Source organism: Hymenobacter crusticola, assembly GCF_002154225.1.
Classification (GTDB): Bacteria; Bacteroidota; Bacteroidia; order Cytophagales; family Hymenobacteraceae; genus Hymenobacter; species Hymenobacter crusticola.
On the sequence record NZ_MTSE01000020.1, the window covers coordinates 1 to 57,671 of the forward strand.

49 protein-coding genes (1 of these 49 running past the window's edge) are annotated in these 57,671 nt (G+C 56.8%); 29 read left to right on the forward strand and 20 right to left on the reverse strand.

Features of this window, described 5'->3' with window-relative positions:
• A partial coding sequence (locus BXP70_RS23150; RefSeq protein ID WP_143436647.1) for a gliding motility-associated C-terminal domain-containing protein occupies positions 1 to 1,715 on the forward strand: 1,715 nt, incomplete at its 5' end.
• 70 nt (positions 1,716 to 1,785) lie between these two features.
• Positions 1,786 to 2,760, forward strand: a complete 975-nt coding sequence (locus tag BXP70_RS23155) for a PorP/SprF family type IX secretion system membrane protein (RefSeq protein ID WP_179197795.1) — start codon at positions 1,786 to 1,788, stop codon at positions 2,758 to 2,760.
• 222 nt (positions 2,761 to 2,982) lie between these two features.
• Here the strand turns inward: BXP70_RS23155 and BXP70_RS29595 are convergent, their stop codons facing one another.
• Entirely contained in the window at positions 2,983 to 3,519 is a 537-nt protein-coding gene (locus BXP70_RS29595) for a hypothetical protein (RefSeq protein ID WP_143436648.1), read from the reverse strand.
• Positions 3,520 to 4,117: 598 nt separating this feature from the next.
• Positions 4,118 to 4,723, reverse strand: a complete 606-nt coding sequence (locus BXP70_RS23165) for an FMN-binding negative transcriptional regulator (RefSeq protein WP_086596508.1) — start codon at positions 4,721 to 4,723, stop codon at positions 4,118 to 4,120.
• Between the two features lie 603 nt (positions 4,724 to 5,326).
• Here BXP70_RS23165 and BXP70_RS23170 point away from each other — a divergent pair.
• The 6 genes from BXP70_RS23170 (at position 5,327) to BXP70_RS23190 (ending at position 8,216) form a co-directional block, all read left to right on the forward strand.
• A complete protein-coding gene (locus BXP70_RS23170) occupies positions 5,327 to 6,058 on the forward strand; it encodes a hypothetical protein (protein WP_086596509.1) in 732 nt (243 codons plus the stop codon).
• 9 nt (positions 6,059 to 6,067) lie between these two features.
• Positions 6,068 to 6,322 (forward strand): hexameric tyrosine-coordinated heme protein, encoded by a 255-nt coding sequence (locus BXP70_RS23175; protein ID WP_086596510.1) that lies wholly within the window; start codon positions 6,068 to 6,070, stop codon positions 6,320 to 6,322.
• Between the two features lie 93 nt (positions 6,323 to 6,415).
• A complete protein-coding gene (locus BXP70_RS23180; RefSeq protein ID WP_245849727.1) occupies positions 6,416 to 6,889 on the forward strand; it encodes a protoglobin domain-containing protein in 474 nt (157 codons plus the stop codon).
• A gap of 135 nt (positions 6,890 to 7,024) precedes the next feature.
• On the forward strand, positions 7,025 to 7,288 hold the full coding sequence (locus tag BXP70_RS23185) for a DUF2024 family protein (protein ID WP_086596511.1): 264 nt from the start codon (positions 7,025 to 7,027) through the stop codon (positions 7,286 to 7,288).
• Between the two features lie 27 nt (positions 7,289 to 7,315).
• Positions 7,316 to 7,603, forward strand: a complete 288-nt coding sequence (locus tag BXP70_RS29600; protein WP_143436649.1) for a hypothetical protein — start codon at positions 7,316 to 7,318, stop codon at positions 7,601 to 7,603.
• A complete protein-coding gene (locus BXP70_RS23190; protein WP_245849728.1) occupies positions 7,593 to 8,216 on the forward strand; it encodes a MarR family winged helix-turn-helix transcriptional regulator in 624 nt (207 codons plus the stop codon). The genes BXP70_RS29600 and BXP70_RS23190 overlap by 11 nt, the downstream gene beginning before the upstream one ends.
• 97 nt (positions 8,217 to 8,313) lie before the next feature.
• Here BXP70_RS23190 and BXP70_RS23195 read toward each other — a convergent pair whose 3' ends face one another.
• Entirely contained in the window at positions 8,314 to 8,961 is a 648-nt protein-coding gene (locus BXP70_RS23195; protein WP_086596513.1) for an MOSC domain-containing protein, read from the reverse strand.
• A gap of 108 nt (positions 8,962 to 9,069) precedes the next feature.
• A complete protein-coding gene (pdxR, locus tag BXP70_RS23200; protein WP_086596514.1) occupies positions 9,070 to 10,542 on the reverse strand; it encodes a MocR-like pyridoxine biosynthesis transcription factor PdxR in 1,473 nt (490 codons plus the stop codon).
• A gap of 156 nt (positions 10,543 to 10,698) precedes the next feature.
• Between pdxR and BXP70_RS23205 the strand changes: the two genes are divergently transcribed.
• Both BXP70_RS23205 and BXP70_RS23210 read left to right on the forward strand, forming a co-directional pair.
• Positions 10,699 to 11,184, forward strand: a complete 486-nt coding sequence (locus tag BXP70_RS23205; protein ID WP_086596515.1) for a cupin domain-containing protein — start codon at positions 10,699 to 10,701, stop codon at positions 11,182 to 11,184.
• Between the two features lie 25 nt (positions 11,185 to 11,209).
• Positions 11,210 to 12,112: a dihydrodipicolinate synthase family protein gene (locus BXP70_RS23210; protein WP_086596516.1), complete on the forward strand. Its 903-nt coding sequence runs from the start codon at positions 11,210 to 11,212 to the stop codon at positions 12,110 to 12,112.
• Positions 12,113 to 12,272: 160 nt separating this feature from the next.
• On the opposite strand, the gene BXP70_RS23215 is transcribed toward BXP70_RS23210, so the two are convergent.
• The 3 genes from BXP70_RS23215 to BXP70_RS23225 all read right to left on the reverse strand — a co-directional run bounded on the left by BXP70_RS23215 (position 12,273) and on the right by BXP70_RS23225 (position 16,375).
• Positions 12,273 to 13,970, reverse strand: coding sequence for a hypothetical protein (locus BXP70_RS23215; RefSeq protein WP_143436650.1), 1,698 nt, complete (start codon positions 13,968 to 13,970; stop codon positions 12,273 to 12,275).
• A gap of 268 nt (positions 13,971 to 14,238) precedes the next feature.
• Entirely contained in the window at positions 14,239 to 15,156 is a 918-nt protein-coding gene (gene ctlX / locus BXP70_RS23220) for a citrulline utilization hydrolase CtlX (RefSeq protein WP_086596518.1), read from the reverse strand.
• A gap of 100 nt (positions 15,157 to 15,256) precedes the next feature.
• Complete coding sequence (locus BXP70_RS23225) at positions 15,257 to 16,375, reverse strand: glycoside hydrolase family 43 protein (protein WP_086596519.1); 1,119 nt, start codon at positions 16,373 to 16,375, stop codon at positions 15,257 to 15,259.
• 355 nt (positions 16,376 to 16,730) lie between these two features.
• Between BXP70_RS23225 and BXP70_RS23230 the strand changes: the two genes are divergently transcribed.
• Entirely contained in the window at positions 16,731 to 20,027 is a 3,297-nt protein-coding gene (locus BXP70_RS23230) for a VCBS repeat-containing protein (RefSeq protein ID WP_086596520.1), read from the forward strand.
• A gap of 2 nt (positions 20,028 to 20,029) precedes the next feature.
• Positions 20,030 to 21,394: a vanadium-dependent haloperoxidase gene (locus BXP70_RS23235; RefSeq protein ID WP_245849729.1), complete on the forward strand. Its 1,365-nt coding sequence runs from the start codon at positions 20,030 to 20,032 to the stop codon at positions 21,392 to 21,394.
• 186 nt (positions 21,395 to 21,580) lie between these two features.
• On the opposite strand, the gene BXP70_RS23240 is transcribed toward BXP70_RS23235, so the two are convergent.
• From BXP70_RS23240 to BXP70_RS23250, 3 genes are all read right to left on the reverse strand, one after another.
• Positions 21,581 to 22,777 carry a DUF1624 domain-containing protein gene (locus tag BXP70_RS23240; protein ID WP_086596521.1) on the reverse strand — a complete coding sequence of 399 codons (1,197 nt, stop codon included), beginning with the start codon at positions 22,775 to 22,777 and terminating at the stop codon, positions 21,581 to 21,583.
• A 396-nt stretch (positions 22,778 to 23,173) separates the two neighbouring features.
• The gene (locus BXP70_RS23245) at positions 23,174 to 23,815 is read right to left on the reverse strand and encodes a class I SAM-dependent methyltransferase (RefSeq protein ID WP_086596522.1); all 642 of its coding nucleotides are present in this window, start codon (positions 23,813 to 23,815) and stop codon (positions 23,174 to 23,176) included.
• 73 nt (positions 23,816 to 23,888) lie between these two features.
• Positions 23,889 to 24,770, reverse strand: coding sequence for an SDR family oxidoreductase (locus BXP70_RS23250; RefSeq protein WP_218779846.1), 882 nt, complete (start codon positions 24,768 to 24,770; stop codon positions 23,889 to 23,891).
• A gap of 150 nt (positions 24,771 to 24,920) precedes the next feature.
• Here BXP70_RS23250 and BXP70_RS23255 point away from each other — a divergent pair, with 150 nt between their 5' ends.
• A complete protein-coding gene (locus tag BXP70_RS23255) occupies positions 24,921 to 25,760 on the forward strand; it encodes an ion transporter (RefSeq protein WP_086596577.1) in 840 nt (279 codons plus the stop codon).
• 74 nt (positions 25,761 to 25,834) lie between these two features.
• Here BXP70_RS23255 and BXP70_RS23260 read toward each other — a convergent pair whose 3' ends face one another.
• The 3 genes from BXP70_RS23260 to BXP70_RS23270 form a co-directional block, all read right to left on the reverse strand.
• A complete protein-coding gene (locus BXP70_RS23260) occupies positions 25,835 to 26,266 on the reverse strand; it encodes a hypothetical protein (protein WP_143436651.1) in 432 nt (143 codons plus the stop codon).
• A gap of 288 nt (positions 26,267 to 26,554) precedes the next feature.
• Entirely contained in the window at positions 26,555 to 26,980 is a 426-nt protein-coding gene (locus tag BXP70_RS23265; protein ID WP_143436652.1) for a hypothetical protein, read from the reverse strand.
• A gap of 193 nt (positions 26,981 to 27,173) precedes the next feature.
• Positions 27,174 to 27,998, reverse strand: a complete 825-nt coding sequence (locus BXP70_RS23270) for a DUF5694 domain-containing protein (RefSeq protein ID WP_086596525.1) — start codon at positions 27,996 to 27,998, stop codon at positions 27,174 to 27,176.
• Positions 27,999 to 28,244: 246 nt separating this feature from the next.
• Between BXP70_RS23270 and BXP70_RS23275 the strand changes: the two genes are divergently transcribed.
• Positions 28,245 to 29,270, forward strand: coding sequence for an MBL fold metallo-hydrolase (locus tag BXP70_RS23275; RefSeq protein ID WP_086596526.1), 1,026 nt, complete (start codon positions 28,245 to 28,247; stop codon positions 29,268 to 29,270).
• A 61-nt stretch (positions 29,271 to 29,331) separates the two neighbouring features.
• Here BXP70_RS23275 and BXP70_RS23280 read toward each other — a convergent pair whose 3' ends face one another.
• The 3 genes from BXP70_RS23280 to BXP70_RS23290 form a co-directional block, all read right to left on the reverse strand.
• The gene (locus BXP70_RS23280) at positions 29,332 to 30,537 is read right to left on the reverse strand and encodes an efflux RND transporter periplasmic adaptor subunit (protein WP_086596527.1); all 1,206 of its coding nucleotides are present in this window, start codon (positions 30,535 to 30,537) and stop codon (positions 29,332 to 29,334) included.
• A gap of 44 nt (positions 30,538 to 30,581) precedes the next feature.
• Positions 30,582 to 35,000: a CusA/CzcA family heavy metal efflux RND transporter gene (locus BXP70_RS23285; protein ID WP_086596528.1), complete on the reverse strand. Its 4,419-nt coding sequence runs from the start codon at positions 34,998 to 35,000 to the stop codon at positions 30,582 to 30,584.
• Between the two features lie 217 nt (positions 35,001 to 35,217).
• Positions 35,218 to 36,612, reverse strand: a complete 1,395-nt coding sequence (locus tag BXP70_RS23290; RefSeq protein WP_086596529.1) for a Gfo/Idh/MocA family protein — start codon at positions 36,610 to 36,612, stop codon at positions 35,218 to 35,220.
• A 286-nt stretch (positions 36,613 to 36,898) separates the two neighbouring features.
• On the opposite strand from BXP70_RS23290, the gene BXP70_RS23295 reads away from it, so the two are divergent.
• Together BXP70_RS23295 and BXP70_RS23300 are read left to right on the forward strand one after the other, a co-directional pair.
• Positions 36,899 to 37,432 (forward strand): 5' nucleotidase, NT5C type, encoded by a 534-nt coding sequence (locus tag BXP70_RS23295; protein WP_086596530.1) that lies wholly within the window; start codon positions 36,899 to 36,901, stop codon positions 37,430 to 37,432.
• 154 nt (positions 37,433 to 37,586) lie between these two features.
• Complete coding sequence (locus BXP70_RS23300; RefSeq protein ID WP_086596531.1) at positions 37,587 to 39,005, forward strand: hypothetical protein; 1,419 nt, start codon at positions 37,587 to 37,589, stop codon at positions 39,003 to 39,005.
• A gap of 91 nt (positions 39,006 to 39,096) precedes the next feature.
• On the opposite strand, the gene BXP70_RS23305 is transcribed toward BXP70_RS23300, so the two are convergent.
• Complete coding sequence (locus tag BXP70_RS23305) at positions 39,097 to 39,735, reverse strand: NUDIX hydrolase (RefSeq protein ID WP_086596532.1); 639 nt, start codon at positions 39,733 to 39,735, stop codon at positions 39,097 to 39,099.
• A gap of 356 nt (positions 39,736 to 40,091) precedes the next feature.
• Here BXP70_RS23305 and BXP70_RS23310 point away from each other — a divergent pair, with 356 nt between their 5' ends.
• The 10 genes from BXP70_RS23310 to BXP70_RS23355 all read left to right on the forward strand — a co-directional run bounded on the left by BXP70_RS23310 (position 40,092) and on the right by BXP70_RS23355 (position 50,690).
• Entirely contained in the window at positions 40,092 to 40,643 is a 552-nt protein-coding gene (locus BXP70_RS23310; protein WP_086596533.1) for a hypothetical protein, read from the forward strand.
• Between the two features lie 289 nt (positions 40,644 to 40,932).
• Positions 40,933 to 41,667 carry a YebC/PmpR family DNA-binding transcriptional regulator gene (locus BXP70_RS23315; RefSeq protein ID WP_086596534.1) on the forward strand — a complete coding sequence of 245 codons (735 nt, stop codon included), beginning with the start codon at positions 40,933 to 40,935 and terminating at the stop codon, positions 41,665 to 41,667.
• A gap of 366 nt (positions 41,668 to 42,033) precedes the next feature.
• A complete protein-coding gene (locus BXP70_RS23320; RefSeq protein ID WP_086596535.1) occupies positions 42,034 to 42,591 on the forward strand; it encodes a sugar O-acetyltransferase in 558 nt (185 codons plus the stop codon).
• Positions 42,592 to 42,824: 233 nt separating this feature from the next.
• Positions 42,825 to 43,835, forward strand: a complete 1,011-nt coding sequence (gene bioB, locus BXP70_RS23325) for a biotin synthase BioB (protein ID WP_086596578.1) — start codon at positions 42,825 to 42,827, stop codon at positions 43,833 to 43,835.
• Between the two features lie 151 nt (positions 43,836 to 43,986).
• Entirely contained in the window at positions 43,987 to 45,156 is a 1,170-nt protein-coding gene (locus BXP70_RS23330; protein WP_086596536.1) for an aminotransferase class I/II-fold pyridoxal phosphate-dependent enzyme, read from the forward strand.
• A 64-nt stretch (positions 45,157 to 45,220) separates the two neighbouring features.
• A complete protein-coding gene (bioD, locus tag BXP70_RS23335) occupies positions 45,221 to 45,847 on the forward strand; it encodes a dethiobiotin synthase (protein WP_086596537.1) in 627 nt (208 codons plus the stop codon).
• Between the two features lie 87 nt (positions 45,848 to 45,934).
• On the forward strand, positions 45,935 to 47,218 hold the full coding sequence (bioA, locus tag BXP70_RS23340) for an adenosylmethionine--8-amino-7-oxononanoate transaminase (RefSeq protein WP_086596538.1): 1,284 nt from the start codon (positions 45,935 to 45,937) through the stop codon (positions 47,216 to 47,218).
• 170 nt (positions 47,219 to 47,388) lie between these two features.
• Complete coding sequence (locus BXP70_RS23345; RefSeq protein ID WP_086596539.1) at positions 47,389 to 48,594, forward strand: beta-ketoacyl synthase N-terminal-like domain-containing protein; 1,206 nt, start codon at positions 47,389 to 47,391, stop codon at positions 48,592 to 48,594.
• A gap of 92 nt (positions 48,595 to 48,686) precedes the next feature.
• Entirely contained in the window at positions 48,687 to 50,051 is a 1,365-nt protein-coding gene (locus BXP70_RS23350) for a M28 family metallopeptidase (RefSeq protein ID WP_086596540.1), read from the forward strand.
• Positions 50,052 to 50,138: 87 nt separating this feature from the next.
• Positions 50,139 to 50,690, forward strand: a complete 552-nt coding sequence (locus BXP70_RS23355) for a hypothetical protein (RefSeq protein ID WP_086596541.1) — start codon at positions 50,139 to 50,141, stop codon at positions 50,688 to 50,690.
• Here the strand turns inward: BXP70_RS23355 and BXP70_RS23360 are convergent.
• Positions 50,664 to 52,538, reverse strand: a complete 1,875-nt coding sequence (locus BXP70_RS23360) for a TonB family protein (protein WP_086596542.1) — start codon at positions 52,536 to 52,538, stop codon at positions 50,664 to 50,666. The genes BXP70_RS23355 and BXP70_RS23360 overlap by 27 nt on opposite strands.
• Positions 52,539 to 52,773: 235 nt before the next feature.
• On the opposite strand from BXP70_RS23360, the gene BXP70_RS23365 reads away from it, so the two are divergent.
• From BXP70_RS23365 to BXP70_RS23375, 3 genes are all read left to right on the forward strand, one after another.
• Positions 52,774 to 53,460 carry a hypothetical protein gene (locus tag BXP70_RS23365; protein ID WP_143436653.1) on the forward strand — a complete coding sequence of 229 codons (687 nt, stop codon included), beginning with the start codon at positions 52,774 to 52,776 and terminating at the stop codon, positions 53,458 to 53,460.
• 145 nt (positions 53,461 to 53,605) lie between these two features.
• Positions 53,606 to 54,535 (forward strand): MBL fold metallo-hydrolase, encoded by a 930-nt coding sequence (locus BXP70_RS23370; RefSeq protein ID WP_218779847.1) that lies wholly within the window; start codon positions 53,606 to 53,608, stop codon positions 54,533 to 54,535.
• A 354-nt stretch (positions 54,536 to 54,889) separates the two neighbouring features.
• Positions 54,890 to 55,648: a slipin family protein gene (locus tag BXP70_RS23375; protein WP_086596545.1), complete on the forward strand. Its 759-nt coding sequence runs from the start codon at positions 54,890 to 54,892 to the stop codon at positions 55,646 to 55,648.
• Positions 55,649 to 55,743: 95 nt separating this feature from the next.
• Here BXP70_RS23375 and BXP70_RS23380 read toward each other — a convergent pair whose 3' ends face one another.
• Entirely contained in the window at positions 55,744 to 56,082 is a 339-nt protein-coding gene (locus BXP70_RS23380; RefSeq protein ID WP_086596546.1) for a hypothetical protein, read from the reverse strand.
• A 332-nt stretch (positions 56,083 to 56,414) separates the two neighbouring features.
• Positions 56,415 to 57,671, reverse strand: partial view of a TSUP family transporter gene (locus tag BXP70_RS30965; protein ID WP_086596547.1) — the 3' portion only. 288 nt of this gene lie beyond the right edge of the window; the window shows 1,257 of its 1,545 coding nt (coding positions 289-1,545); its start codon lies off the right edge, out of view; the stop codon is at positions 56,415 to 56,417.

Here is a 57,671-nt window from a genome sequence, read left to right on the forward strand (position 1 = left end):
TCGCCAACGAATCCACTTACGCGCCCGGCTCCCTTACGGCTCCTACCTACTTTCGGCGTCGCGTGACGTCAGGTGACTGTGGGGCAGTCACATCTGATCCAGTCTTGATAAGGGTTCAGCCTCTTGTAACGCCCACGGTAAGCTTGCCCACGCCACCTGAGCAGTGCCCTGGTACACCGCTGACCTTCACGGCAGTGGCAACCGACGCCGGCACCGCCCCTACGTTCCAGTGGTTCGTCAACAACGCGCCGGTGGCTAGTGGGCCTACTTTCACTAGCAGCACCTTAGTGACCGGTGACCAAGTACGGGTGGACGTAACGCCTACAGCCGGCTTGTGCAGCACAGGAGTAGCCACTGCTACCGTCACGGTAAGACGCACGGCTCTCTCGTCACTACCTACACTGGCCATTGCCGTGCAGCCGGGCGGCCCGGTTTGCCTAGGTGCGCCACTCTCCTTTAGCATCGCTAGCGTGACAGATGCGGGCCCGGCCCCCGAGTACCAGTGGCAGGTGGACGGCACCGACGTGCCGGGAGTAACAGGAACGACCTTCACCAGCACTACGCTGCGCAATGGTCAAACTGTAACGCTGAGTCTGCGCACTACCAACAACTGTGGGCAGCCTGTAACAGCCGTTTCCAACGCAGTGCCAGTACAAGTTCAGCCCCTTGTAACGCCCACGGTAAGCCTCGCAGCGCCGCCCGTACAGTGCGCCGGCACGCCACTTACCTTCACAGCTATAGTTACGAATGCAGGCACCGCGCCGACATTCCGTTGGCTCGTCAACAATGTAGCCGTCGCTAGTGGACCTAGCTTCACCAGCAGCACGCTGGTCACGGGCAATCAGGTAAGCGTTGAGGTGACACCCACGGTGGGGTTATGCAGCACGGGTCCAGTTACGGCCACCGTTACGGTGACGCGCTCGGTGACCACGCCGCCTACACTCGCCATTGCCGTGCAGCCCGGTACACCGGTTTGCCTAGGCGACCCGCTAACCTTCAGCATCGCCAATGTGACAGAGCCCGGCACGGCACCTAGCTATCAGTGGCAAGTAAATGGCAGCGACGTGGCCGGGGCCACAAACCCAGTATTCACCAGCACAGCGCTGCGCGAGGGCCAAATTGTGACGCTGCGCCTGCGCACCACCGACGCATGTGGGCAGCCCGCGGCAGTTATTTCTAATGGTATCGCCGTACGCATCCAACCGCCAGTGGACGTGGATGCTGGCCCGGATCAAGAAATTCTGCTTGGTTCCGCTGTCGTATTAGATGGCCGCGCCGATGGCACGTACCCGGTGACATGGTCGCCGGCGGTGGGGCTGACTTTCCCGAATGGTGACCAGCTACGCCCACGGGCCGCACCCACCACCACGACGACCTACACGCTCTCGGCCGGAGCTGGGGGCTGCGCCGACGCCGATCAGGTGACCGTAACGGTGCGTCCGCCCATCCGCATTCCCAACGCCTTCACGCCTAATGGTGACGGCCGCGACGACACCTGGCAGATTGAGTTCATCGAGCAGTTTCCCAACACGACGGTGAGCGTATTCAACCGCTGGGGCAACCGGATTTTCTCGTCCGAAAACTACAGCCGGGCTAATGAGTGGCGCGGCGACATCAACGGCCAGCCCGCGCCGGTAGGCACCTACTATTACGTAGTCGTCACGAAGGGCCCGCTGGGCAGGTCCTATAGTGGGTCTATTACCATTCTATATTAATAAAACATCCTGCTGCGCTAAGCGCAGCAGGATGATCATCTTCCAGATAGATGCTAAAGCACTTCCTGTTATGAAAAGAGCTCTACCTCTGGTGCTGCTTTCGTTGTTGCTGCTGGCCTTCGTGCCGACCCTAGCGCAGCAGCAGGCGCAATACAGCCAGTACATGAATAACAATTACCTCCTGAACCCCGGCGCAACGGGCGTGGAGGACTACATCGACGTCAAGCTCAGCTACCGCACCCAGTGGGTAGGTTTGGAAGGAGCGCCTAAGACGTATTACGCCAGCATTAACTCTTCGCTCGGCAAGTGGCGCACCACCGGCAAGCGTACCTTGCGCGAAGGGCGACGACCGTTTCATGCGGTGGGCGGCTTCGTGTACAAGGACGTAACCGGCCCTACGAGCCGAACCAGCGCCTACGTTTCCTACGCTTACAACTTGGCCCTGACACCTAAAATCCGGGCAGCCCTAGGTGTGTCGGCGGGCATGCAGCAGTTTGCTGTCGATGGGCAACAATTACACTTCTTCGACCCCACCACTACCGCGGCCAGCGCTGCCGCGCGGGTGTTCGACGGCTCAGTGGGCCTCTGGGTGTACAGCCCCGATTTCTACGTGGGCGTATCGGGTGCGCAGTTGTTGGCCAACAAGCTCGACTTCTCTTACACGTTCAACTCGCTGGGTGACGGCGCAGGCAATTCCCTGAAGCGTCACTATTTCGCCACGGCCGGGGTGCGGGTGCCGCTCAATGATGACTGGTCGGTGGTGCCGTCGGTGCTAGTCAAGTCCGTCAGCCCGGCGCCGCTTTCACTCGATATCAATGCCAAGCTCAAGTACCGGGACCTGCTATGGGCTGGTGCATCGTGGCGGGCTTTCGACTCCGTCGTGGGCATGGTGGGCATCAGCTACGAGCAGTTTATGCTAGGGTATTCCTACGATGCAGGGGTCTCGGAGCTTACCGACTACCACCACGGCAGCCACGAGGTGCTGTTAGGGTTGCGGCTGAAGAAAAGAGCACAGGTGGTCTGCCCACCGAGCAGGTTTTGGTAGCACACGTTCGTGCCACGGCAAAAGGCAAGACCCTAGCCCATTCTTCAGCTAGCAGACGCCAACGCCTGTTGTGTAAAAGTACCTTTGTACGACCTAGCGTACGCAGCTGTTCTTAGGCTATCCTTTCTACTTCTACCAACGCAGCTAGGAAGTGACTGAAACGTTGCGCTACCATAGCTTAGGACAGCGCCTAAGGCTACTATCGACGTAACCGAGAGTCGCTTAATAGGCGACTTCGGTTTGCGTGATGGCATACAAGGGGGTGTTTTGCCCGGGCACCACTTTGAAGGAAGTGTCTGCTACGATCCGGCCATCAACGAGTAATTCGCTGATCACCTCGTAGCCCCCTTCCGCGTCACTAGGTAGCGCATCCTCCACCCACACCGTAACGGTGATTTTGGGTCTAGTATCACCTGACTTCGCATAGGTAGGAATAGGAGGCAATGGGGCTTCCTTGAGGGCTACGCTCATTTGTTGGTCATGAAACTGCGGACTGGGCGGTAGTAAGCGGTGAGGCGGGGTGGGCAACAGTGCTACTCGTTCATACTCTACCGTTATGTTCGGCGGGCTAACGGGCAACGTGGCAGAACTGCTCAGCGGTCTAACATAATAGCGTACGGCGACCGGATGATATTTGGCCTCGTTTGGTACTTTAACTGGCGGGGTAACGGGTTTTGGATCATTTTCTTGCTGGTCACAAGCCGTTGCGCATAGGACTAGGGCAGCGCACATCAACGCACGCAGAGATAAGTACACCATAGGAAGAATTATAAAAGTTTCGACCTAAAGTGTTTGCCCAAAGCAAAAGGTTGGTTGCCGTAGAAAATATTTTTCAGGGCTCTTCACTGTCTTATCTAACCTGCTTGGAATCGCTCGTTTGAGCAATATTACCCCCGACCTTTTGCTGTAAGCCAGCCTCCCTCCTGGCCCAAGCGTGGTTAAAGTAAAGCCCATGACGAAAAGAAATACAGTGCCTGACTCAGAAGCAGTAAGCTGCTCATAAGTGCTTTTCTTTCAGCTCAAGAGCTATAGGACTTCTACGATTCCAGCATGAGGGTTTACGAGTATAGGCTTAGTGATGAAGCCAAGTTCTGCAAAACTGTCATTGAAACTAGCAACTTTTTTCAGACCGAGATAAAGGCCAGTCCCTGTCCGTAAGCTAGATGTGTGGCGGCAGGCCAGCCCGCAGCTTTCTGCTGTTTACCTTCCGCCAAATGAGCAGCAAGGTCTCAGCTGTACCTCGTAGGCTAGGTTGCTGCCGTCCTTTGCCAGCGCATCAAATCCTATTTTCGATACCACTCTTTTCTTGCGGCAACTGCGCAAAGCTTCAGCAAATGCTACCGGCCGACCCTACTGTTTATGAGTTCTGAATATAGGGCGCTAGGTCACGCGTGACCGAATCGTCGCTGCCAGCTAGGTGCTCAACGATGGAGGCGCGTTCGACGGCTGAGCGGCTTTGGTTAAGTTTCTTGCTGCCTTGTAGGCTACTCACCTCTACTTCAAAGGCAACGAGGGCGCGTAACAGGCTAGCTTTATACGTTGCGGGCAGCGTATCCCACTGTCCTTGGTAGGCTGGCTCATGAATGGCAATGAGTTGCTGCAGCGCATGTTCTTTGGCGGCCGTATCTTCTAGCAGGCGTACCTTGCCATAGGCGTGTACCGCAATGTAGTCCCAAGTCGGTACACTTTCCCGCTGTTCATAAAGCGTAGGCGAAATGTAAGCGTGCGGCCCGGTGAAGATTACGAGCACGTCTTGCGCCGCCCACGTTCGCCATTGCGGGTTGGCGCGCGCTAGGTGCGCAGTGAGCAAAATGCGCGGTCCTTCGCTGGTTACGTGGAAGGGCAAGTGCGAGGCGACCGGCAAGCCCTGGTCGACACTGATTAGGGTGGCGAAGTTATAGCGTTGCATGAAAGCCAAAGCTTCGGCCTGGTCAGTCAATAGAAACTCAGCGGGGATGTACATACCAGACGATTTGTGGGAGAAAACAGGGACAAGGTAGTACCCAACGAATTGGCTACGATGGTCCAGTTTGGTAAAAGCTTATCCACCAATTTCGCTGTGCGCTACCCCTCAATAAACTGCACGCGCCTCTTATGGCGAATGACCAAAGTAGGTGGTTTTGCGAAGCTATACACTCAATGTCCCAGGGCCGAGTTCTTCGAAGTGGACGGCGGCGTGTGCTACACCCTAGGCTGTTGAACCCTGCACCTGCTTGTGAAAGGAACCTACCACTACCTCAGTTGCTACGCAGGTAGTGAAAACCAATCGATGAAGTGAGGTCTATCTAGCAAGCTGTTCTGATGCGTTGGAGCAGCTTGTTTGTGTTTGTTAGCATCGAGGACAATTATGGAGAATGAATGCTTTACGGCGGTCCTCTATCTGCTAAGTAACGCGGGATTATCGACCAGACGCGCAACGTTCGGCCTTTCGCCTTGGCTTTTCCCGCACTTCCCTATTGCCCCGGACCAGTATTTATATGCTGCCTGGTCCAGTGCGGGAACATGCATAATTGGTTAGGAGTGCCATCTACTTTTGTCCCGTTCTCCAACCACAAGTTATGCCCTCATGAGAAAGCCCATGCTTACCCTAGCGCTGCTTAGTGCCCTGACTGGCAGTAGCTTCGCGCAGTCTTCGGGTGCGGCCTACAACAACGCCGACTACACTCCGAAGAAAGCCGCTATCACGTACCTACCCGAGCTGGAAACGCTGGTCTTCGAGTTTCAGGTAACCGGCGCCGCTGGTAAAACGCAGCCTAAGCCCGCTGGCAAAACAGACGGCGCCCCGGTGCTCGGCTACGTGTTTCCCACCACGCTCAAATCTACCGACATCGGCATGGGAGCCACCGACGGCATTGTGGCCATGGCCCTGACCTCTCACCCCGACTTCGAGGATACCCCTCTCTGGGATGAGAACGGCGACGGCGACTACGCCAATGACGGGCTGGTGTGGCACGCCCACTGGGTGGTGCTCACTAAAGACAGCCGCGTGGCGGGCGGCTTCTCCGTGAAGGAGTTTGACCACATGGGCGCGGCGCCCAAGCTGCCGCCCACCAGCGCCCCCGGCATGCACATGTACATGGATTCGCCCGGCTTCACCGTCACGATGAAGGGTAACACCGGCCGTGTGGTAGTGCCGCTGGACCGCATCAACCGCAAGCGGGACTTCAAATTTGACCTTGTGACCTGCTACATGGAAGTCAACGCTTCCGATAAGAAGCGGCCCATGCTAGGCGTGTATCAGGTGTACGGGGTGATGTCGGGCAACCTCTCGTTGCCCTATACGGTAGCCGCTAACTAGCCCTGCGCCATGTCTGATCTGCAACTCGTACCCGGCAATAGCCTGCTCACAGCTACCCCGGAAGAAGGCCGCCAGCTCGCCGTGAAGCTCGCCCGCCTCATCATCAAGCTCACCCAACCCGACGACGAAAAGCGCCGTCAGCAGCGTGCCATCTACGCCGACAACCCCATGATGCTCATTAGCATCGGCCAAACGGTGGCCGCCGAATTTGCGACCATCGCCGCCGCCAATAATTACTGGCGCGACCAGCCGCAGGCCCACTAATTCCCTTCTTTTTCAGGCAGCTTTTGGCCCGCATTTCTGCTGGGCTAGCCCCCGCTTTGCCATTGCTTTTTCACCTTTTACTTCTTTTCCTGCATGGAAAATCCTAGCATTCCCGGCTACACCTACGGTCAGGTTGGCCATTCCCCGGTTTCTCTTGATGAGCTAGAACTGCTCAAACAAACCGTGCTCTTTTCGGCTGACGACGTGGCCGCCCTCGCGCAAGCAGGCCAGGTGCTGGCTCCCCAGACCGACGCTATTCTCGATGTGTGGTATGGCTTTGTGGGGGCGCACCCGCACTTGCTGCGCTACTTCTCCCTGCACGGGCAGCCCGACGGCGACTACTTAGCCCGCGTCCGGGCCCGGTTCGGGCAGTGGATCATCGACCTCTGCACCAAGCCCTACGACCAGGCCTGGCTCGACTACCAGCACGAAATCGGCTTGCGCCACACCAGCGCCAAGAAGAACGTCACCGACCAGGCTACGGCCGAGCCGCTCATTCACCTGCGCTACCTCACGGCCTTCATCGTGCCGCTCACGGCCACTGTCAAGCCTTTCTTGCAGCACTAAGGGCATTCCGAAGCGCAAGTAGAGGCCATGCACGCGGCCTGGTTCAAGGCCGTGACCCTGACGGCCACGCTCTGGTCGCAGCCCTACGTCAAAGAGGGGCAGTTTTAACCATTCATCTTCTTACTTATTACGCTCATGGAAGTCGCCGTTTATGATACCTACGTTCCCAAGAAGGACGGTTCACTCATGCACTTTGACATCTTGGTGTCCGATGAGGTAGCCAGCAAAGAACAGGTGTATCAGTTTGGCCGCCAATACCTAGCCACGAAAGGCCAGCAGGGCCAACCCCTAACGGCCAAGGAGTGTCGGTTCTGCCACATCGCCGAGCCAGCGCAGGAAGTGGTGGACGTTATTAGCGCCCAAGGGTATTATATCATCGAAATGCAGGGGTGCCAGTAGGCGCCCCTATTTTCCTCTTGTTGGCTTATGGAACACAATTCTTATCAGCCCATTGATTGCAGCTTTCACGACTTGCTAGAAGCCACGATTACGCTGCGCACTTACACGCATCTGCAATACTTCACCCCCTTGTGGGAATTCACAACCATCACGGGTCTGCTTAAAAACTTGGTCAGCGAGCGGGGAGCGGATGGCCTCGTCGAATATTTAGTGATTGATACCGGCGAGTGGATCCGCTTGGATCGGGTAGTGAACGTCAATGGTACCTTTGCCCCGCCATTTCGCCACTACCTCGACTTTACCTGTGACTGCTGATTCCGCCCCCAGCCCGTTCGACCCTTTCCAACAGAACAATCCCCCGGATCTGGATTCCAAGATTGTGGCCTCGCTCGAACGGCTGACTGGCGTGTTTCGTCATTTACTCTGGCAAGAGGCTACCCACTGTGGCCTGAGCCCGTTGCAGTTGCAAGTAGTGGTATTTCTGCGCTTTCATCCGCTGGGGCAATGCACGGTGAGCACCCTAGCCCGCGAGTACCATGTGAGCCGCGCTACTATTAGTGATGCAGTCAAAACGCTCACCCAGAAGCTGTTGATCAGTCGGCGTACAGACCCGGCTGACTTGCGCAGTCACTTCCTACAGCTTACCCCCGAGGGCGAACGGCTGGCCGATCAGGCTGGCCGTTTTGCGGAGCCCCTCCACCCGCCCGTTGCGAGCCTGCCAGCCCGGCAGAAGATGAGCGTATACCTAGGCCTGCTAACCCTGCTGCACCAGTTGCAGCAGGCCGGGACCATTCCGGTGCAGCGCATGTGCTTTTCCTGCCGCCACTACGGACGGCAGCCGGGCCAGCACTTCTGTCATTTGCTCAACATCCCGCTCGAAGGCCTGCAGCTCCGCCTCGATTGCCCCGAGCACGCCGCCGCGTTTTAGCAGGGCGCCAGAGTTGGCACCTGGCCTAGGTAATAAGTTGTTTTCTTTAATCAGGCTTCACTAAGCGCAACATTACTCCCTCTTAAGCCGAACCTTATTACCCATTGTGGGCAGCCGCCATCTTCTCAAACCCTTCTCGCCAGGACGGCGGCAGAAAAGGCATGGCCAGAATCTGCGCCAGCTTGGCGAAATCCTTTTGGGGCAGGTAATGGCAGTCGGCTACGTCCTGAATCGTGACGTCGTACGCGGAGCGTTCCACTAGCTCCAGCGCGTCGCCGTCCTGTAGCACCCCGGTTTGCAGCACTCGGAAGTAAATGCCTGGTCGCCGTGCCTCCTGAAATTGCTTTACCACCCGCTCATCGTTCAGGCGGATACCTAGCTTAAAGCACGGCCGGCGGGGCTGCACGGCCATGAGCACCGCCGTGCCCGCCCGAAAACAGTCGCCCATCCGTACTTCGCTTTCCAGCAGACCAGTGGTGGTGAGGTTCTCGCCCAGGGCACCGGGGCTCAGCAACTCCGGCGGCACCAGCGTCTGCCAGTAGGCATAGTGTTCCTGCGGGTAGGCGTACACGGCTTTGTCGGGGCCGCCGTGCACCCGCAGGTCGGCCTGTCCGTCACCGGCTAGGTGCTCGGCCAGCACCGCCACAGGTTCTCCGGTGGGTTGCTTGAAAATGCTCGTAGCGACTGTTCTGCCTTTCCACGACACTTCGCGCGGCAAGGCAACATTAACGGAGACGATTTGCATAAGACGACGTGGCAGGGCCTAGCTTCTGGATGTAGGCAGCGAAAGTACTCACCAGCCGGCTAGCCTAGGTTGCTGGCCCACCCACTTTCGTACTTCTGGTCCCGGCGCTTAGCTGCCGAGCTGGCGCAGCACTGCCCCGAGCTGCTCTACGCCGTGGGCTAGCTCGGCGGGCGTCAGGGCGGCGTAGCCCATGCGCATGGCGTTGGTGCCGGGTCCCGCCAGATAGTAGCGGCTGCCCGGCGTAATAATGACCTTGCGGCGCGCTAGCTCCTCCGCAACTCGCTCTAGGTCCACGTCTGCGGGAAAAGTCACCCACAAAGCCATGCCCCCAGCAGGCAGCGTGAACTCCGCGAGGTCACCTAGCTGGTGGCGCAGGGCCTCGGCCAGCGCGTCGCGGCGCACGTGATACTCGGCATGGGCCCGGCGCGTGTGCCGCTTGATTTCGCCCTCGTCAATCAGATCGGCCACGGCCTGCTCCAGCACTGTGTCGCCCTGACGGTCTACCAGGGTGCGCAGGCGGCCTAGGGCCGTCACAAAGGCTGCTGGTCCCGTGACGTAGCCCACCCGCAAGGCCGGCGCAATCAGCTTCGACAGCGAGCTGATGTAGATCACTACCCCGTGCGGGTCGGCGCTGGCCAGGGGCAGCATGGGCTGGTAATGGTAGTGAAACTCGTGGTCGTAGTCGTCTTCGATGATGGCCACACCGTAGCGGGCCGCTAGCGCCAACAGCTGCACCCGCCGGGCGGCTTTTAGGGTCACGGTGGTCGGAAACTGGTGGTGCGGGGTCAGGTAGAGGGCTCGTACCGCCCGGCGCTGGCACAGCGCCTCTAGCTCGTCTACGCGCAAGCCTTCCTCGTCCACTGGCACCGGGGCTAGCTCGGCGCCCAGCAGCCGGAAGGTTTGCCAAGCGGGCGGGTAGCCAGGATTTTCCACGGCCACCACGTCGCCGGGTTGGACGAGTAGCCGGGCGGTTAGGTAGAGGGCCATCTGGGTGCCTCGCGTCAGGCAAATGCTGCCGGGCGTGGTGCTCAGGCCCCGGTCGTGGTTGAGCATCCGCGACAAAGCTTCGCGCAGGGGCAAGCTGCCTAGGGGGCTGTCGTAACCCAGTTGGTTGCGCCGTCCCCGGCCCTGCATCACCCGGCGGTAGGCGCTGGCCAGCGTGGCGACGGGCGCGAGCCGGGCATCGGGCGTGCCGTCGTTGAACACTAGCGCGCCAGGTACCACCACGGGCGCGGGCTCCACTTCGAATGGGTCTTGCCACCGAAAACCAGGCGCCACTGAACCCGGCGCGGCAGGCGCAAAAGCCGTCGGGGTGCTCTCAGGCAAGCGGCTCGACACGAAAGTGCCGCGGGTGGTCTGCGACTCTAGCCAGCCTTGGGCCAACAACTCTTCATACGCCAGCACGGCCGTTTTACGATTCACGCCCAGCTGCTTGGCTAGCTCCCGAGTACCCGGCAGGGCCGTGCCCGGTTGCAGTCGCCCCCGGCGGATTTCAGCGGCAATCAGCTCACTGATTTGGAGGTAAACGGCCCGGCCGGCCACAAATTCTGGGTGAAAGGTGGTATCCCACGCACGTAACATAGTTGGACCCGTTGGTTTAAGTAAACTGGATGCATTCAGGGGACCAAACTACAAACACTTTTGCAGAGTCGGAAGCTAGCACCCATACTGACCCGGGACTTAAAACAGTGCGTTGCCAGCGTCACCCATGGTTTCATCCCTTATCTAACATTCAGCATGTCTATTACTGCCCCTAACAACCTAGCCGAGCCAAAAGACAAGTTTCAATCAGCGGACTTTCACCACACCTACGCCCGTCCCGAGGTGCGGATGCCCGCAAAGCTTCACCACGCCAACGTGGAGCAGGCCGGCGCCCACGACCAGTTTTCGACCGAGCGCAAGCACCCTGTCTTCTTCGTGGATCTGCCCACCGTGGCACTGAGCATAACCATCGGTGGCCTGCTGCCCGGCCAAATTACCAACCAGCACCGCCACACCTACGAAACGGTGATTTACGTCATCGAGGGCGAGGGCTACACCCAGATTGAAGACCGACTGGTAGAGTGGAAGGCGGGCGACGCCATCTACATTCCCATCTGGGCCTGGCACAACCACGGCAACCGCAGCGAAACGGTTGGCGCACGCTACATCGCCTGCGAGAATGCGCCCTTGCTGCAAAACCTAGGGGTGGCCCTGCGCGAGGAGCGCGGCCGCGACCTGTAATTCACTTTACCTGCCTTGTTTCCCGATGAATTCGAACGTTCCTTTTCGCGGCATCATTGCCTACCCGATTACCCCATTCACCGCCGATAACGCGGTGGACCTGCCCACCTACCGCCGCCTCGTGGAGCGCCTCGTGACCAGCGGTTCGCACGGTATTGCCCCGCTCGGTAGCACCGGCGTGCTGCCTTACCTCACCGATGAGGAGCGTGACGCCATAACCGAGGCTACGCTTCAGCAAGTAGCCGGCCGCGTGCCGGTGCTAGTGGGCGTCTCGCACCTGACTACGACCGGCGTGGTGCGCCACGCCCGCTTTGCCGAGCAGGCCGGCGCGGCCGCAGTCATGGTCATCCCAATGAGCTACTGGAAACTCACTGATGACGAGATTTTTCGACATTACGACCGAGTGGCTAGCGCTATATCGGTGCCCATCATGGCCTACAATAACCCCGCTACGGGAGGGCTGGATATGTCGCCCGCGCTGCTCAAGCGCCTGCTGGAAATTCCGAACATAACCATGATCAAGGAAAGCACCGGCGATGTGCAGCGCATGCAGGCGCTGCGCCAGCTGCTAGGCGAAGACGTGGCCTTCTACAACGGCTCCAACCCACTGGCTTTAGCTGCGTTTGCGGCCGGGGCCACGGGGTGGTGCACGGCGGCGCCCAACCTCATTCCGGAGCTGAACGTGGATCTGTACAAGGCGATGCAACGCCAGGACCTCGCCACCGCCCGCCAACTCTTCTACCAGCAATTCGAACTGCTACAGTTCATCGTCGCCAAAGGCCTACCCCGCGCTATTCGAGCGGGGCTGCAGCTGCAAGGCCAAGAAGCTGGTGAGCTGCGGGCCCCGCTCCAACCGCTGAGTAAGGCGGAGCAACAGGAGCTAGGTAGTATTCTAGAGCGGGTGCAACTGCCAGTTAGTGTTGGCTAACTAATGGCCCGGCGGTAATACATACGACAAGCCTCACCCTGCTTCGGCGGGGTGAGGCTTGTCTCTTTTCGAGCGAGTAACGGACTACCTATTTTGAAAAGAAACGCAAGCTTCTTTTACTTCTAACCTAGCATCCTTTTATGTATCCTGTACAACTTCACTACTGACGCGCCAGAAAGCGCTGTGCAACAGCTAGCTCCGGCCTAGGGGCGCCAGACGGCCGGGCGGAGGCTAGCAGTTGGCTGTAGTACTGGCGGGCAATGGTAGCACGACCAGCCTGCGCAGCGGCGACACCGGCTCCGTACAGACCGTTCAATCGGTTGGGATGCTTCTGTAAGTCAGCCTCGTAGGCAGCCAGCGCGGCCGCTGGGCGTTTGAGTTGCAACAGCATATCGCCCAACAACTCGCGGGCCGGAACAACTTCACTGGGCGTAACCGGATGCTTTTCCGTTTGGTCTTCCAGATCGGCTGCTAGGGTCATGCGTTGCACAGCTTCGGTTGGGTGGCCGGCTTGCCATTGCAGCCAAGCCTGGCCAGCGGTAAGCTGAATATAAACCTGGTTGGCTTTGTACTGATCCTTCTGCTGGAGCAGGCGGGCGTGCAACCGCTCCAGTTCACGCAACTCCGCCTGCGCGGCCGATGGGTTATCTGTATGAACGGCACCTAGCAGGCGGGTGAAATGAATGATGGCGCGCTGCCACGGAAAGGTCTCCCACGCAAAATTAGCCGGGTGGCTTTGCAAGGCAGCTGCTTCGGCCCAGCGCTTGTTTTCCAGCACGTAGCGGGCAGGAATAGCGGCAAAAGCATACGCCACCTTAAACGTGACAGGATGTACCTCGGTGATGGTAGCCAGATACCGTCGTTGGCGTTCGGCCCGCTGGTTGTCGCCTTTTTGCAAGTAGGCATACATCAGATAATCAACACTATGTAGCTCTTCATCCCAGTGACCAACGATACCCGTTTGCTGGGCGTAGCACCGGGCTGAGGCGGCAGAAGCCGCGTTGGAGGTAATACATTCATCCCACAGACCTAGACGGGTGAAAATGTGGGAGGGCATGTGCAGGGCGTGGGCCGACGAAGGCGCCACAGCCGCGTAACGACGGGCGGCAAGCAATGCTAGGTGGGCGAGGGGCGGCGCGTCGTAGGCGTGAATGATGTAGTGCACAATGCCCGGATGATCGGGATTTTTCGGGTAAAGCGCCTTCAAGATGGCACCCGCCTTTTTCTGCTTCGCAAAGGTTGTGTCGGCGGGGTCAGCGGCGGCGGTGAGCGCCAAGGCATAAAAAGTGGCGGCTTCGGTATCGTGGGGATATTTGCCCGCTAAGGCCGCGCTAGCGTCCTCGAAGCGACGGCAACGGGTGTGGTGATCTACGGTGGGCCAGTCCTGGTAAAAGGCAGCGACCGTGGCCAAGTAATCGGCCTCGCGGGGAGAGGGCTGCGCCAAGGCCCTAGCAGCTGCTAGGGCCTTGGCGCCTTTCCGTAGCTCAGGCTCCGACGGAGGCGTCCAGAGCGGGTGAAAGCTACTCATCGCGACGCCCCAGTAGGCCATTGCGCAGTCGGGCTGCTGGCGAAGAATGGCGGCAAATACTTTTTCAGCTTCCTCATACTCAAATGAGTGCAGTAACTTAAGGCCCAAAGCAAAGTCTGCTTGCAGCTCCGCGCGACAGGCAACCGGGAAGCGCACAGTCCCGAACTGCTGCTCCGGCGCCCCGCACATCAGGCGCTGCCCGGCGATTAAGCCGATAGTTTCCACTTCCTGCCTAGCCGCAGGAGGCGTTTTTTTGTCACGACACGCTCCGCCAACTCCGAGCAAGAACACACACAGCACTAACCGAGATAAAATGCGGGTGTTTTTCATAAGCAGAAGCAGAGTAGCGGTGCGACCAGCCTAGCATGACGTTCTGAAAGCGCTTGGTAGAAATCCCAAACGCACGCCTCCTAGCCCCCTAAGCAAGTACCTACTAAAAGTAAATAGCTCGTGCTGGCTTATCAATCACATGTTCATGTGAGCGAAGAAGTTACGAGTCAAACCATGTCGCTTATCGGGCGCTTTGTGATCTAGCTTCAGGGTACTGACTAGTACGCTTCTACTTCATTGGCGCTAAGCAAAACCGCCTTTCGTGCACTTACAGCCTAGGCAAAAACACCTCCGCCAGCATACACCGGGCACTGCCCCCTCCTATCGTTTCAATCGTGGGAATAGCCAGGGGTACTAGCTCGCCGTAGCGACCTAGGGTCTGCCGCTGCGCAGCTGTCAGCGCCTCGAAGGCTTGCTGGGAAAGCACAAGCAGCTCGGTGGTAGCAACGCGTAGCGTGAGCATGTTGCCGGCAAAGTGCGCTACTTGCTCCGGCGTAATATCCACCAGCTCGTGCCCAGTTCCGACGAGCGAGGCAGCGACCGTGGCGCGCTCCTGCGCATCGGTGATGCTCGCCAGGCACACCACCGCAAACCTAGCCCCAATGCACATCATCACGTTGGTGTGGTAAATGGCGTGGCCTTGTTGGTCATTGGCATGGAAAGCGACCGACCGGTAGCCTAGCGTCGCGGCTACTTCCGCAAAAAGCGCGGCGTGGGTGCGCGGCGAGAGGCAGGCGTACGCCACGCGGTGCACATGATCAAACAGGATGCTGCCAGTGCCTTCCAGAAACCTTCCCTCCTGCTCATGGGGCGACAGGTCAACTACTTCCGTGATGCGAAACTGCCGACCTAGCTCCTCCAGAATGTCGGCGCGGCGCTCGTGCCGGCGGTTCGGCGCACACATCGGGTAGAGCAGCACCCGTCCATCGGGGTGGAGCGTGAGCCAGTTGTTCGGGAAAACGGCGTCCGGCTTCGGCGGTGCGGGCGTGTCCTCAAAGACCAGCACATGCACGCCCTTGGCACGGAGCATGGCTACGGCCGCATCGAACTCGGCGAAGGCTTGCGCTTGCACCGCATCCGGAGTGAGGGCAGCTAGGTTTTGCTGGAAGGAATTGGACGGGGCCGTTTCCGCATTGAAGGAAAAGCGCGCGGGCCGCACGAGAAAGACAGTAGAAGCAGCTTGCATAAGGAAGCCGAAGCTAGGTCCCCTTTCGTTAGAACACAAAAAAACGGCCTCCTGACTGAACATCAGGAGGCCGCACAGAAGGCGCAAGTAACGCTACAGGTTACGGATTGATCGTTTCAATGGTGCCGTCGGCGTTGCGCTTCAGCTCCGTAACTTTGACGTTGCGCAGCCAAGTTTTGTTGGAGAGCTGCGTATCGTGGTAGAAGATGTACCACTTGCCGTTGAACTCGATGATAGAGTGGTGTGTGGTCCAACCTTGCACCGGGTTCATTAGCACGCCTTTGTACGTAAACGGTCCTTCTGGCTTATCGCCCACAGCATACACCAGCAAGTGCGTGTCGCCGGTCGAGTACGTGAGGTAGTATTTGCCGTTGTACTTGTGCATCCAAACGCCCTCGAAGAAGCGCTTTTTGGTGTCGCCGGCCAGCAGCGGCTTACCGTTTTCGTCTAGGATTTTAACTTCCTGCACCGGACCGTCGAACTTGCGCATGTCTTTGCTCATGCGGGCAAAGCGGGGGCCGATGGCCACTTCATTAGCAGGCTGGTTCGGCGCAATGGTCGAGTCGTACTTAGCGGTGCGCCACCGCTGTAGCTGCCCACCCCAGATGCCACCAAAGTACATGTAAGCGTTGCCGTCGGCATCGGCAAACACAGCTGGGTCGATGCTGTAGCTGCCAGGAATTGGCTGTGGGTCAGCCTTGAACGGGCCGGTCGGGCTCTTACTCGTGGCTACTCCGATGCGAAAAATATCCTGCTTGTCCTTCACAGGGAAGTACAGGTAATACGTGCCATTTTTGAAGGCTGCATCCGGCGCCCACATCTGGCGCTTGGCCCACGGCACATCCTTTACATCAAGCGCAACGCCATTGTCGGTCACTTTCCCCTCGGGGCTGTCCATGGAGAGGATATGGTAGTCGCGCATGGCGAAATGGTCGCCGTTGTCGTTCTCTGGCATCCCCGTCTCGATGTCGTGCGAGGGGTAGATGTAGATCTTGCCGTTGAACACGTGCGCCGAAGGGTCGGCGGTGTAGATGTCGCGCACGAGCGGCTCAGCGAGGTACTTCTTACCGGTCGAGTCGCCAGCTTGCGTCTTTGGAGCGGCGTCGGTAGCAGCCGTTGAGGTTTCCGTTTTGGTACTGTTGCTCTGGCAAGCGCTAGCCAGCGCAAGCGAAGCAAGAAGGGCGGGCGTGAGGAAATTGGCTTTGCGGTGGGTACGCATTGTATAATATGGGTTGAGGTTGTAGCAGCAAGATACCGGAACACCTAGGCTCCATTTGTGCTATTTACTGGCCTAGTTACCTAGCTTTTCAGGCTTTTTCAAACTTATCTATCTCGGAAAACACCGCAACCGATTGTGATAGGAGCGCCTATCGCCACCCAATCGGCTGCTGGGCTTGGCTCCTTTCTTCCGAGCTAATCTGCTCAGGCGGCTGGCGTGTGCGCAAACTCAAACCGATAAATTTCTCCGTCGGAGTTTGCAAAGAACCCATAATTAATTCCAATATTACAGAAAGTACCACTGGCCTGAGTTGTACTTTCAACAGTTGAACGCCCTTCCGACAAACACCTATTCCATGCGTACTCGCCGCTCCCGAGCCGGTTTCTTTTTTCTGTGCACGTTGTTTTTATGCCCTGCTATTGGCAGCAACGCGCAGCAGCCTTTGTTTACTTTACTTAGTGCCAAGGAAACCGGAATAACCTTTACAAACGAAGTCAGCGAAAGCGAAGCCCTTAATATTTTATCGTACGAGTATTTTTATAACGGTGGTGGCGTAGCAGTTGGCGATATTAATAATGATGGTCTGTCGGATTTATTTTTCACCGGCAACATGCGGCCCAACCGGCTGTATCTCAACCAAGGCAATTTCAAATTTAAGGATATTACGGAGCAGGCTGCTCCGGGCCTGGCCGGGCGCAAAGACAGCTGGAAAACCGGCGTGACAATGGCCGATGTGAACAGCGACGGCCTGCTGGATATTTACGTTTGCTACTCGGGCAAGAAAGCGGATGAGGTGCGCCGTAACCAGCTGTTTATCAACCAAGGAAACAGCAAATTTAAGGAGGAAGCTGCCACCTACGGGCTCGATGACCTAGGGTACAGCACCCAAGCCGCCTTCTTTGATTATGACAATGACGGCGACCTCGACATGTTTCTGCTCAATCATAATATCAAGAAGATTGACAACATGGAATTTGCCCGCTACAAAGGCGAAGTGGATGCGCTAGCAGGCAATAAACTATTTAAAAACGACAACGGGCATTTTACCGATATTTCAAAAGCCGCCGGTATTGTTCAAAGTCCGCTGACGTTTGGCCTAGGTATCGCCGTGGCAGATGTAAATAAAGATGGATGGGCTGATATTTATGTTACCAACGATTACAATGAGCCCGATTATCTCTATTTAAATAATCATAACGGTACGTTTACGGATAAGTCGAAGCATATGCTGCGGCACCATTCGCATTTTTCGATGGGCGTAGATATTGCCGATTTTAATAACGACGCGCAACCCGATATTTTTACCTTAGATATGCTGCCGGCGGATAATCACCGCCAGAAATCCTTGCAACTGCAGGAAAACTATGAAACGTTTGGGCTGATGCTCAGCCAGGATTTATACCAGCAGTATATGCGCAATATGCTGCACCTGAATAATGGCGATGGCACATTCAGCGAAATCGGGCAACTGGCGGGCGTTTCGAGTACCGACTGGAGCTGGTGCCCCCTGATTGCTGACTTCGACAACGACGGCTTCAAGGATATTTACATCAGCAACGGCTACCTGCGCGACTACACCAATAAGGATTTTCTGCGCTACTGGGGCGATTATAAAATCAAAAAGGCCATGGCGCGCGAGCCGTTCCTGCTGATGGATTTGGTAACGGCCATGCCCTCCACCTCGGTGCCCGATTACATCTTCCGGAACGAGCACAACCTGACTTTTTCCAACAAGCAGGTAGAATGGGGGCTAAATCAGGCGAATATGTCCAACGGCGCCATTTACGCCGATTTGGATAACGACGGCGACCTAGATTTGGTGGTCAACACGATCAACCTGCCCGCCGGCATCTACCGCAACCGCAGCACCGAAGACCATCAGGCCAACTACCTAGCTTTCAAGCTAAAAGGGCTGGATAAAAATACCAACGCCGTGGGCGCCAAGGTGTACGTGTACACACCCCGCAACGTGCAATACCAGGAAGTGAACCCCAACCGCGGCTACCTCTCGTGCGTGTCGACCACGCTGAACTTTGGGCTAGGTACCAGCCAGATGGTCGATTCGGTTCGCGTCATTTGGCCCGATCAAACGTCGCAGCTCCTGACCAAGGTGAAGGCGAACCAATTGCTCCAACTCACTGGCAAGCCCAGTGAAAAACCGTACGCCCGCAAGGCGCCGACACCCAAAACGGTGTTCAAGCCCGCTGCGCCGTTGTTTGATTTCAAGCCCGAAGAAGTTGCCCTGAATGACTTCAAGCGCCAGCTCCTCATGCTGTTTATGTACTCCAAAACCGCCCCGGTGATGGTGAAAGCCGACGTGAACAAGGATGGGTTGGAGGATCTGTTTGTGAGCGGCGCCAAAGACGAAGTGGGCAAGCTTTACTTGCAACAGCCCGGCGGAAAATTCGTGGAGGCAGCCCTCGCGCGCAGCGGTAGCACGACTGCCGGCACCGTAGCAGCGGCCACTTTCTTCGACGCGAATGGCGACGGTGCCCCCGATCTGTACCTGGCCAAAGGCGGCTACTCGCTGTATGAGGCCGGCAACGAGGAGCTACAGGACGAGCTATACCTCAACGATGGCAAAGGTCACCTAGCTCTTTCGCCGGCGGGCCTGCCGAAGCTTAACGCCGGAAGCAAGAGTTGCGTCCGAGCCGCCGATGCCGACGGCGACGGCGACCTCGACCTATTCGTGGGTGGGCGCGTGATTCCCGGCAAGTACCCAATGGCGCCCCCTAGCTACCTGCTGGTGAATGATGGTAAAGGCAAATTCACGGCCGCCGATGTGCCGTTTGCCCAAGCCGGCATGGTGACCGACGCCCAATGGGTGGATCTGAACAAAGACGGCCGCAAAGACCTAGTGATGTGCGGGGAGATGATGCCCCTTACGGTTTGGCTTAATACACCGCAAGGCTTTAAGGATCAAACGAATGATTACTTTGCCACGCCGCAAAAAGGGTTCTGGTTTAGCCTGCACGTGGCCGATGTAAACGCCGATGGCCAACCGGACATCGTGGCCGGCAACCTAGGTCTGAACACCCAGATTCGCGCTACAACTCAGGAGCCTGCCGAGCTGTACTACGCGGATTTCGACAACAACGGTTCCATCGATCCTTTCCTGAACTTCTACGTGCAGGGCAAGAGCTACCCATTTGTGAGTCGAGATGAGCTGAACGAGGAAATTTACCCCATGCGCCGCCGCTTCACTTCCTACAAAGCTTACGCCGATGCGGGGATGCGCGATATTTTCACCGCGGAAGAGCTAGGCAAGGCAGGCAAGTTGGAAGCCAATGAGTTGCGCACCATGCTGTACCTGAACAATAATGGTAAATTTGTGGCCGCAGAGCTGCCAACTGAGGCGCAGTTTTCAGTAGTTAGCCAGATTACCAGCGGCGACTACAACCACGACGGCCACCCCGACCTGCTCCTATTTGGCAACCACGCCGACAATCGCCTAAAGCTAGGTAGCATGGATGCCAACTACGGCTGCCTGCTGCAAGGCGATGGTAAAGGTCGTTTCAGCTACGTGCAGCAGTCCACGGCCGGCATCTGCGTGATGGGCGACGTGAAATCGGTGAGTGAAATCACGGTGAATAAGCAGCCTTATTTGGTCGTGGGCGTCAGCAATGGTCCCGTACAGTTTTATAAGAAGTAACGATGAGCCGCAGGATACGCGCACTAACCACCCTCCTCTTTCTCTTCAGCTACAGCAGCTTACACGCGCACGGCCCTACCCTCGACGAGCAGCTCCACCCGGGTAAAGCGCTGGACGCCATTAACATGACCATGGTGCACGACGTGGTGAGCCCGCCAGTGGCGGCGCGCTACTACGCCTACAGCATGCTCGGGGCCTACAGCATCGTGGCGACGCACAACAAGAACCTGCCAGCGTTGTCGCGCTTCGTCAAAAGCTTCCCGCTCACCCTCCGGCTCGATACCATCACGGCCAAGTACGACTACCGGATAGCGGCGTACTATAGCATGCTGGAAACCGCCCGGCTCCTGCTGCCTTCGGGGGAAAACCTGGCGGAAGAGCAAGCTAGCTTTTTGCAGACGCTGGAGAAGAAAGGCTTGAAGCCAGCCATGCTGGCCCAGTCGGTGAAGGTGGGCAAGCTAGCGTCGGCCGCCGTCGTGGGCTTCTCCAAAACGGACCGCTATGGCAAGCTCAGTGCCCTGAAGCGCTACACGCCGTTGAAAGAAGAAGGCAAGTGGTACCCGACGCCCCCGGCGTACCTAGACCCAGTAGAGCCTAACTGGAAAACGATCCGCCCGATGGTCATTGACTCGGCCAACCAGTTTCGGCCGGCGCCGCTCACGCCTTTCAGCCGCGACACCACCTCGGCCTTTTACAAGCAAGTGAAAGCCGTGTACGACGTAACGAAGCACCTCACGCCCGAGCAGTTGCAAATAGCGCAGTTCTGGGATTGTAACCCCTTTGCCGTCAACACTTCGGGCCACATGTCCATTGGGTTCAAGAAGATCAGCCCCGGCGGGCACTGGATGAACATTGCGGCGCTGGTATCCAAGCAGGCCAAGCTAGGTTTTGACAAGACTGTGGTGGTGTTGTGCGCGGAGGGCGTCACGCTGATGGACGCTTTTATCAGCTGCTGGGAAATAAAGTACGACACCAACCGCATCCGCCCCGAAACGTACATCAACCGGTACATGGACGTGAAGTGGCAACCGATTTTACAGACGCCGCCCTTCCCCGAGTACACCAGCGGGCACGCCGTTATTTCCAACGCCTCGGCGGAGGTGCTCACCTACCTGCTGGGCGATAAGATGGCTTACATTGACAACACCGAAATTCCCTTCGGTAGCGGCGAGCGGCCGTTTACGTCGTTTCGGCAGGCAGCTACGGAAGCCTCCGTGTCCCGTTTCTACGGTGGCATTCACTACATGGAAAGCATCAATAACGGCAACGCACAGGGCAAAAAGGTAGGCGACTATATCGTGTCGAGACTCGAAAACGCAGGGCTCAAGCCATTCATCACCACCCGTACACTTGGTTATACGAAGTAAGCCGTTTGCTCGTCAAGCCGAGCGAAGCAGCTTCACAGAGCACAGCAACTGCCTACGTATCATGCTAATAAAACTACACAGACCAGTTGTCATTGCTGCTTAAACTGCTTTGAAGCAAGCAAACGAAAAGCGCTTCCGAAACGACCAGCTGGCGACCAGCATAGCCTAACAGGTATGCGAACCAAATTATAAGTACGACAGCCACCAATACGTGTGCTGCTGCTTGAACTGACGGTACCAGCGGCATGGCCAGTACAACACTAGGATGAGCAGCGCCCACGCCGCGTAAGCGCGCAGCAGGCTGGAATGGTACCCCACAGGCCAGTTTTTTACTTCCGTAAAACCTAGGTCTACGGATCGGCCAAAGGCGAGCGAGGTCCAGATGGCGGCGCCTACGCTGTTCAATAGCAAGTGCAGTAGGTAATAGAAAAACGGCACTTGCCCGAACGTGCGCAGCCACTGGCTCACGCGGCCAGTGGCCGTTTCCAAACCGCTGAGCAAGAGCAGCGCTACGCCCAGCGTCATACACAGAAACAGCAACGACGGCGGGTACTTGGCCACGTTCAGGAACGACAGCACCGTGTAGGCCAACCCGCGCGGCTGTACGCTCCACGGCCCCGGGTCGCCATACACGTTAACGGCCCGCAACACGACGAACAGCACTAACAGGACCACTCCGGCCAAGCGCAGGCGCGGCTGGCGTTCCGCCAGCGGCAGTTGAAACCACGGCCCAATCAAGTACCCCGCCAGCATCACGGCAAACCACGGCACCAGCGTGTAAGCGGCCATCAGCGGCGGCAAGCCCGGCAGTGGGATAATCGTAGGGCGGTTGTGCAGGAGGGCTAGCACCGCGTCGGCGGGCGTCTTGAGCACAATAGTGGGTAGCATGTTATGCCCTCCAATCACCACCACGGCGAGGGTGATTAGGAGCCAGCGCGGCAGCCAGATGAGGCCCGCCAGTAGCACCATCGACCAGCCAATTGCCCAAATAACTTGCAGCAGAACAAACTGATACTGATGCCACTGCAACAGCCAGTTGACGATGAACACCTCGAGTACCACCAGCCACAGACCACGCGTAAGCAAAAAGCGGCTAACGGCCCCGCGGCTAGGCTGCTTGAGCGCGTACAAATACACGCTCGTGCCCGACAGAAACACGAAAGTTGGGGCGCAGAAATGGGTAACCCAGCGCGTCAGAAACAGCGCGATGGAGGTCTGGGTAACGTCTTCGGGCTGCATCAGAGTTGGGTTCCAGAACTCACGCACGTGGTCCAGAGCCATTACGACCATCACGAGGCCGCGCACAATATCAATGGCTTGCACGCGCGGAAAAGCAGTGCGGCGAGCCCTAGCAAGCGGCGGCAATGTAGTGGCAGCTTCCATGAGTGAACTCCAGCTTACGTTATCGGGCTCGGCGAGAGAAAGTATCTGAGCCGATGTCTTGCCAACAAGATACTATATTTCTTACCTCGCTGACACTGAATGCGTAAGATTATAACAGCGCCTCAAAAAGCGCCGCACTACTTCATCCTACTATGCTAGCTTTACAGGCGCAGCGCACGTGATCGGGCTACTCTGCCCGTTCGCGCTGGTCCGACCCTTAGCGCGTCGGACCAGCGCGAACGAGTCGTCGGAAAGAAGGCACCTAGCCTGCACTACCTTCCACAAACGACAATCGGTCGGACGCCTAGGGCGTCGGATCGGAGGCCGCCAGCATTTGCAGCCGATAACCGATCCGACATCTAGGGCAACGGATCATGGGGCGTCTAGCTTGTTGCTTTATAGGGCCCCGGCGCGCGCAACTACTGCAAACAGCGGGTCGCTGCGGCGCGGCCTGGGGCTACGATCGAGGAGCTCGGTGGCGTGCCAGTTACCAGCCGCTTGCAAAAACTGCGCGACGAGCTGCAGGTGGCCGTGGTCGTCGAGGGCGTGCCAGGCGGCAATGGCTTTGGAGGGAAAGCAGCGGTTGGAAAACGTAATCACCAGGGGCGCCTCCGGCCGCAGCACCCGACCTAGCTCGCGCAACACTTCCACCGGCTGGGTCAGGTAGTCGATAGACACGCAGATGGCGGCGCCGTCGAAGCTGGCCGCTTCGAAAGGCAACGTGGGCTGCTGATTCAGGTCCTGCACCACGTACTCATTCAGGCGCGGATTGGCGCGCAATTCCGCTTCGTTCATCCCTAGTCCAACTACCCGCTCGTACGCCACGTCGGCGGGCAGGTGGCTCACCCAGCTGCTCATCAGATCCAGCAAGGTGCCGTTGGCCGGAAAATACTCCCGGTAGAGCTGCGTGACGGCCGCAATGGCACCCTCGTCGATGTGGGTCACAAAGCGCGGTGCTTGGTAAAACAGCGCGTCGGGCGACTCATCTTGCCGGCGGAAAAGCTTTTCGGGAAATGGCTGGTTGGCTTTGGAATTCATCAATTGGGCAGGTGAAGCGATTTAAAAAAGTGTTGGTAGCTGTCATGCAGTACCTTCTCTACTAGTCAGCCTGTTAGTCCAAGAACTGCGCGCCGGTTAGTTCTTCGGTGTGCTGCCAGAGCTGACGGGCATTTGCTAGGGTACTAAATGGATGTTTCACCGCTTCCGGCTTTTTCTTCACGTAGTAGCCCCCGCTGATTTGGGCCACGCTCGGGTCGGCAGCGAGGAAGAGTGAAGTAGCCGCGCCTTGCTCGGCAGAAATCATGAACGGCCGGGCCAGCAGCATCGCAGCCGCCATCCACCCGTTGCTGTCACTGGCAAAGCTGGAGGCTACTACACCGGGGTGCAAGGCGTTGGTCGTCACATTCTGGATGCCGTGGGCGCGCAGGCGGCGGGCTAGCTCCTGGGTAAATAAGATATTGTAGAGCTTGGTGTTGCTGTACACCCGCATCGGACCGTAGCCCCTTTCCTGCTGTAAATCAGCGAAGTTGGGCTTCGCTAAGCGGTAGCCCTCCGACGACACGTTGATGATGCGAGCGGCCGGGCTCTGTTGGAGCTTGTCGAATACCAGTGCCGTCAGCAAGAACGGACCTAGGTAGTTGGTTGCTAGGCCTGCTTCGTAGCCCTGCGGCGTTGTTTTGCGCTCTTTGCCGGGCAGTAATCCGGCATTGTTCACCAAGATATCGAGGCGAGGGTAGCGGGCGTTGAACTCAGCGGCCACGCGGCGTACTTGGTCTAAGTCGGCGAGGTCGGCCAGCAGCACATCAACTCGATCGTGGCCAGCAGCCTGCTGAATGGCGGCGCGGGTGGCTTCGGCCTTGGCGGCGTTGCGAGCTAGCAAGATTACGTGGGCGCCGCGCTGGGCGAGCGTGCGGGCGGTGGCTTCGCCAATGCCGGACGTAGCGCCGGTGACAAGAACAATTTGATTTTGCAGGTCAGTCATGATAAGCAGCATACGGAGGTGATGCTCTGGCTGACGCAGCAAGCGCGTAAATACTTTACGGCACGAACTCCCCACCTACTCTTTATCTTTTGCCAAGCTAGCTTCGTATGGCGTAAGCGAGGCCAACCTACTCCTACCCGCTCTTCCTCGCTGTTCCGCCCCATGGATATTCAACCGCACGACACGGAGCCTCGCTGGAAACGCAAGGCGTACAGCGTTATTTTTGAGTCGGATACACCAGCGGGGCGCGCTTTTGATATTGCCTTGCTCGTGGCAATCGTGCTAAGTGTGTTGGCGGTAATGCTGGAAAGCGTGCATTCCATCGACGCCCAGTACGGGTACTACCTGCGCATTATCGAATGGGGCTTCACTACCTTATTTGCCCTAGAGTATATCGCCCGGCTGGTGGTGGTGCGCCGGCCTCTCACCTACGCGTTAAGTTTGCTCGGCATCATTGATTTTCTGGCAATTGTGCCCACGCTTGCCACCTTGGTGCTGTCGGGCAGCCGCTACTTGCTGGTCATTCGGACGCTGCGCCTGCTGCGGGTGTTCCGCATTTTTAAGCTAGGTCAGTTTGTGGGCGAAGGCGAATTTATCGTGACTGCACTCAAGGCTAGCCGCTTCAAGATCTTGGTGTTTCTCACGGCGGTGTTCACCCTCATCATCGTGGTAGGCACGCTGATGTACGTGGTGGAGGGCGGCCAAAACGGCTTCACCAGTATTCCCAAAAGTGTTTACTGGGCCGTCGTCACCGTCACAACGGTGGGCTACGGCGACATTTCGCCGGTCACGGTGCTAGGGCAAGCGCTGGCTTCGGTGCTCATGATTATGGGCTACGCCATTATTGCGGTGCCCACCGGCATTGTATCGGCCCAAATGGCCGCGCCCCGCCCGACGGCAGCTCCCGCGCCGCTCTACAAACAGGTCATTTGCCACGTCTGCCAAGCCGGCGACCACCGCCCCGATGCGGAATATTGCTGGCGGTGCGGCGAAAAGCTATAAATCAGGTTTGTAAGCTCGCCTTACTGCGAACAGCCTTGGGGCCGGATTGCAGCAAGGCGAGTTGAGCCAACACTTTACTTTTTTAAGACCCAGTTGATTGCAGCCCCTTGGTTCTCCGCCAGCGGCAACTTCTCTTTCTTGCCGGCTGTCGAAACCTTCACAATGCTGCGCCCTGGAACCTCAATATAAAGTCGGTCACCCGTTTGATACAATTTTCTAAACGCAGTTAGGTCTACTTCGGGGCTGTTGGCCATCATCGTTGGTAGCAACGGTCTTTTGTCTCTCACCAATGTTAACTCGGCGCCTGTGAATTGATACGTCACATCCGACGCACAATTCGGCTTATTGGCAAGTACCAGCGTAATGCTAGCAGGCAGGGCACTGCCTTCAACATCTACTTCCTGGTTGTTTTGCAACGCTTTTAGAACGGGAACCGAACAGTCGCTTTGAGCGAAAGCCCCACCGCTGGATAACAATAACGCGAGGACAAAAGGCAGCTTTTTCATTGGATTAGTTGGATGGAAATGGAAAAACACCCTAGAATCAGCGAAGGCAACATACAGCATAACAAAGGTTTACATCAGTAGCAACCCTAGCTTATGCGCAACGCTATTCTTTCCTAGTTATTTTCCGCTCCTCGCTAATCCTTCCTCTTTTTCCCGTACGATTCCAGTTTACTTTCTGAGCAGGTGGTGGCCCGGCTACGCAAGTTCCTTCACTGTTTTCACGATGTACACGGGCATTGGAAGAAGCGATAATCTAGCTTCTCTCCGTCTGGCTTTGCTGCGCTTTGGCTATTGTAAGGGCCAATTAACGACAACCGAGTAGCTGAGCGTTTCCCCTCCTTCTTCTGGCTCTACGTCGGCAGTGGCTTCTTCCGTGCTGCCTTCTACTTCGATAACCAGTTGATCACCGGGCTGATACACCTTTTTAAACTCGGTAAGGTCTACTTCTGGCTTATTGGTTTTGATTGCCGGCAACACCAGTGTTTTTTCCCGCACCAACGTCAGTTCCGCGCTCTTAAAACGATACGCAATCATAGATGCGCAACTCGTATCGCCTACCAGCACTAGGCTAAGCGACGAAACCAATGGGCTGTTCTTCATATCCACTTCCTGCCCGTTCTGATACACTTTCAGCTCATAATCAGAGCACTTCGTTTGCGCAGCGGCCCAGCTGCTAGAAGCTAGCATTGCGAGAAGAACAATCAGCTTTTTCACGAGCAGAAATAGTATAAAAGGCGGAGTAAAGTAGACGAGAACTGCAAGCCGCTGAATTCGCTGGGGCCGTCCGAAGAACCTAGCTTCAGTTACGGCCCTAGTCAGCCTGGCTTGCTTCCCCGAAAGTAAATATTTTTTCTTTACATATTGAAAATAATAAATATCTATCCCACAACTGCGCCTAATCTGGCTACTACTTCAGCACTTTTGCCACTTCTATGACTTCAAACGCCGGATTTGTAGCAAATAGCGACTTCAAAATTGGAATATGTCCTTGCCCGAAGATGACTAACACGGCTTTGTCGGTGGGCTTTATCTGGCGCAGGATGTTGGCGTAGATGTGCAGGTTGGTGGAGTACCAATCAGTGAGTAAGTCGATGCCGGGGTAGTCGGGCCCTTCGCCGATGCGGGCCATGTATTCGCTATAGAAACCTGCGTTGGTATTCAGCGCCTCCGGTGAGTTGACGTACGTCAGGAAATCCTTGAGCGGCAGCTTCGCCATCTTCTCATTGGCCTCCGCCATAAAGCGATTCGAGTACGTATCTAGGTTTGTTAGCAAATCACCTTGGTGGTGTTGCTTGGCAAATTCTATGGCTTTATCGGCGTCGAAGCGGCCCCGGTAGTTCACGGCCGTGAGGTGCGGCAGCCGAAGCTGCTGCGCAGTGGGCAAGCCTAGCTGGTCGATTTCGTTGGACTTCAACGTATAGCGGCCTTGCTGGTACGCCTGAAAGACGCTATCGAGCTTACCCTGCCGGAGCATAGACCACTCAATGCAAATCTGATCGGGGTGGAAGGCCGCTAGCTTTTCCACCACGGCGCGCACCTGCGGCTGGCGCTGGGCCGACGTCAGGTCGACGGCGGCGTTCTTGTACATATCCGTCGTGGAGGGCGTGAAGTGCATGGTGCCGAGCAATACGATTTTGGTGCGCGGCTTTGGGGCGGGCGTTTGGGCCGCCGCTGTTAGTATCAGCAAGGCTACTAGCCACGTCGTCAGCAGGCTCGTTCGGAGATGGACCATGTAGGGTGATGAGTGTGAGGTAGAATGAAGGAGATCTGGCGGTGCACCTAGGTAGTCAGGGCCAGCAAGATAGATTCCTCATGCAGCACTACCGTTGCTTGACACTTAGTTCTTGTCCTTCTTCCTTTTGCTTGTTAGCCTGAAAGTGCCCTGTGCTGCTACGCTATTTTACCGCCTAACACGACCTCAACCGCTGTGTTTGCGTATTGCCCTACCAACCTTCAACTCTCGCTGATCCTGTTATTTATGGAAAAAGTAGCCCATGGCGTCACCCAGCTGACCATTCAGCGCTTCGTCAACGTGTACTTTGTGGAGCCCGACACCGCTGGCAAGTGGGTGCTCATTGATACGGGCCTGCCTGGCAGCGCCAAAACGATTATTGCCGCCGCCGACGAGCTGTTTTACCCCGGCAGCCACCCCGAAGCTATCCTGCTCACCCACGGCCACATGGACCACGCCGGCTCGGCCCAGGAGCTAGCCGAGCACTGGAAAGTGCCCGTTATTGCGCATCCCCTGGAGCTGCCTTTTCTCACGGGCAAAGCCGTGTACCCACCCGCCGACCCCACAGTGGAAAACGGTGGTAGCCTAGCTTTTGTGAGCCGGTTTTTCCCGCCCCAGTCGTTCCAGCTCTCCGACTATGTGCAACCCCTGCCCGAGGATTCGGAGCCACCCTTTATGCCGGGCTGGCAATGGCTACACGTGCCAGGCCATGCACCGGGCCAAGTCGCCTTCTTCCACCCAGCAGATAAAACCTTGCTCGGTGCCGACGCTTTTGCCACGGCGAACCACGAGTCGGTGCCGTCGCTACTGCTTCAAAAGCCTCAAATCAGTGTGGCCGGCGCGCCCTTCAACTACGATTGGGAATCGGTACACGCCTCTGTGGTAACGCTGTCCAACCTAGAGCCCCAGGCTATTGGTTGCGGCCACGGTCCGGTTATCAAAGGCCCCGAAGCAGCCGCGGGTTTAACTGCCTTGGCCCAGAGCTTCCCTACACCCAAGCACGGCCGCTACGTATCGGATCCCGCGCGCATCGATGCCGATGGCGTGCAGTATTTACCCCCAGCCCCCAAAGACAAATTGCCACAGCAAGCAGCCATTGTAGGCGCCGCCACCGTGGCACTGATTGTTACAGCCGCTGTGCTGATGAACAACAGCAACAAGAAGAAAGCAGGCAAGCCAGCCTATGCCAACGTTCGTCACGGCTTCACGCGTCTCACCCAAACCGGCCGCGAAGAACGTGGCGTAAACGAAATCGACTACGACGAGGAGTAACTGTGTAGCTGAGTGACTGAGTACTTGCTCCGTACCTTGTGCAGCCATATTACTCAGTCACTCAGTCACTATCCTGGCCTTTGCCCATTTCGGCGCTGATGAAGTAAGCCCCACGGCGTACTAGTTGGGTGGTGTCAGCAATCGGCTCTAGGGGCGTCACGGCTACGTCGCCGTCGATGGCAGGGCCAGTGCGCACTTTTACGCGGCGGAAAGTAGCCCGTCCGTTATCGGCCTGCTCAGTGCGCACGAAGGCATAGCTGAAGCCACCGGCTTGTACCAAGGCATCTTCCGGCAACGTGCGTTGGCGGGCGCCAGCCGTCTGAATACGCGCCGCCACAAACTGGCCGGGCAGCAAATCGGAGCGCTCTGGCTCGAGGTGAGCATGCACGCGCACCGTGCGCGCTTCGTCGTCGAAGGCTTTGCCAACCAAAAATACGCGCGCTTTAAACTGCTCATCAGTACCGCGATTTTGCACTGTGAACAAGATGAGTTGCCCCACCCGCACTTTGGCCACGTCTTTCTCGAAAACCTTCAGCTCCAGGTGCAAGTCGTCGCGGTTGACGATTTCTACCAGTACATCCTGCGGGTTCACGTACTGACCAGGGTTGATATTCACAGCTTTCACATTGCCGCTGATGGGCGTGGTAAGCGGTACGCTGCTGGCAATGTGGCCGCTATTAAGCCTCTCCACTGATAAGCCGAGCAGCCGCACCTGCGCGGCCAGAGCGCGTTCGGCAGCTTGTTCGCTGGCATAGTCGGCGCGGGCTTGCTGAAGCTTGCGCTTAGCTCCTATATCTTCAGCATCAAGCACTTGTTGGCGTTGTAGCTCCTCGGTCAGAAACCGCACCCGCGCCCGAGTCTGGAGGTAATCTTGTTGTAGCTTGAGGTAATCGGGATGGCGCAGGACGGCAACCGTGGCCCCAGCTTTTATGGGCTGCCCTGGCAAAGTGTTCACCGTCTGCACGTAGCCACCTAGCATAGCGCTAATGGAAACCCGGTTTTGGGGTGGCACTTCAATCGAGCCATTCGCTTGCACTTCGGTGGTCATATTTTGCCACTGAAAGCCGCCTGTTTCGATGTTCGCAGCACGCTGCTGCGCGGCCGAGAGCTGGATCTGGTCGGGGTTAGCAGCTGGAGCAGCTGGTACTTTGGCAGCTTCGGGCGGCGCGGCTTTGCTATCGGGCGACGAACACCCGGCTGTGCCAAGTGCGGCACCTAGCAGCACCAGCGTATATGCCTGAAGCGGTATCGTGAACAAGTTCTTCATGAAAGCAATTGCTGTGACTTAATGAGCAACGGACCATACCTAGCTCACTGACTATCGACACTTGCCAAAGTTTGCAAGTTGATAACCAAGTCATTGTACTGTCGCACCTGGTCGAGGTAGTTCTCCTGTATCTGCCAGGCGGGTTCGGTATTTACCACGTACTCTACGTATTCGATGTCGCCGGCTCGGTAGGTTTTTTCGGCCGTATCCAGGATTAGGCGGGCTTGGGGCAAAGCACTTTGCTCGTAGTAGCGCAACGACGCCTGCGCCCGCCGCAGCTGCTGCAACAAGGCGCGCCGCTCGCTGGCCAGCTGGGTGTTGGCATAAGCAAGCTGTCCTTCTGCCACCTGCTGCCCAATGCGGGCCGCCGCTACCCGCGCCTTCTGAATGCCCCCTAGCAAGGGCACGGCCAGACCTAGCTGCGCCACCTGGTACCCACCTACTCGATTGATGCTCTGCACGAAATAGCCGGCGCGCAAGTCAGGCAGACGGCGCAATTGCTCCACGCGTAACTGCTGCTGACTCACGGTAGCCTGCTGGCGCAGGAGCCCGAGCGTCGGGTTGCTGTCCGGCGACAGGGCCGCCGTGTCGGCTGGCGCGAGGGCAGCCACCAGCGTGGCGGCCGTATCGACGGCCACTGGCGCCCCGGCCCCGAGTAATTGGCCGAGCTGCTGGCGCTGTACCCTTAGGTCCGATACCAAAGTAAGCAACCGGTTTTCCACCTCCCGCAGCCGCGCTTCCGCCGACACTTGCGCCAGCCGGTTTGTTTCGCCTACTTGATAGCGGATGCTCGCGGCGCGGGCCGCCCGGCGGTAAAGGCTGTCTTGCCGCCGCAGCAAAGCAATCCGCCGGTAGCTCACCAGCACCTGGTAGTAGCTGCTGCGAATAGCCTGCGTTAGCTCTCGCCGCCGGATACGGGCCTGCTGCTCCGCCGTTAGAGTTTGACCTTCCAGCAGGCGCCGCTGAGCGGCGTACAAACCGGGCAAGGCCGTTTGCTGAATAATGTTGAAGCTGCGGTCGTTCAGCGGCCCCGAAATTTGACCGTACTGAAAATCGACGGTGGTACGGGGCAAGTCGGTGCCGGTGCGAACCAGGGCGCGGGCCTGCTCAGTTTGAAGCGCCGCCGTTTGCAACGACACGTTCTGCCCTAGCCCGGTTTGTAGAGCTTGCTGCAACGAGAGCCCGCTCGTCGGCTGCCCAGCCGTAGACGGCAGCGTGTTTTGCGCTTGTGCTACTTGTAATAAGCTGCACGCAGTGAGCAAAATAGCAATCATGGTGAAAGCCGGCGCAGAGCTAGGGGCACCAGTCTCAGCGGCGTTTTTGGCTTGTTGTGCCTTCCGTGCCGCATCCACTGGGTTGGGCTCGCCGTCTTTGGTGAACAGCGTGTAGAGCACCGGCAGCACCAGCAGCGTAAGCAGCGTGGCCGAAATCAGCCCACCAATCACGACAGTTGCCAGCGGCTTCTGCACCTCCGCCCCCGCCGACGTGGACAGCGCCATCGGCAGGAAGCCCAACGATGCTACCGCCGCCGTGAGCAGCACCGGCCGGAAGCGCTCGGCGGTGGCTCGGAGCACTCGGTCGTTTACCTTCTCTACGCCCTCGGCCGCCAGCTCATTCAAGCTAGCTACTAGCACAATACCATTCAGCACGGCCACCCCAAACAAGGCGATGAACCCCACCCCCGCCGATATACTGAACGGCATACCGCGCAGCCACAAGGCCAAGATGCCCCCAATCGTTGCCAACGGAATACCCGTAAAAATCAGCAGGGCTTGCTTTGCTGATTGAAAAGACAAATACAGCAAGAAGAAGATCAGCAGCAACGACACCGGCACCACAATGGCAAGGCGCGACTTGGCTTGTTGTAAGTTCTCGAAAGCGCCACCGTACTGAAGCGTGTAGCCCGTGGGCAGCTTCAGGCCGGCACCTAGCTTCTGCTGAATTTCCAGCACCAGGCTTTGCACGTCGCGGTTGCGCACGTTCACGCCAATGTTGATGCGCCGCCGGGCATCGTCGCGAGACACTTGCACGGGGGCGTTGCGGTAGTCTACGGCGGCTACTTCTTCGAGAGGTATTTTTTGGTTGTTGGGCGCATCCACGTACAAGTCGCGCAGGTCGGTGAGGCTGCGGCGGTGGGCCGAGTCGAGGCGCACCACGAGGTCGTAGCGTCGCTCGCCTTCGTACACGTCGCCGGCCACGTCGCCGGCGAAAGAAGCGCGCACCAGCGTGTTCAGGTCGGCCACGTTCAGGCCATACTGGGCTAGCTTTTGGCGATTATACGTCACCCGCATTTGCGGAAGCGAGGCAATCTGCTCCACCTTCAGGTCGCCCACGCCGGCCAGCGGCCGAATGAGCGCCGCAGCTTCATTGGCTTTTTCAAATAGCAGATCGAGGTCATCACCGTAAATCTTGATAGAAATGTCCGACTTCACCCCCGAAATCAGTTCGTTGAAGCGCATCTGAATGGGCTGCTGAAACTCCATCGTCACGCCAGGCACGTCGGCCAGCGCCCGTTGCATTTTGTTGGCTAGGTCCTCCCGTGAGTTGGCGCTGCTCCAATCGGCGCGGTCTTTCAGCACCACAATCTGGTCGCTGTCCTCAAACGACATCGGATCGGTGGGGATTTCCGACGTGCCAATCTTGCCCACCACCTGCTGCACTTCCGGGAACTGCTTGAGCAGAATCTTCTGCACCTGCGTGGTAGTAGCAATGCTCTGGTCGAGTGAGCTGCCGGGTGGTAGGGTCACGTTCACGGCGAAGTCGCCCTCGTCGAGCTGGGGAATAAACTCGCCTCCCATGCCCGCGAATAGCAGTCCGCCAACTACTAGCAAAGCTACGGCTACGCCTACCACCAGCCAGCGCACCTTCAGCGCCCGCTGGATGAGAGGGTGATAGCCGCGGTGCAGAAACTGCATAATACGGTCGGCGATGGTGCCTTCCTCTTTAATGTCTTTGCGCAAGCCCCAGGCCGTGACGGCCGGTACGTAGGTGAGACACAGCAACATTGCTCCGATAATGGCAAAGCTCACCGTGAGGGCCATGGGCCGAAACATCTTCCCCTCGATACCGGTGAGGGCTAGGATGGGAAAGTACACAATAAGAATAATGAACTGCCCAAACAACGCCGAGCGCATCAGGCGCGTGGCGGCGGCCTTGGTGATGTCGTCCATGGTTTCGTGGGCGGCCTGGGCCCGCGTGTGCACCAAGTGGAAAATGGTGGCTTCCACGATGATAACCGCCCCATCGACAATCAGCCCGAAGTCCAGGGCACCTAGGCTCATGAGGTTGGCCGACACGCCAAACAGGCGCATCATGCCCAGCGCAAACAGCATGCACAGCGGAATCATGGAGGCCACCACTAGCCCCGCCCGCCAGTTGCCTAGCAGCAGCAGTAGCACGCCCATTACGATCACGCCGCCCTCAACTAGGTTGCGACTTACCGTATGAATAGCCTTATCAATCAGCTTCGTACGATCGAGAAAAGGGGTAACCACTAAGCCCGCCGGCAAGGTCTTCTGGATTTCGGCCACCCTAGCTTTCACGCCTTTAATGGTAGCTTCTGAGGAAGCACCTTTCAGCATCAGTACGATGCCGCCTACGGTTTCGCCTCCACCATTGCGCGTCATGGCGCCGTAGCGCACGGCGTGGCCGTAGCGCACCTCGGCTACGTCGCGCACCAGCAGGGGGGCGTTTTGGCTGGCTTGCTTCACCACAATGTTGCCGATGTCGGACAGCGACGTCACGCGGCCTTCCCCGCGGATAAAGTAGGCATTGTGGCCCCGCTCCAGATAAGCGCCGCCCGTGTTGGCGTTGTTTTGCTGCACGGCGGCAAACAGCTCGGGCATTGTCACGTTTGAGGCTGCCAGCCGCTCGGGGCTCACGCTCACTTCGTACTGCCGCACGTAGCCGCCGAAGCTGCTCACATCGACCACGCCCGGCACGCCGGCCAGCTCCCGCTTCACGACCCAGTCTTGCACGTCGCGCAGCTGGGCCAAGGAGTACTTGTGCTCGTAGCCTTTTTTGATGCTGATGCTGTACTGAAAAATCTCGCCTAGCCCCGTGGTAATGGGCGCCATGCTAGGCGTACCGAGGTCGGGGCCGAGGCTAGCTTGCGCCGCTGTAAGCTTTTCGGCAACCAGCTGCCGCGTGCGGTAGGTGTCGATATCATCGTTGAAAACCACAGTAATCACCGACAAGCCGAAGCGCGAGATGGAGCGAATCTCCGTCACGCCGGGCACGGTACGCAACTGCAACTCCAGCGGAACCGTGAGCAGTTGCTCGACCTCCTGAGCGGCCAGCGAAGAGGACTGGGTGATGACCTGAACCTGGTTGTTGGTGATGTCTGGAATGGCATCCAGCGGCAGGTTCATGGCCGAATAGCTGCCCCACACCGCAAGCGCCAAGACCAGCAGGGCCACGAGCAGCTTGTTGTGAATACTGGCCGCAATAATTCGTGAAAGCATAGCGGAAATTGAAGCGAAAAAGCAGGCCGCAACCCACCAAGCGCATCTTGGTTGTGCTGAAATTCAGCAAGATGCACCTAGCATGCTGCAGAACAAGCCGGCAAGTTAGGCCTCATCGTTTGCCACTGCAATCGAATGACTCCGCTTTAAGCAAGACTTAAGATTAGCTCTTGATGCCTGCCGGTCCGGCACCTGGGTCGTCGGACTGGCAGGCAACCTAGGCTTTCTTTTCCTCCGCCGGCTCGGGGCCGCGGAAGGCGTCGCGCTGGTTTATAGTGGGAAGCTTCACCGGCCGGCCCTCACGCGCCGATTGGTAGATGGCTTCCATAATGCGCTGATCTTGCAGGCCTTCCTCACCGGGCGTGTATGGATCTTTATTGTTCAGAATGCACTCCGAAAAGTGGTCTATTTCGGTAGCAAACTGATTTTTCGACCCTAGGGTAATTTGCTCGGTGCGCTCCGTCATGCCGTCGGCGCGTGAGGTTTTGAGCTGCTGGCCTTCGTAGGCAAAGGCCTGATCGAGGTGAATCCAGCCGCGCTCGGCCATCACCCGGTACAGGCGCGAGTCGTGGGCGTTGTAGTCGGTGGCGCAGTTCACCACGATGCCATCGGGGAAGCGCATCTGCCAGGAGCACAGCTCCTCTACCTCCGAAAACAACGGGTTGCCGGGCGTGCTGTAGGTGTAGCCAGATACCTCGATCGGCTCGGTGCCAAGCACGAAGCGGCACGTGTTCAGGCAGTACAAGCCAATATCGGGCAGCGCCCCACCGCCAGCTAGGTCTTTTTTGTGGCGCCAGTGCCGAGGGTTGGCCGAGCTTTGAGTGTTAAAGGCTTCAATCAGCTTGGGCTTCCCAAACTGGTTTGCCTGCATCATCTTGCGCACCATGCGGTTGTGAGGCTGGTACTGAATGCGGTAGGCAATCATGAGCTTGCGGCCAGCTTTTTTGCAGGCCTCGATCATGGCCTCGCACTCGGCCACGGAGTTAGCCATGGGCTTCTCGCAGAGGATGTGCTTGCCGGCCTGCGCCCCCCGAATGGTGTACTCGGCGTGCATGGAGTTGGGCAGCACAATGTAGATCACCTGCACGTCGGGGTTGTCCTTGAGCTTGTCGTAGTTTTCGTAGCTGTAGCAGCTTTCGGGCTTGATGCCGTATTGCTTGGCTACTTTTTGCAGCTTTTCGGGGGAGCCACTCACCAGGGCCACCGGCTTCGATTTCTTACACTCGCCAAAGGCAGGCAGCAGCTCCTCCAGCGTAAGGTGACCTAGGCCCACCAGCGCGTAGCCCACCCGCTCATCGGGGGGCAGCGGCGTGGGTGGGGGCGGCGACTGGCGGTCGGCATCCGATTTCCAGGCTTCTAATTCTATCGGCTGATCAACGGCGCTGGGCACTTTGGCAGGCGGCGACACCGGCTCCGAGGAAGGCACCTTCTGACCGTTGGGCCCGGCGTAGGTGGTAGCTTCGCCCGAGCCGCTGGGGCTGCAAGAAGTCATTAGTCCGCCCACTACCCCCGCGGCTAGCCCCCGACCAGCATATTGTAAAAACTCTTTGCGCGATACTTCCGTGGAAGCCTGAGCCAGCAAACTCTGCATGGCACTTGTCAGTTGATTCATCGTGTAACCGAATAGAGAATGGATGATTGCCGGGAGCCGCCGACGCTACGTGCCCTAGCCCTTATGGAAAAGGCCCACCAACGCAACTATGCAGGCGGGCCTTTTGAGGGAGAGAGGAAAGTTGATTTTACGAACGTGTTGCCCAGTTGGTTATGCCCTGGAGCGGGCACTCGGCGCCCTAGCTTTGGCCTGCTACTTTTGCTTGCCTTCCCCTAGCTTCGTGCGCCACGCCCGGCCATTCACCCCTTTTGCTCCTAATAAACTAAGTTCATCCGTACCCTACTTCATGTCGAAAGAACGCATTGCTATTGACATGGACGAAGTCATTGCCGACGCCGTCCACCGCTTTACCGAATGGTACCACCGAGATTTCAACGTGCTGCTCACGCCCGAGCACTTGCACGGCAAACACCTGCTGCAGGCCGTAGCGCCCGAAAATCAGCAGCACCTGCGGAAGTACTTGCACACCGTAGGCTTCTTCCAGGACCTGCCCGTGATGGCCGATAGCCAGGACGTGCTGCGCCGCCTCGCCGAGCGCTACGAGCTGTTTATTGCCACCGCCGCGATGGGTTTTCCGCTGTCGTTCAGCGAAAAATTCGACTGGCTCCGGCAGCATTTCGACTTTATTCCGACAAGCCACGTGGTCTTCTGCGGCGAGAAAAGCATCATCAATGCCGACTACCTCATCGACGATAATGCTTACAATTTCAAAGACTTCCGCGGTGAAGGCATCTTGTTCACCTCCCACCACAACGTGCACGAAACCCGCTACCGCCGCGTGAACAGCTGGCAGGAAGTAGCAGCGCTGTTTGGGGTGTAACCACGGCCCTACTCGTCACTTTTCCGTAGGCTAGGTTTCGCGTCGCACTGTTCCTCTTCTTTCAGGGCGTATTGGGAAGGCCAAGCTTTCCAGTACGCTTTTGTTTTGTGCGGGGCAGCGGCGACCTAGCTTTTCTTTCTTTTTCCCCTCTTTAATGAAACAAACCTTACGGCGTCTATCCGGGGTTAGTGCCCTGGCAGCGTTGCCTTTGCTTGCTACCGCGCAAAATCCGACCAACTCCCCTACCGCTCCTCCACCCGATACGCAAAGCGCCCAAGCCACCCAAACAACTCCGCCGCGCCCTACCGCCGCGCCGCTCAAAGATGGCAAGCTCGCCCTCAACGAAGATGCCAGCCACTACGTGAAGCTCACGCTGGCCAACCAAGTGTGGCTGCGCTACAACCAAAGCAACCCCGGCACTCAGGTGAACGGCTACACCCGCCCCCACACCTACGACGTGGGCATTCGGCGCTTCCGGATTCAGTTCTATGGCCAGCTCACCGACCGGGTGTTTATCTACTCGCAGATCGGCATCAACAACTTTAGCTACCTCTCCGATAGGAAGGTGGGCTTCTTTCTGCATGATGCCGTGAGCGAATACGCCGTGGTGAAAAACCACTTTTCGCTGGGCGCGGGCCTAGGTGCCTGGAACGGCCTATCGCGCGCCACGGCCTCGTCGGTGGGCACCATTATGGGCATTGACCTGCCCTTGGTTGCGGAAACGACCAACGACGTAAACGACCAGTTTGGGCGCAAGCTGAGCCTTTACGCCAAGGGCAAGCTAGGTCGGTTCGATTACCGCGTAGCCCTCAGCAAACCGCTGATTATTGCGCGGGGCACGGCCATTGCGCCCTACGCCACGTTCGCCAGCAAGCCCCCCAAGCCACAGTTTCAGGGGTATTTCCAATGGCAGTTCAAAGACCTGGAAAGCAACCTCACGCCGTATAGCGCCGGCACATACCTAGGCAAAAAGCGCGTGTTCAACCTAGGTGCGGGCTTTATTGTGCAGCCCCAGGCTACCTGGACCCGCGACGCGGGCCAACCCGACACCACCAGCCACGCCATGAAGCAGTTTGCCGTCGATGTGTTCTATGATGCGCCGGTAAGTACCGCTGCCGATGCGCCGAGCGTGAGCTTCTACGCCGCCGCCATGCACCTCGACTACGGCCCCAACTACCTGCGCTACACCGCGCCGATGGATCCGGCCAACGGACTTGCTACGGGCACTACCAACCAGATAGCGGGCGCCGGCATCACCTACGGCAACGCTGTGCCGCTCTACGGCACGGGCAACGTGCTCTACGCGCAAGCAGGCTACAAGCTGAAAGACAACATAGTGGGCACCACTACCTTTATGCCTTACGTGAGCTATCAATACGCTCGCTATAAGCGCCTCGCCGACGACCTAAACTACTACGATGCGGGCATCAACTGGCTGCTGGCAGGTCATACATCCAAGTTCACTCTGAGCTACCAGAACCGCCCCGTCTACCTCGTGCAAGCCAACGGCGACAACCGCGTCGATTCGCGTCGTAGCGCAGTGGTTATGCAGTACCAAGTGTATTTCAACTAGGCGCTACCTAGGAACAGCCTTCGTGGGGCGCCGGTCTGACACTCAAAGTGTCGAACCGGCGCCCCACGAAGGCTTTTTACCCTATCTAATCTTAGTCGCACAACGTCGGAAGGTCCGGCTGGCGGGCGAAGGCAAACATGGTGGCCAATTGGTCTGGGGTTGTGCGGTCGAGCGACAGCGCTAGGGTAGAAATCTCGCTTTCGCGTACCCAACGCACACCGCTGGTTTCGGAAGTACTCATGAGCAAGCTGCCTCCCACTTCGCGGCACAGCACAAAGCACTTGTACACGTACCAAGGCTGGGGTGGGTGGGCGGCATGCTTTTTCTTATCAAAAAGCGCGAGCAGGCGCACGGCTTCCGTTTGCAGACCCGTTTCTTCCGCGGCTTCTTTTACCGCCGTCTCGAAGGGCGTGTAGCCCACGTCGGCCCAACCGCCAGGCAGCGTCCACCGGTCCCCGTCTATCTTTTCCTGCACCATCAAAATTTCGTCGGTACCGCGAAATAGCACGGCGCGCACGTCCACTTTTGGCGTTTGGTAGCCGGTTTCGTTGGCGAAGAGGTTCTTGATTTTTTCTACGGGCTCGTCGGATAGCTTCCCTATTATTTCCACGCTCATATCGCGCAGTTCCTGGTAGCGCTCTAGGTCATAAACGTTTTGGCCGTACGTCAGGCCGGCTTGCGCCAAGGCTTGCAAACGCTGGGCAATGATAAGCCAGTCAGTGTTTTTCATGCGGACAAGATAGGTAATCGAGGTGCACTGCCGCTCCCCGAACCTAGCCGACAATCCTATTTCGCTCCGCTATGCTAGCTAGCCATTTATGTAAGGCCATGGCTATCTATTTTGATCTTTTCTAACACAAGGGCATACTGCTTAAGCAGACAATTTACTATCAATTATACAATAATTAACGAAACACTATTTTTAACTTTAAAGCAAAATTTTGCATGTTTTAAGCATTATAGCAACGTATTAGATTCGCTGTCATACTTTTAATAATCCAAACTATATGACCCATGATAAATAATTTAAAGCCACTCTTTTATTATCTTTTTCCATTATTAGTTTTCTCATCTTGCTCGAACGAAATGGTGATTGAGCTTCCAGAAAAGACGACTAGTTCCACGAGTGATGCTACTGCTAACTCTCCGGCCATAACCTACCTTATCAAAGCTGGCAGCCACGAAACCACAAACCCCTTCAAGCTGCTCCGCAAGAGCCAGGTTCGCTTCGTAGTCACGTTTGATAGCTCCGCAGTTTATCGCAGCAAGGATACTGACAATCAAGCCGATATCAACAAATTGTACGGCATGTCGGACTTCAACACCTTCCACCAGACCAACAGCGCTCGGTTTGGCTGGCGCTGGTACAACAACCGCTTGGAGTTGATGGCTTATTCCTACAAAAATGGCGTGAATAGCTCCGACTTTATCACGGCCTTAGAGCTGAACAAGCCCTACACCTGTACCCTCACTTTATCTGACCAGAAATACATCTACCAAGTGGAGGGGCAGACGACCAGCGTTGAGCAGTCGCGCCGGGGCAGTGGCATTGCCTCGGGCTACCAGCTCTACCCCTACTTTGGCGGCGACGAAACCGCTCCGCACGATGTGCGCATCAAAATCCAGGAGCTACCCTAGGTTTCGATTTTCTTACAGTTGCTAAAAGCCCCGCTGGCCAGCGGGGCTTTTCTATTGATGGTGGTCAGTTGCTTGTCGTCGCGCCGATTCCGCTCCCCAGTTGTATGGCCTTACGCAACCCGGCCCGCTTTCATAAAGTGAACCGAGTATGGCCAACGGTTATTTTCCGCAGATCAGGTTCCTGCGCAAATTGCGCCCGGCCCGGCTTTCTGCTAACTTGCAACTCCTTTTGGCGTCACCTACCAGCACCAAAAGCACTCAGTCACTCAACCACTCAGTCACTCTATAAATGGGAAGAGCATTTGAATTCCGCAAAGGCCGCAAAATGAAGCGCTGGGACCGGATGTCGAAGGATTTCACGCGTATCGGTCGGGAAATTGTGATGGCCGTCAAAGAGTCGGGCCCGAACCCCGATACGAACTCCCGCCTACGCACTGCCATCCAGAACGCCAAGGGCGTAAACATGCCCAAGGACCGGGTAGATGCCGCCATCAAGCGCGCCAGCAGCCGGGAGGAGAAAGACTACCAAGAAGTTGTGTATGAAGGCTATGCCCCCCACGGCGTGGCTATTGTTATCGAAACGGCCACCGACAACCCCGTACGTACCGTTGCCAACGTGCGCATGTACTTCAACCGCGGCAACGGCGCCCTCGGCACCGCTGGTTCCTCCGACTACACCTTCACCCGCAAAGGCGTGTTCAAGCTAGCCGCCGAAGGCCTCGACCTTGATGAGCTGGAGCTAGAGCTCATCGACGCTGGCGCCGAAGATGTGTACTCCGACCAGGAAGAGGACGAGCACGGCAACGTGAAGGACTACATCGTGGTAGAAACTGCCTTCACCGACTTTGGTCAGATGCAGAAAGCGCTGGAAGAAAAGCATCTCAACGTTATCAGCGCCCAGCTGCAGCGCATCCCGAACACGCGCGTAAGCCTCAGCGACGAAGAAGCCGAGGAGGTTCTGAACCTGATCGAGAAGTTCGAGGAGGACGACGACGTGCAGGCCGTGTATCACACGCTAGCCTAGGGTATTGAGCTAGGTTTGGCAGCTAAAAAAGAGACAGGCCGCTCCGGTTGGGGCGGCCTGTCTCTTTTAATTCACTTATGCCGAGTGTGTTTGGCACGAAGCACATCAAATTACTCTATCATTTGCCAGATACATTCGCGCCTAGAATTCATCTTCAGCAGCAATGGCTGATGTAGATTTTAAACCAAGTTTATTCCAGGAAAAGCTAGCTCTAGGGTTCGTTTTTCTTCTGAACAGTTGGTTCCTAAAAAGCGCCTAGAAGACGGCAAACTGATTTTCTTCTAAGATGGTCAGATCATACGCTTCGCGGGCCGCGACATCGTGCTATCCTTACAAGAAAAGCAGCCTGAATAATAGCCCATCATTATGCCCACCGAAAAAGAGAAAATGCTCGCTGGCGAGCTGTACCAAGCCAACGATCCGGAGTTGGTTGCGGAGCGCCTACGTGCCAAAACGCTGTGCCACTACTACAACCAGCAACCCGTTGAGCTAGACAAAGGTGTACTGAGCGAACTACTTGGTTACAAAACCGACGCCCACATCGAAACCATGTTCCGCTGCGACTACGGCTACAACATCAAGCTAGGCCGTAATTTCTACGCCAACTACAACTTGGTGGTACTCGATTGTGCCCTGGTCACCATCGGCGACGATGTATTCGTGGCGCCGAACGTGGTGATCAGCACCGCAGGGCACCCCGTGGAAGCCGGACCTAGGGTGGCCGGCTGGGAATTTGCCAAGCCGATTACTATCGGCAGCAAGGTGTGGCTGGGCACCGGCGTGCTGGTGATGCCGGGCGTCACGATTGGCGATAATGCCGTGATTGGGGCGGGCAGCGTGGTCACGCGCTCTATCCCGGCCAACTCGGTGGCGGTGGGTAATCCGTGCCGCGTCATTCGGGAGGTGCCAGACGCAGCGAGCTAGTTCGGAGCGAAAACTGCGCGTCGGCCTGTGCTAAGCGAGGTATCTGGTTGAGAGCGGCAACGGTTAACTCAGATTCCACACTTGGCCCAAAATGACACATTAGCGGCCGCGCCCAAAACTTATTCGTACTGCAAACCCGACTTCTCGCTTAAATTGCAGCCCGCCGATCAGCTACCTAGCTTCGGCGGGCATTTTTGATTCTGGCAATTGGCAACTCACAAACGGCACCCGATATGCTCCGTACCGACTGGACCCTCGACGAAGTAAAAGCAATTTATCATCAGCCCGTGCTGGAACTGGTGGCCCAAGCCGCCGCCGTACATAAGGAACACCAAACCACCGGCGAAGTGCAGGTGTGCACGCTGCTGAGCGTCAAAACCGGCGGCTGCCCCGAAGACTGCGCCTACTGCCCCCAAGCAGCCCGCTACCACACCGGCGTGCAAGCGCATAAGCTTCTGCCTGATGCTGAAGTAATTGCCGCAGCCCAACGCGCTAAGGATTCGGGTAGCACCCGCTTCTGCATGGGCGCCGCCTGGCGCGAAGTGCGCGACAACCGCGACTTCGACCGGGTGCTAAACATGGTGACGGAGGTGAACAACCTAGGATTGGAAGTGTGTTGCACCCTAGGCATGGTGAATGAATACCAGGCCGAGCGCCTCAAGCAAGCTGGCCTCTACGCCTACAACCACAACCTCGACACCAGCGCCGAAAACTACTCCAACATCATCACCACCCGCACCTACGACGACCGCCTCGATACGCTGGAGCACGTGCGCAAAGCCGGCATTTCGGTGTGCAGCGGCGGCATCATCGGCCTAGGTGAGACGGACGAAGACCGCGTAGCTATGCTGCACACGCTGGCCACGCTGCCCGCCCACCCCGAGTCGGTACCGGTGAATGCGCTGGTCCCGGTGCAAGGCACGCCTCTCGCCGATCAGCCCCGCGTGAGCGTGTGGGAAATGCTGCGCATGATTGCTACCGCCCGCATTCTGATGCCGAAAACCATGGTACGTCTCTCGGCAGGTCGGCAGGAAATGCCGGTGTCGGAGCAGGCTCTGTGCTTCCTGGCCGGCGCCAACTCCATCTTCTCCGGTGAGAAATTGCTGACCACACCGAACCCCGACTTCGACGCTGACAAGCAGATGTTTGCGACCCTCGGTCTGACGCCGCGCAAGTCGTTTAAGGATGTGCCCGTAGGCGCCACAGTGCTAGGCAAGGCGGAAGCAATAACGGTAGGAGCGTAGTTAGCAATCATTAACCGCGCACTACCTGTTCATCTGTCATCCTGCGCTTGCGAAGGACCTTATCACACCCGAAAGAGCCGTCGTAACGATGGGCGTTCAGGCATGACGAAGTCCTTCGCAAGCGCAGGATGACAGATGATTTTTGTTCATAATGACCCAACACCTGCTTCTTCAACGCCTCGCCCAGCAGCTCGCCAAGCGGGAAGCCGAAGGTACCCGCCGCTACCTAACCACTACCAGTGCTGCTCGCGTCGATTTCAGCTCCAATGACTACCTAGGTCTAGCCCGCTCCAAAACGCTACACGCAACACTCCAGCAGGAAGTGGCCGAAATGGCAGGCAGCACCGGCTCGCGCCTCCTTACGGGTAACTCTGCCAAAGCGGAAGCACTGGAACTACACCTAGCTAGCTTCCACCGCGGCGAAGCCGCGCTGCTGTTCAATTCTGGCTATGCCGCGAACCTAGGTTTCTTCGCGGCCGTGCCCCGCCGCGGCGACGTTATCTTCTATGATGAAGCGAGCCATGCTTCCGTGAAGGATGGCATCCGGGGCAGCTTTGCGACGGCGTACAGCTTCCGCCACAACGATGTAGCTGATCTGGAACGACGCTTGCGCCGCGCCAATCTGGCCACTGGAGGGGCGGTATTTGTGGCGGTAGAAGCGCTGTACTCGATGGATGGTGACCAGGCGCCACTGCGGGAGCTAGCCACTTTCTGCCAGCAGGAAGGCCTCTACCTGGTTGTCGATGAGGCACATACCAACGGCTTGTATGGCCCGCAGGGCGAAGGCTTAGTGGTGGAACTGGGTTTGACGGAGCAGATTTTTGCCCGCGTACTCACGTTTGGCAAAGCGCTGGGCAGCCAGGGTGCGGCTGTGGTCGGGGCGACGGTGCTGCGTGATTTCCTTATCAACTTCAGCCGACCGTTTATCTACACCACCGCCTTGTCGCCGGGCACCATTGCCGTTCTTACCGCTGCTTACCAGCTACTTCCAACGCTTACACCAGAGCGGCAACGGCTATTTGCCTTGTCTGATTTGCTGAAAGCGACGTTGAATGCCGTGCCTGGTTTGCAGGTACCAGAAGCTAGCCACATCATTCACCCGGTCTTCTTTCCGGCGGCTACCGCCGGGCCGGCTCACGTGCGCGCCGTGGCGCAAGCGGCCCAATCGGCCGGCTTCGATGTACGGCCGATTGTGTCGCCGACGGTGCCGGTTGGCACGGAGCGGCTGCGACTTATTGCGCATAGCTTCAACACCGAAGCCGAGATTCTAGCGTTGGCCGACGTGTTGCGGGCGGCGCTATCCATAGCGCCGCCTTTGTAGCGCACCACAACCCACCCACGCGCGGCTTACAAAGGTTGCGCTCCATGTGCTTTATTGTTTTTCCATGAACCCTGAACGCTTATTCGTCACTGGTATCGGCACCGACGTTGGCAAAACGCTGATAGCGGCCATCCTCACCGAAGCCCTAGGTGCCGATTATTGGAAACCGGTGCAAGCCGGCCTCACTCCCACCACCGACAGCGCCACCGTTCGGCAGCTCGTGACCAATCCGGCTTGCCAGTTTCACCCAGAAGCTTACCGCTTGCAGTTGCCTGCCTCGCCCCACACGGCAGCAGCAGCCGAGAATAAGCTCATTCGTCCCGCAGATTTCACGCTTCCCCAAACGGACAATCACCTCATTGTGGAGGGCGCGGGTGGCTTGCTGGTGCCGCTGGCGCCAGGTTTTTTGATCGTCGATCTGATAGCCCAGCTTGGCCTAGCAACGGTGGTGGTATCGCGGAACTACCTAGGTAGCATCAACCATACGTTGCTGACGTTGGAGGCGCTCCGCCAACGCGGCCTAGCGGTGCGCGGACTCATATTCAACGGCGAGCCCAACCCTTCGACGGAAGACTTTATTACCCAGCACACCGGTGTGCCGTTGCTCCCGCGCATACTCCCCGAAGCAACGGTGAATGCGGCAGCGGTAAGCCGCTATGCTCCTGCATTTCGGGCGGCATTTGGGTTATAAAATTACGCTCAAAAATCAGGCTGAGCTTGTCGACGTCTGATAGTCAACTTGTTTCTTGCTCCTTTCCTTACCTGTTGCTCCTTGAAAATGTCTCTTGCCACCCGCGACCATGCCGTTATCTGGCACCCGTACACCCAGATGCAAACCGCCCCGCTGCCCATTCCCATTGTGCGCGGGCAGGGAGCATGGCTGTATGCCGAAGATGGTACTGCTTACCTTGATGCCGTAGCCTCCTGGTGGGTAAACCTGCACGGTCATGCGCATCCGCACATTGCCGAACGGGTCAGCAAACAGCTACACACGCTAGAGCACGTGCTGTTTGCGGGCTTCACCCACCCTGCGGCGGTGGAGCTAGCCGAGCAGCTGCTCGAAATTCTGCCCGCCAATCAAGCCCGCATCTTCTACTCCGACAACGGCTCGACAGCGGTGGAAGTGGCCCTGAAAATGGCGCTGCAATATTTCCACAACCTAGGGCGGCCGCGCCAAACCATCGTGGCCTTCCGCGACAGTTACCACGGCGATACGTTCGGCGCTATGGCGGTAAGCAGCCGCGGTGCGTTCACGGCGCCATTTGCGCCCTTGCTTTTCGATGTGGCGTTTATCGACGTGCCCGTCCCTGGCCACGAAGCCGAAAGCCTGGCCCAACTTGAAGCCGTGGCCGCCCAGGGCGACGTGGCTGCGTTCATTTTTGAGCCACTGCTGCTCGGCACGGCCGGTATGATTACCTACTCACCCGATGCGCTCAATGCCCTGATGGCCTGTTGCCAACGCCACGGCATCCTAACCATTGCCGACGAGGTGATGACGGGTTTTGGGCGCACTGGCCGTCTGTTTGCCAGCGAGTACCTAGCTAGCCAGCCCGACATGGTGTGCCTCTCCAAAGGCATAACTGGCGGCACCATGGCCCTTGGCGCGACGAGCTGCGCTGCCGCCGTATACGAGGCCTTTCTGAGTGAAGACAAGCTCAAAACCCTCTTCCACGGCCACTCCTATACGGCTAATCCGGTGGCATGCGCGGCGGCCTTGGCGAGCATGGAGCTAACTCGCTCGGCGGAATGCGCAGCCAACCTAGCGCGTATCAACCTAGCACATCAGCAGTTTGCGCAAGAAATGACCGACCAACCCGGCATCCGCGACATTCGATTACTTGGGACGGTGCTTGCGCTGGAATTTGCCGTCGACACAACGACCACTTACTTCAGCTCCCTGCGCGACGAGCTGTACCAATTGGCCCTCTCCCAACGTGTCATTCTGCGGCCGCTTGGCAATATCATCTACACCATGCCGCCTTACTGCACAACAAACGAGGAATTACAGCTGATCTATAGCGTGATGCGTCAGATGCGGGAGTTGGTAACCAGCAAGCGGTGACGCAAGCTGCTCCTCCTGCGTGGGGGTGCGGTTGTAAGCGCCAAGCCTGAGCTTTGTGTGTCTTTAAATGATTTGTGCCTAGGACATAGCCTAGGTTGCGCAACCACGCCGTTCAACTATGCGCTTTGCACTCAGAACTCAGATACCCAAACGCTTCTATTTCTTCGTTCATGTCTGCTGAAGACCTGATTATTATTCGCGGTAGCGGCAGCTTATCCGCCTTGGGCCTAGGTTCGGGGGGCTACACTGCCCCTGCTCCAACCTTTACTACCCGATACCTCGGTACCCACTCGCTGCCGGTAGCTGCCTTGCCCGCCGCTGCCGAGGCAGCCGTAGCTGCGTTGCGTCAGCAGCACCCCTCCTATCGCCAGCTCGACCGCACAGTGTTGCTGGCCCTGCTTGCAGCCCAGCAAGCCACCAAGCAAGCAGGGTGGTCAGTGCCAGCCGAACAGGCCTCGTTAGCTGTCAGCATTGGCTCGTCGCGCGGCGCAACGGGCCGGTTGGAGCAATTTCACCAGGAGTTTTTGGCGGAAGGCACCGTGCCGGTTGCTGCCTCGCCCCTCACAACCCTGGGCAACGTGGCGAGTTGGGTCGCGTTTGATGCCGGAGCTCACGGCGGCGCGGCCCTGAGCCATTCTAGCACATGCAGCAGCGCATTTCAGGCCCTTGGCAACGCTCTAGCCTGGCTTCGGGCCGGCATGGCCGACCGGTTTTTGGCCGGGGGCGCCGAAGCACCACTCACCGATTTTACGCTGGCTCAAATGCAGGCCATCGGCATTTATTCGCCTTTCGCGGAAGCTGATTGGCCCTGCCGCCCCGGCGCGGGCGGGCCTTCTACGTTCACACTCGGCGAAGGAGCAGCAGTGTTTGCCCTCGAAAAAGCTAGTCCGCAAGCGGTGCAACACCAAAAGCTATCCCGCCCCGACAAGCCCATTTTCCAGCTCGAAAGTGTTGGGTTTGGCTTCGAAGCCATTGGCAGCAAAACGGGCCTTTCGCGCGACGGCCAGCACTTCCAAACCGCGATGCGCCAAGCTCTGGCCCAAGCCAGGCGCACACCCGCCGACGTAGAAGCTGTTGTGCTGCACAGCCCCGGCACGCCCGCCGGCGACGCAGCCGAACGCGCTGCCATTCAGGCAGTTTTTGGTGAAAACGTGCCGCCGTTCACTTCCAACAAGTGGCTGCTGGGCCACACCCTAGGTGCCTCAGCGGCGCTGAGTCTGGAGTATGCGCTGCACCTGCTCACAACCCAAACCTGGCCTACTCCCCCCTTCGCCACCGACCTAGCTCCCGCGCCTATGCGCCCGCTCCGCCGATTGTTGATTAACGCCGCCGGCTTTGGGGGCAACGCGGCTAGTGCCTTGGTGTCTTTGGTGTAACTGTCACTTTACACGTTAATTTAGGCCAGCCTGTTCTGCAGGAACTCATACCTGCATCATCCGTCAAGCCTTATTCTTTCAACACCGACTCTATGAAGTTTTCTTACCTTTTTTTGGCCACTGCTGCCAGCCTTGCGCCTGCCTTACTGCGTGCTCAAAGTGCCCCGCCCACCACACCCGATGCCTCTATCAAGCAAATGGTGGAAGCCATTTCGGCCAAAAATTTGGAAGATGATATCCGCAAGATGGTGTCCTTCGGCACCCGTCATACGCTGAGCGACACCAAAGACAAGAAGCGCGGCATTGGAGCGGCGCGCAATTGGGTCGAGCAGGAGTTTAAGAAGTACGCCAAAGCCAGCGGCAACCGCCTGAAAGTCGAGCAAGACACCTTCACGCTCAACCCCGACGGCCGACGCGTGGACAAGAAAACGCTAATGGCCAACGTGATGGCCACGCTGCCCGGTACCGACCCCAACGACAACCGCGTATTCATCGTGAGCGGACACCTCGACTCGCGCGTGACCGACGTGATGAACCGCACCAGCGACGCGCCCGGCGCCAACGACGATGCCTCTGGCGTGGCGCTGGTGATGGAAATGGCCCGCGTGATGTCACAAAAGCAGTATCCGTGTACGCTCATCTTCGTGGCCGTACAGGGCGAAGAGCAGGGCCTGCTCGGCTCGGGCTACCTCGCTAAGAAGGCTAAAAAGCTAGGTTGGAACGTTGTGGGCATGCTCAACAACGACATCGTAGGCAACTCGCACGGCTACGACCCCGAGATTTCGGACAACAAGCACATTCGGGTATTCAGCGAAGGCGTGCCGGCCACCGAAACGCCCGAGCAAGCTCAGCTACGCCGCACACTCAGCAGCGAAAACGACGCTTCTAGTCGGCAGCTTGCCCGCTATGCCAAAACGGCCTGTGAGCAGTACGTGCCCGACTTCGGCGTGATGGTCGAGTATCGTCCCGACCGTTTCCTGCGCGGCGGCGACCACACGCCCTTCAACCAGCAAGGCTTCACGGCCGTGCGCTTCACCGAGCCCAACGAAAACTTCAACCACCAACACCAGGATCTGCGCACCGAAAATAACATCGTGTACGGCGACAACCCGGAGTTCGTGGACTATCAATACCTGCGCAAGAATACCGGCGTGAACCTAGCCACGATGGCAAGCCTAGCCCTCGCCCCCGACGCGCCGCAGAACGTGGGTGTGCTCACCGCCAAGCTCACCAACCGCACCGAGCTAAAATGGGATGCCCCCAAAACCGGTCGGAAACCCGCTGGCTACTACGTGCTGATGCGCGAAACCAGCAGCCCTGTGTGGCAGCAGAAGTTCTTCTTCCCCGGCACCACCGCCGACCTCCCCCACAGCAAAGACAACTACATCTTCGGGGTGGCCTCGGTAGATGAAGCGGGGCACGAAAGCCTGCCGGTCATTCCTAAGCCTGTTAGATAGGGAAATTGCAGGTATGTATGAAGCGATCTGCATTAGGTCGCTTCATACACACCTGCGTGAGTCAGTTAAGTATCTTGGACGAGTTCAATGAGAAGAGTAACTACTATACAAGTTCAAGAGAGTATAGACAACCAAAGGCTCATCTTAGATGAGAGCTGGCAAGAGGAGTTTGATCGTCTTTTTATCTACTTCATTTTTGGCGCTATAGTTTTATACACTTTGTATGAAATAAGTACTCTTAGCTTTAAAAGCGCTAATGAAAAGTTTATTTTAATAACTATATTCCCTGCAATTATTACATTTGGCACATACGTAATTTATAGAAAATTCACAGAAAAGAAGCTTAGCAAGATTGAGAATGCATTTGATAAAACAAAAAACAGAGAGATATTACTCGATTTTGCTGCTAATAGCGGCTACAAAATTTATCATAAATCAAAATACTGTTGCGTTTTAAACAAATCCTCTTTGGGATATAACACAACTTATGTAAAATCAGCAGTTGTTATTATTACAAACAATGCCATCTTGTTTACAGTAATACAAGACAAGCCTAAGTTGAATATGCCAACACTTATAACCCATTTACTATTTGAATACGGTTTAAAAAAGCTATTCAACCAACAACTTACTCTCTAACGTAGTGGCAGGCCCAACAACTTTCACCACATAAACTCCCGCCGGCAGCTCTTTAACGGACAGGCTAGCTTCTAATTTATCAGCTACTTGGTAAGTAGCATTGCGTTGCAACTGGCCCGTAGCAGCCGTATAGAGCTGAACTGATACACTGCCTTTTCCTAGGCCAGTCGCTTGGATGGTTACGTTTGTAGAAGCTGGATTTGGGAAAACAGATACGCTGTTCCCAGCGCCCTCCCCCAATTTTAGTGCGGCTTTCTCCTTTGGCAAAGTGATTTGAGCATATGTGTAGGTTGTCGTGCGGTAGGGCTGCAGCACACCATTTTTATTGATGCTCTTCGTGGGAAAACCTAGGTTGTTGTAGGTATATATATTTGTTCTAAACGGTTTATCATTCTGTTTCTTCTCTACTAAATTAAGTAAGCCTTCTTCTTCTATCCCGTGGTGATACCACCGTTGAATAAAAAGATCTTTCAACGGGTTTATTTTTCTGTCATACGAATAGGCATATACAGTCGGCACTTTCAGGTCGGCATAATTGTATCGATATACAATTGATTTTTCTATCAAGCCACTGGGCAACAGAGTAAAATCAGTAAGGCTGTATGAACGTAGGGTTTCTTTATCTGGTCTCTCTGTTTTCTCGAGCACAACTGAGTAGACCTTTTTCCCATTCTTTAAACTTTCTTTTTCATTAATCACCGTTCGCTCGCACAATAGCCACTGCTGTTGCGTGAGGATATAGAATTCTATTTTTATTAATTGCGCGTTTTGATTGTAGAAATATAGATACTTAGTTCTCTTATCAATCTTTGATTGTAGCTGACCATTTTTTCCATACACGTACTGCATTTTAGACACCGACATCAATTTGCCGCTGTTCAAATAATTCAGCTGATGCGTGCGTGGCCGACCTAGGCTGTCGTAGGTGAAATAATGCAGATACACTACCGGAGCTTTCCCACTAGATTGGTGCATCGAATCGCGGAAGCTAGCTAGTCGATAAACGCTAGCCCCCGAATACTTCGGAAGCTCAGGCTGTGTCTTGCTCGGAGCGGCGCTGGCACTCAGAAGCGCGGCCCCATTTTGCCCTGTAGAGATGGCAAAGGTGATGGGCACCGTCATCCAGGTGTGCACCGCTTCGCCATCCTGCTGGCCGGGGGTGAACTTGCCCAGGTGCTTGACGGCTTGCACAGAGGCATTATTCAGGAGCGGCGACGGCGAATGAACGACGAAAACGTCGGTAACGACCCCATCAGCGTCAATTAAAAAGGAAACGAACACCTTGCCGCTTACTTGTTGGCGTAGCGCCTCGCGCGGGTAGCGCGTGTTACGGCTAATATCTTGTTGCATCTTTTCGTTACCGCCTGGGTACGTGGGCTGCAAGTCGTTTTCCTTGTAGGCCACGACCTTGCCATCGGGTGCAAAGCATTCCCCAGTTTTGCGTGTCCCCGTTTCGTATCGCTCTCGGCGCTTGAGCGTGCCATCCGGGTAGTAGCTGCGCAACTCCCCCTGCAAGCGGCCGGCTAGGTACGTTTCCTGCCGCTTCACCTGCCCATTCTCATACCATTGTGAGTAGACGCCCTCTAGCACGCTGCGGCGCAGATTAGCATACTGCTTGCTGCTTTTCAGCTTACCCGAGGAATAATAAGCTCGCACGGTGGCCGCCACGCTATCCTGGTAGATGGTTTCTACCCGATGGTCGGCGCCGAGGGCGGATGGAAGCCTAGCTCCGTACCGATCGTAATACTCTATTTTCCGCTCTGGAGTGGTGGCAGGAACGCTCTGTGCACTTACGCCAACAACTATCAATAAGAAATAAACAAGCAAAGCGCTTCGGACGGTTGTCATAGATATACGCTGAAGAAGGATAGGCTAGAATAGGCAGAAACAGTGGCGTGAAATATAGGAAAATGCCTTCGTAATTAAGTAATTACCTTACGTTGCGGAACAGCGCTAGAAGCTAGTTACTCACCCTTTTGCAAGGGGGATACTACGCTGCTTTGCCTGAGCCAGACGACCCACCTGTAACCTTAACTACGACTGCTATACGAGGTACAGGTATAACCCTTCCACAAGCGCCCCCATGAAACAGCTGCCGACTCGATTGTATTTGATCCTAAGCGCCTTGCTGTTTGTGGCCTGTGAAAAGCAAGGTCAATGGATGACTACCGTAGAAGGCACCGTGCTCAACAAATACACTGGCCAGCCGGTGGCAGCGGTGCCCGTGGTGGTGCGTCGTCATCGAGCTTTTTTATTCAGTGGTGAATCTATCGACTCTCTGACGGCGGCTGAAACCGACGCGGCCGGGCACTATAGCCTTTCTTTTGAAGCGGCGAAAGCCGGATCGTACAGAGTCATTATTGTGCAGCAGAACTTGTATGATGTAGAAAACGGCTTCGATGGGTATGCGGAAGCGGAACGCGGCACCGCCAACCACTTGGATTTTGCTGTTACTCCCTACAAAACAGTGACCTTGGACGTTGACACCAACAAAGGTGGCAAAACCGACATTACGTTCGGCTACGTTACCTGGGACCCAGGCAATTGGGTCGGCGGAACTATATTCTATGATACGCTAAAAGCTCACCAGGGCTTCCATTTTTTGCAGACCATCCAAGTGGTACCTAATCGTGCGTACCGGTTCAATAAAACGACAGCCAACCGCTACAAAGTCCCCAATACCTATTACTATGATTTTAGGGACTATACTTCCACTTTCGTGGAGCGCGCCGTCGGCTATAATGATACAACAGTAATCAAGTTCCGATAATAGCTTGCTGCGCATAAGCGCACCGCTAACGGAGCTGTTTAGGAAGCGTTAAACACCGAACCATCATGCGGCAATCAACTCTTTTGAGGCCTAAACCAGTTTTCCCTTGCATCTAGCTTTTTATCTATTCTCCCGAATTTTCTGCGTGCTTCTATTGCCTCTTAGTGCACTCGCGCAACGGGCACCGCAGCCAGCCTTCCAAGTTGTGCCCCTGGGTGTGAATGGCGGTATTACGGAGGATAATCTGTCGGCTTACCTGCTAGCTCCAATTGGCTCTACTGGTTACGTCAGCCTCGATGCAGGCACGTTGCACGCGGGCGTTGAGCGTGCTATTACGGCGAAAACCTTTGAGGTGTCGGCGGAGGTCGTGCAACGGCGCTACATCAAGGCGTATCTGATCTCTCATCCTCATCTCGACCACCTATCTGGCTTGCTGCTCAATGCCCCCGACGACACGGCCAAGACCATCTACGGGCAAGCAGCCTGCTTGGAAACAATCCAGAACCATTACCTGAACTGGGCGAGCTGGCCGAATTTTGGGGACACGGGTGCCGCGCCTACGCTGAAGAAGTACCACTACCAACGGCTAACACCTAGCACCGAAACTCCGGTGGCTGGTACCGGCATGAGCGTGCGAGCCTTTCCGCTCAGCCACGGCAAACCCTACGAAAGCGCAGCCTTTCTCGTGCGTAGCCAGGAAGCGTACGTGCTCTACCTAGGCGATACTGGCGCCGATGTCATAGAGAAGTCGGACAGGTTGCACTATGTGTGGCAAGCCATAGCCCCACTGGTAAAAGCACACCAGCTCCAAGGCATTTTCATCGAAGCCTCCTACCCCAACGAACAACCTGAGTCGCAGCTTTTCGGCCACCTCACACCCCGGCTGTTATTACGGGAGCTAACGAACCTAGGTCAGCTGAGCGGCGTGGAGGCCCTACGCAATCTGCCTGTTATTATCACCCATATGAAGCCCACTGACGACAGCAAAACGCGCATACAGCAGCAGCTTCAGCAGGCAAACAACCTAGGGGTGAAGCTTATCTTCCCTGAGCAGGGGCAACGCTTGCTGCTCTAAACATACGCTATGGTGCCCGCCTAAATCAACGGACAATACCCGCACGCCTATAGCGCAAACCAGCTTTCAGCGCCACCTTACTACCTTACTGAAACGGTAAAAAATCTCTTTCCAAAATGGAAAGAATGGGGTGCTTCGTGTAAGCGCCCCATTCTTTCCATTTTATTTAAACAGTTAATAGCCATTATTTTAGTGCGCTCAAATGGCTTTCAAGAAAGCTAGCTTCCAATCATTTGATAGGCGGCACCGGCTTTGTAGCAGAGTACGACACGGACGTTATGGCACAGACAGAGGCTCATTTGAGCGCGCCTACTATCTAACGTCTCATCTCTCACGCTTGCAGCCTTCACCTGTATGACACTCCTAACTATTCTCCTTATTATTGTCGTCTTTTTGCTGCTGGGCCTCCGCATTGCCCAGGAATACGAACGCGCCATTGTGTTTCGGCTAGGCCGGTTCACCGGCACCCGCGGGCCAGGGCTGTACTGGATCATCCCCATTATTGAGCGCCAGCAAACCATCGACATCCGCACCAAAACCGTTGACCTGGAGCAGCAGGAAACCATTACGAAGGATAGCGTAACCATCAAGGTCAACGCGGTGCTGTGGTTCCGGGTGGTGGCACCAGATGCGGCCATTATTAAGGTGGCCAACTTCAACCAGGCCGTTTACCAATTGGCTGTCACGGCCTTACGCAACATCATCGGGCAGCACCAGCTAGATGAAGTTTTGCGCGGCCGGCAGCAGATCAACGCCACGCTGCAACAGCTCGTGGATGCCGCCACCGAAAGCTGGGGCGTCAAGATTGAGCTGGTTGAAATCAAAGACGTGGAGATCCCCGAATCGATGCAGCGCGCGATGGCGCGGGAAGCCGAAGCCATTCGGGAGAAGCGCGCCCGTCTTATCAAAGCTGAAGCCGAGCTGGAAGCTAGCATTAAGCTCACCCAGGGCGCGCAGCAGATGGAAAACAGCCCAATGGCCCTGGAGCTGCGCCGCATGCAGATGGTTTCGGAAATCGGTATCGACAACAACACCACGACCATTGTGCTCATCCCCTCCGAGTTTAGCCACGCCGCCCAGAGCCTAACGAAGCTAGCAAAGGCCACTGAGTAGGCATAGAAGCAAGCCGCTTGCGGTCTTTCCCCACCAAAAAAAACAGGCTGCCTCAATTGGGGCAGCCTGTTTTTGGATGGAAGCCTACTTACAACCTACGCTTGCAGCGAAGTGGCCGCTGAGCTTAGCGTCTGGCCGAGCTGCTGAAGCTTGGCACTAGCATCGGGGGTGGCGCTGGCGGCCGCTTTGCTCGTGTGCTCGCCCAAGGTTTGTAAAGACTTACTGATCTGAGCACCATCGCCGCTGCTGATAGCGCTCTTCAGATTTTTAAGCTCCGAAGAAATAGCGCTGAGCGCAGGGCTGCCGGCTCCATCAAGGGTAGAAATCCAGCCGTCGATGTTGCTGGCGGCAGCGGGAGCAGCAGCGCTGAGGCCTCCACCAAGTGCTTGTAGAGTAGCGTCGAGTTGGCTGGTTCCTGAAGTGGACGATTCCATAATGCGAAAGGTTTTTGGTTGGGAAGAAGATGAACACTCTTACTACTCAATCCCCTCTTTAATGTTGATTATCAAATTCTTAAACAAAGCCTCTCAAAACATATTCCCAGGTCGGCGGTAACTCAACAATAGGCCATAGCACGACAGTAGCTAGGTTAGTACCTACTCAACCTAGCATTGGGAGCAGTAGTACTTACCTGAATCTTACACACATAAAATTTCTTCTTAAAAAGATAATGACCGCTTGTACGAGCCTGCCAACAAAACAAAAGCCGCCCACCGGGCGGCTTCCGTACGAAGAATACCTGCACGCAGTCAGGTAGATGTTGGCTTTAAAACAGCCCGAAAGTTTTCCGTAGCGCCCACAGGCTCCAGATAATTACCATCAGGCCGACGCAGATAAACATCGTTCGAATGGGCAAGCGACCAGCCAAGCGCGCCGCGAAGGGTGCCGCCGCCACCCCACCAACAATCAGCCCTAGCACAATTTGCCAGTGCGTGATACCTAGGGTAGCGAAGAAGGTGAGGGCACTGGAGAAGGTCACGAAGAACTCCGTAAGACTCACGGAGCCAATCACATATTGCGGCGTACGACCTTTGGCAATGAGCGTACTCGTGACCAAAGGCCCCCAGCCACCGCCACCAAATGAATCGAGGAAGCCTCCGGCGGCAGCTAGCCAACCCACGTGCTTGATCTTGCGCTTCGCCTCCTGCTTTTTGAAAGCGCGCACGATGATGCGAATACCGAGCAAAAGCAGGTATACGGCTAGGAAGGGCTTCACGTACCGAGCATATTCCTCCCCAAAACGGGACAGCAGGTAAGCTCCCGTGACGGCGCCCAGAATACCGGGGATGAGCAAGGCCTTGAATAGGCGCTTGTTCACATTGCCGAACTTATAATGACTATAGCCCGAAGCGCCGCTCGAAAACATCTCCGCCGTGTGAATGCTCGCGCTGACGGCAGCGGGTGAGATATTAAGCGACATCAGGCTGATGGCCGTTACTACGCCGTAGCCCATGCCGAGCACGCCATCCACGATCTGCGCCCCGAAGCCCACGGCCACGAAAGCGTAGAACATACCACCGTTGCGCATGGCGTCGTACACCTGCGGCAGGGTGATGTAGAAGGAAGCAATGTTGAGGGCAATGAACGCGGCAAACGTGATGAGCGCACCCGTGGCCACGCGGCGCCAGTACACCGTAGCCGGCGACTCATAAGCTGGTCCACCAGCTAGCTCGGCCGTCACGGCGTTCAAGGACTTTACCTTCTCCGCAAAATCACCTTGAATGCGGTTGCGGATGGTGGTCATTTGCTGCAACAGCGTGTGCAACTCATCGGGTAGGGTTTCTTCCAGTACCTCGCGCAGCCGCTTAGCCACCGTCGGCGACTTACCGTTGGTGGAAATGGCCACTTTCAGGTCGCCTTTCTGCACCACCGACGACAGATAGAAGTCGCACTGGTCGGGCGTGTCGGCTACGTTGGTGAGCAGGTGGCGGGCCGCCGCTTGCACCTTGATGTGCCGATGCAGGGCCGGATCGTCGGTGGCGGCAAAGACGAAGTCCTGGTTGTTCAGGTCGTCGTCGGAGTA

Excerpts from the sequence above, each read along its gene's own strand:
- BXP70_RS23155 (WP_179197795.1), top strand. The coding sequence starts at position 1,786 with ATGAAAAGAGCTCTACCTCTGGTGCTGCTTTCGTTGTTGCTGCTGGCC.
- BXP70_RS29595 (WP_143436648.1), bottom strand. The coding sequence starts at position 3,519 with ATGGTGTACTTATCTCTGCGTGCGTTGATGTGCGCTGCCCTAGTCCTA.
- BXP70_RS23165 (WP_086596508.1), bottom strand. The coding sequence starts at position 4,723 with ATGTACATCCCCGCTGAGTTTCTATTGACTGACCAGGCCGAAGCTTTG.
- BXP70_RS23170 (WP_086596509.1), top strand. The coding sequence starts at position 5,327 with ATGAGAAAGCCCATGCTTACCCTAGCGCTGCTTAGTGCCCTGACTGGC.
- BXP70_RS23175 (WP_086596510.1), top strand. The coding sequence starts at position 6,068 with ATGTCTGATCTGCAACTCGTACCCGGCAATAGCCTGCTCACAGCTACC.
- BXP70_RS23180 (WP_245849727.1), top strand. The coding sequence starts at position 6,416 with ATGGAAAATCCTAGCATTCCCGGCTACACCTACGGTCAGGTTGGCCAT.
- BXP70_RS23185 (WP_086596511.1), top strand. The coding sequence starts at position 7,025 with ATGGAAGTCGCCGTTTATGATACCTACGTTCCCAAGAAGGACGGTTCA.
- BXP70_RS29600 (WP_143436649.1), top strand. The coding sequence starts at position 7,316 with ATGGAACACAATTCTTATCAGCCCATTGATTGCAGCTTTCACGACTTG.
- BXP70_RS23195 (WP_086596513.1), bottom strand. The coding sequence starts at position 8,961 with ATGCAAATCGTCTCCGTTAATGTTGCCTTGCCGCGCGAAGTGTCGTGG.
- pdxR (WP_086596514.1), bottom strand. The coding sequence starts at position 10,542 with ATGTTACGTGCGTGGGATACCACCTTTCACCCAGAATTTGTGGCCGGC.
- BXP70_RS23205 (WP_086596515.1), top strand. The coding sequence starts at position 10,699 with ATGTCTATTACTGCCCCTAACAACCTAGCCGAGCCAAAAGACAAGTTT.
- BXP70_RS23210 (WP_086596516.1), top strand. The coding sequence starts at position 11,210 with ATGAATTCGAACGTTCCTTTTCGCGGCATCATTGCCTACCCGATTACC.
- BXP70_RS23215 (WP_143436650.1), bottom strand. The coding sequence starts at position 13,970 with ATGAAAAACACCCGCATTTTATCTCGGTTAGTGCTGTGTGTGTTCTTG.
- ctlX (WP_086596518.1), bottom strand. The coding sequence starts at position 15,156 with ATGCAAGCTGCTTCTACTGTCTTTCTCGTGCGGCCCGCGCGCTTTTCC.
- BXP70_RS23225 (WP_086596519.1), bottom strand. The coding sequence starts at position 16,375 with ATGCGTACCCACCGCAAAGCCAATTTCCTCACGCCCGCCCTTCTTGCT.
- BXP70_RS23230 (WP_086596520.1), top strand. The coding sequence starts at position 16,731 with ATGCGTACTCGCCGCTCCCGAGCCGGTTTCTTTTTTCTGTGCACGTTG.
- BXP70_RS23235 (WP_245849729.1), top strand. The coding sequence starts at position 20,030 with ATGAGCCGCAGGATACGCGCACTAACCACCCTCCTCTTTCTCTTCAGC.
- BXP70_RS23240 (WP_086596521.1), bottom strand. The coding sequence starts at position 22,777 with ATGGAAGCTGCCACTACATTGCCGCCGCTTGCTAGGGCTCGCCGCACT.
- BXP70_RS23245 (WP_086596522.1), bottom strand. The coding sequence starts at position 23,815 with ATGAATTCCAAAGCCAACCAGCCATTTCCCGAAAAGCTTTTCCGCCGG.
- BXP70_RS23250 (WP_218779846.1), bottom strand. The coding sequence starts at position 24,770 with ATGCTGCTTATCATGACTGACCTGCAAAATCAAATTGTTCTTGTCACC.
- BXP70_RS23255 (WP_086596577.1), top strand. The coding sequence starts at position 24,921 with ATGGATATTCAACCGCACGACACGGAGCCTCGCTGGAAACGCAAGGCG.
- BXP70_RS23260 (WP_143436651.1), bottom strand. The coding sequence starts at position 26,266 with ATGAAAAAGCTGCCTTTTGTCCTCGCGTTATTGTTATCCAGCGGTGGG.
- BXP70_RS23270 (WP_086596525.1), bottom strand. The coding sequence starts at position 27,998 with ATGGTCCATCTCCGAACGAGCCTGCTGACGACGTGGCTAGTAGCCTTG.
- BXP70_RS23275 (WP_086596526.1), top strand. The coding sequence starts at position 28,245 with ATGGAAAAAGTAGCCCATGGCGTCACCCAGCTGACCATTCAGCGCTTC.
- BXP70_RS23280 (WP_086596527.1), bottom strand. The coding sequence starts at position 30,537 with ATGAAGAACTTGTTCACGATACCGCTTCAGGCATATACGCTGGTGCTG.
- BXP70_RS23285 (WP_086596528.1), bottom strand. The coding sequence starts at position 35,000 with ATGCTTTCACGAATTATTGCGGCCAGTATTCACAACAAGCTGCTCGTG.
- BXP70_RS23290 (WP_086596529.1), bottom strand. The coding sequence starts at position 36,612 with ATGAATCAACTGACAAGTGCCATGCAGAGTTTGCTGGCTCAGGCTTCC.
- BXP70_RS23295 (WP_086596530.1), top strand. The coding sequence starts at position 36,899 with ATGTCGAAAGAACGCATTGCTATTGACATGGACGAAGTCATTGCCGAC.
- BXP70_RS23300 (WP_086596531.1), top strand. The coding sequence starts at position 37,587 with ATGAAACAAACCTTACGGCGTCTATCCGGGGTTAGTGCCCTGGCAGCG.
- BXP70_RS23305 (WP_086596532.1), bottom strand. The coding sequence starts at position 39,735 with ATGAAAAACACTGACTGGCTTATCATTGCCCAGCGTTTGCAAGCCTTG.
- BXP70_RS23310 (WP_086596533.1), top strand. The coding sequence starts at position 40,092 with ATGGTGATTGAGCTTCCAGAAAAGACGACTAGTTCCACGAGTGATGCT.
- BXP70_RS23315 (WP_086596534.1), top strand. The coding sequence starts at position 40,933 with ATGGGAAGAGCATTTGAATTCCGCAAAGGCCGCAAAATGAAGCGCTGG.
- BXP70_RS23320 (WP_086596535.1), top strand. The coding sequence starts at position 42,034 with ATGCCCACCGAAAAAGAGAAAATGCTCGCTGGCGAGCTGTACCAAGCC.
- bioB (WP_086596578.1), top strand. The coding sequence starts at position 42,825 with ATGCTCCGTACCGACTGGACCCTCGACGAAGTAAAAGCAATTTATCAT.
- BXP70_RS23330 (WP_086596536.1), top strand. The coding sequence starts at position 43,987 with ATGACCCAACACCTGCTTCTTCAACGCCTCGCCCAGCAGCTCGCCAAG.
- bioD (WP_086596537.1), top strand. The coding sequence starts at position 45,221 with ATGAACCCTGAACGCTTATTCGTCACTGGTATCGGCACCGACGTTGGC.
- bioA (WP_086596538.1), top strand. The coding sequence starts at position 45,935 with ATGTCTCTTGCCACCCGCGACCATGCCGTTATCTGGCACCCGTACACC.
- BXP70_RS23345 (WP_086596539.1), top strand. The coding sequence starts at position 47,389 with ATGTCTGCTGAAGACCTGATTATTATTCGCGGTAGCGGCAGCTTATCC.
- BXP70_RS23350 (WP_086596540.1), top strand. The coding sequence starts at position 48,687 with ATGAAGTTTTCTTACCTTTTTTTGGCCACTGCTGCCAGCCTTGCGCCT.
- BXP70_RS23355 (WP_086596541.1), top strand. The coding sequence starts at position 50,139 with ATGAGAAGAGTAACTACTATACAAGTTCAAGAGAGTATAGACAACCAA.
- BXP70_RS23360 (WP_086596542.1), bottom strand. The coding sequence starts at position 52,538 with ATGACAACCGTCCGAAGCGCTTTGCTTGTTTATTTCTTATTGATAGTT.
- BXP70_RS23365 (WP_143436653.1), top strand. The coding sequence starts at position 52,774 with ATGAAACAGCTGCCGACTCGATTGTATTTGATCCTAAGCGCCTTGCTG.
- BXP70_RS23375 (WP_086596545.1), top strand. The coding sequence starts at position 54,890 with ATGACACTCCTAACTATTCTCCTTATTATTGTCGTCTTTTTGCTGCTG.
- BXP70_RS23380 (WP_086596546.1), bottom strand. The coding sequence starts at position 56,082 with ATGGAATCGTCCACTTCAGGAACCAGCCAACTCGACGCTACTCTACAA.